The following is a 40418-nucleotide window of genomic DNA, read 5'->3' on the forward strand; positions in this document are numbered from 1 at the left end:
CCCCTCGTCATTTCGTGCGTTCACTACACGCTCCCCCTACCCACGCACCGCCCTCACCCAGACCCCGTCCTCCGTCACATACCGGTCCACCCTCAGCCCGGCCTCCCCCAGAGCCTCCTCGAACTGCTCCGGTGTCAACGGTCTGGCCAGGAAGGTCTGGGTCCACGTCGCGTCCGGGAACGCGTACTCCGCGTGCACCGAGTGGACGCCGTCCCCGACCGGCTCCGACGACACCAGCCGTATCGTCGACCCGGCCGGGCCGACCCGCTCGCGGGGCAGGTTCGTGTGGTAGTCCGCGCCCTCGCGCTGGATCAGCACCCGGCCGCCCTCCGCGAGGTGCCGGACGCAGGTGCGCAGCAGTCCCCGCCGCACCTCGACGTCCCCGGCGTGCACGAGGAAGGACGCGAGCAGCACGACGTCGAACTTCTCGTCCAGCTCGAGATCCTCGATCGGGCTGCATATCGTCCGCGCTCCCCGGACGCGCTCCAGCATCTCGGCCGACTCGTCCACCGCCGTGACCGTGAAGCCCCGTTCCAGGAGGGGGTGGGTCATGCGTCCGACACCGCTGCCCAGCTCCAGGATGTGCGTGTCGGCGGGTACCGCCGCGGCGATGATGTCCGGCTCGTCGCCGATCGGCAGGCGTGAGTAGAGCTCGACCGCGCAGCCGTCCGGGGTGATGGCACCTGGTCCCGTGCCTTCATATCCTTCTCGCGTTTCCCGTTTCATGCCCGCACAACGGCCCGCGACCGCACGGCCGTTCCCCCTGCCAGCCGGTTCACCCGTTCGAGTCAAACCGCTGGAAACGGGAACCCTCCGGCCCGATGAACCAGTGCCCGCCCGCCCGCTACTCCCGCCTCCTGGCGAGCCGGAGGCGTTCCGTCGGCCTTTGGTGAACGTCCGGTCCGGAGAGTACGTTGCAGGAAGGAGTGGTGGTCCTGATGCGTACAGGCAGTGAGCCGATGACAGCGCGCAGTGCCCTGCGGGCGCGCCTGTGGCTGAGCGTGTGGGGGCTGGTGTGGGCGATCGCCGGCACCGCCGCGTTCGCGCTCGCCGGACGCCCTGGGTGGGCTGCTGCCTGCGGTGTCCTGTGGCTGGTCGTCACGGTCGACCTGACCATGATCCTGCGGCACATCCGGCAGGGCCCGCACTACCAGCCGGGCCCCGACATCCCGCCGTACCGCCCACCGGAACAGCGCGGCCCGTAAGAAACCCCGGCTCTAGGGCTGCGAGTCGTCGAAGCGCGCCGCTTCCAGATAGCGCGGGTTCGGGTCGAGTGCCGCCGCCAGCCGGAAGTGACGCTTGGCCTGGTCGGGGCGGCGCTGACGCTCGTAGGTACGCGCGAGCGCGTAGTGCGCGAACGCGTTGTCCGGCTCGCGCTCCAGGACGATCGTGAACTCGAGTTCCGCGGGCCGCAGTTGAGCGGCGGCGAAGAAGGCACGCGCGCGCAGCAGCCGGGCGGCGGTGTTCTCGGGGTGCGCGGCGATCACGGAGTCGAGCAGTTTCACCGCGCCACGGGGATCGCGCGCGTCGAGCAGTCGCTCGGCGGCGCGAAAGTCGATGACATGCGTCTCCGGAGTACGTCCGGTCGATCCGCTGGTCTGGGGCACGGCTGAGTCCTTCCCTCACTGCGCCGGTTCAACGCCCGGACAGCGCAGCGCTATTCCCCGGATGTCCGTGCTCTGCGTACGAGATCCGCCCATACGTCCCTTACGCGGCGTTGCAGTTGCTCCAGGGGCACGTCGTTGTCGATGACGACATCCGCGATTTCCAGCCGCTTCTCGCGGGTCGCCTGGGCGGCCATGCGCGCGCGTGCGTCGTGCTCCGTCATGCCGCGCAGCCGGACCAGCCGGTCGAGCTGGGTCTCGGGGCGCGCGTCGACGACGATCACGAGGTCGTAGAGCGACTTGAGGCCGTTCTCCGCGAGCAGCGGGACGTCGTGGACGACGACCGCGTCGTCCGCCGCGGCGGCTTCGAGGGCGCGCGACCGGGCGCCCACGAGGGGGTGCACGATGGAGTTGAGCACGGCGAGCTTCTCCGGGTCGGCGAAGACGATCGAACCCAGTTTGGGCCGGTCCAGTCCGCCGTCCTCGGCGAGCACCTCCGTACCGAAGGCGTCGACCACCGCGGCGAGCCCCTCGGTCCCCGGGGCGACGACCTCGCGCGCGATACGGTCCGCGTCGATCAAAACCGCGCCCTGCGCGACGAGCAGCCGCGACACCTCACTCTTGCCGGCCCCGATGCCGCCGGTCAGGCCCACTGTCAGCATGCCGGGAAGCTTAGGGCCTGGCACTGACAGCGTCTCCGACAGGGCGTCCGCGAGGGCACGGCCCGTGAAAGCCGGCCCTCGGGTGGGGTGGGCTCAGCCCTCGCCTTCCCGCTCCGCGAGAAATCGCTCGAACTCCAGCCCGATCTCGTCGGCGGACGGGATGTCGACCGGCTCGGCGAGCATGTTGCCCCGGCTCTCGGCACCCGCAGCAGCGTCGAACTGGTGCTCAAGTCCCTGTACCAGGGCCACGAGGTCCTCGTCGCCCTCCTGGATCTGGCGGTCGATCTCCGTCTGGGTGCGGTGGGCGTCCGTGCGCAGCGCGTGCGCGATACCGGGCAGGACCAGGCCGGTGGCGGCCGTGACGGCCTCCAGGACGGTCAGTGCGGCATCCGGATACGGGGAGCGGGCGATGTAGTGCGGGACGTGCGCGGCGACGCCCAGGACGTCGTGACCGGCCTCCATGAGGCGGTACTCGACGAGCGACTCGGCGCTGCCGGGGACCTGCGCCTCCTCGAAGGGGCTGCGGTGTCCCGGCACCAGTTCGTTCCGGTTGCCGTGCGGCGTGAGACCCACGGGCCGGGTGTGCGGTACGCCCATGGGGATGCCGTGGAAGTTCACCGACAGGCGTACGCCGAGACGCTCGACGATCTGCTGCACGGCCAGGGCGAAGCGCTCCCACTCGACGTCCGGCTCGGGTCCGGACAGCAGCAGGAAGGGCGCCCCGGTGGCGTCCTGCACCAGCCGCACATCGAGCGAAGGCACCTCGTAGTCCGTCCAGCGGTCGCGCTTGAACGTCAGCAGCGGGCGGCGCGCGCGGTAGTCCACGAGCCGGTCGTGATCGAAGCGGGCCACCACCTGGTGCGGCAGTGTGTCGAGCAACCGGTCGACGATCTGGCCGCCGGTCTCCCCCGCGTCGATGTACCCGTCGAAGTGGTAGAGCATGACAAGACCCGCCGACTCCTGCGCCAACGCCATGTCGACGACAGCCAGGCCTTTCGGCTCCCATGCGTACAAACCCTGCGGATCAAGCACAGTGACCGCTCCTCCTCGTGTTCATACTCAACAACGCCGCACAGGACGCGGTCATTCCCACTTGTAAGAACAGCAGCCCCAACTCCCCAAGGGGCGCGGGGAACTGCGCGACCAGCCCCCACCCCCTCAGGCCCGCGAGGAACTGCACGACCAGCCCCCACTCCCTCAGGTGCGCGGGGAACTGCGCGACAAGCCCCCACCGAACCCGCACCCGCACGACAACCGCCACACGCGCAGCACGAGGGGCCCGCACCTCAAAGGTGCGGGCCCCTCAACTAGCTGCTAAGCCACAGCGGCAGCGATCAGCTCTGGCCGCCGGCCAGCTTCTCGCGGAGCGCCGCAAGGGCCTCGTCGGACGCCAGGGCGCCGGACGTGTCGTCCGACTCCGAGGAGTACGAGCCGCCACCGGAGGCGGCCGGAGCCGCACCCGCAGCGCCGGTGCCGTCGGCCTCGGCCTGGGCGTCCGCCTCGCGGGACTTGATGACCTGAGCCTGGTGCTGCTCGAAGCGCTGCTGCGCCTCGGCGTACTGGTTCTCCCACACCTCGCGCTGGGATTCGAAGCCCTCGAGCCAGTCGTTGGTCTCGGGGTCGAAGCCCTCGGGGTAGATGTAGTTGCCCTGGTCGTCGTACGAGGCGGCCATGCCGTAGAGCGTCGGGTCGAACTCGACCGAGGCCGGGTCGGAACCGAAGGACTCGTTGGCCTGCTTCAGCGAGAGGCTGATGCGACGGCGCTCGAGGTCGATGTCGATGACCTTGACGAAGATCTCGTCGTTGACCTGGACGACCTGCTCCGGGATCTCCACGTGGCGCTCGGCCAGCTCGGAGATGTGGACCAGACCCTCGATGCCCTCGTCCACGCGGACGAACGCGCCGAACGGAACGAGCTTCGTGACCTTACCCGGGACGACCTGACCGATCTGGTGGGTCCGGGCGAACTGCTGCCACGGGTCTTCCTGCGTCGCCTTCAGCGACAGGGAGACACGCTCGCGGTCCATGTCGACGTCGAGAACCTCGACGGTGACTTCCTGGCCGACCTCGACAACCTCGGAGGGGTGGTCGATGTGCTTCCAGGACAGCTCGGAGACGTGCACGAGACCGTCGACGCCACCCAGGTCCACGAAGGCACCGAAGTTGACGATCGAGGAGACGACGCCGGAGCGGACCTGACCCTTCTGCAGGGTCGTGAGGAACGTCTGGCGCACCTCGGACTGGGTCTGCTCGAGCCAGGCGCGGCGGGACAGGACCACGTTGTTGCGGTTCTTGTCCAGCTCGATGATCTTCGCCTCGAGCTCCTTGCCCACGTAGGGCTGGAGGTCGCGGACACGACGCATCTCGACGAGGGAGGCCGGCAGGAAGCCACGGAGGCCGATGTCGAGGATGAGACCACCCTTGACGACCTCGATGACGGTACCGGTGACGATGCCGTCCTCTTCCTTGATCTTCTCGATGGTGCCCCAGGCGCGCTCGTACTGGGCGCGCTTCTTCGAGAGGATCAGGCGGCCTTCCTTGTCCTCCTTCTGGAGAACAAGGGCTTCGATCTCGTCGCCGACCTTGACGACCTCGTTGGGGTCGACGTCGTGCTTGATCGAGAGCTCGCGGCTCGGGATGACACCTTCGGTCTTGTAACCGATGTCGAGGAGAACCTCGTCCCGGTCAACCTTGACGATGACGCCGTCGACGATGTCGCCATCGTTGAAGTACTTGATCGTCTCGTCGATAGCGGCGAGGAATGCTTCCTCGTCACCGATGTCGTTGACCGCAACCTGCGGAGTGGTGGCGGTGATCTCGGTGCTGCTCGTCATGTGGGAAAGGGCTCCGGTACGGACAGAGAGTCGTAGGTACTGCTTGCGCCGGGAGCCCGTTTCGCTCTGCAGAAGGCCGGACAGCCAAGGAAGCGCCACACCTGGACCTGCTGGTCCAGTGGCGCCTCGACAACCGAGGGGACATACATACAGATGCGAGCGCAGCCTGCTACGTCTGAGGTGCGCAGGCCCGCAGCGCAACTTGTAGCATACGGGGGCAGCCGGGCAGGGTCAATGCGCGAAGGCGCACACCCGGGGCGGATCGCCGCATACCCGGCACAAGACGTGTCACAGGAGGCCACGCGGGCGCGTTGACGCCCCATTCGTGACGCCCGCCGGGACAGGTCACACCGAAGAGCCCGCACACTAATACGAGGGAGCCGATCATCCAAGAGCCCGAATCGTCCGAGCCGGAGGCCACCCGGCGTCCCGCCGGAGTCACGGAGAGCTCCCGGGCCAACCGGGGCTGGTGGGACCGCAACGCGGACGACTACCAGAACGAGCACGGCACCTTCCTCGGCGACGACCGTTTCGTCTGGTGCCCCGAGGGCCTCGACGAGGTGGAGGCCGAACTGCTCGGCCCCGCCGAGGACCTCAAGGGCAAGGACATCCTGGAGATCGGCGCCGGCGCGGCCCAGTGTTCGCGCTGGCTGGCCGCCCAGGGGGCCCGTCCGGTCGCCCTCGACCTCTCCCACCGCCAGCTCCAGCACGCCCTGCGGATCGGCGGCGACGTCCCTCTGGTGGAGGCCGACGCCGGCGCGCTGCCCTTCGCGGACGCCTCCTTCGACCTGGTGTGCTCGGCGTACGGGGCCATGCCCTTCGTCGCCGATCCGGTCCTGGTGCTGCGGGAGGTACGCCGAGTGCTGCGCCCCGGCGGGCGCTTCGTCTTCTCGGTGACCCACCCCCTGCGCTGGGCGTTCCCGGACGAGCCCGGTCCGGAGGGCCTGTCCGTCTCGGGGTCGTACTTCGACCGCACGCCGTACGTCGAGCAGGACGACGACGGCAACGCGGTGTACGTCGAGCACCACAGGACGGTCGGCGACCGCGTCCGGGACGTCGTGGCGGGCGGTTTCCGCCTGGTCGACCTGGTCGAGCCGGAGTGGCCGGCCTGGAACACGTCCGAGTGGGGCGGCTGGTCCCCGCTGCGCGGCGGCCTCATCCCGGGGACGGCGATCCTCGTCTGTGAGCGCGACTGAGCCGGCCGGCTGTGCCCGGCAGGCCATGAGAAGTGCCCTTCACGCACGCGTGGAGGGCACTTCTCATGGACGTAAGACACTAGGGGCGTGATCCGTTACGACGCCCTGGACGTCCTGCCCGTACGCGGCGCCCTGCCCGGTCTGACCGACGCGCTCGACGCGCACGGCGCCGCCGTCCTCGTGGCCCCGCCCGGGACCGGCAAGACGACGCTGGTGCCGCCGGCCCTGGCGGGACTGCTGGACGACGGCGGGCCGGTGCGACGGGTCGTGGTCGCCGAGCCGAGGCGGATCGCCGCGCGGGCGGCGGCCCGGCGGATGGCGTGGCTGCTGGGCGAGCGGGTCGGCGCGAGCGTCGGGTACACCGTGCGCGGGGAGCGGGTGGTCGGGCCACACACGCGCGTGGAGGTCGTTACGACCGGTGTGCTGCTGCAACGGCTGCAGCGGGACCAGGAGTTGCCCGGCGTCGACGTGGTCGTGCTCGACGAGTGTCACGAACGGCACCTGGACGCGGACACCGCGGCGGCGTTCCTGGTCGATGTGCGGGCGGCGCTGCGCCCCGAACTGCGGCTGGTGGCGGCGTCGGCGACGACCGACGCCGAGGGGTGGGCGGGGCTGCTGGGCGGCGCGCCGGTGGTCGAGGCCGCGGGCGTGTCGTACCCGGTGGAGGTGGTGTGGGCGCCGCCTGCCCGTCCGGTGCGGCCGCCGCACGGTATGCGGGTCGATCCGGTGCTGCTGACGCATGTGGCGTCGGTGGTGCGGCGGGCGCTGGCCGAGCGCGCGGGGGACGTCCTGTGCTTCCTGCCCGGCGTGGGCGAGATCGCGCGCGTGGCGGGCCAGTTGCGGGACCTCGGGCCCTCGGTCGAGGTGCTTCAGGTGCACGGGCGGGCACCGGCGGCGGTGCAGGACTCGGTGCTGTCGGGCGGAACGGGGCGGCGCGTGGTGCTGGCGACGTCCGTGGCGGAGTCGTCGCTGACGGTTCCGGGGGTCCGGGTGGTCGTCGACTCCGGCCTGGCGCGCGAGCCGAGGGTGGACCACGCGCGTGGGCTGAGCGCGCTGGCGACGGTGCGGGCCTCGCAGGCCGCCGGACGGCAGCGGGCGGGGCGGGCCGGGCGGGAGGCGCCGGGGGCGGTGTACCGCTGCTGGGCGGAGGCCGAGGACGCCCGTCTGACGCGCTTTCCGTCCCCCGAGATCAAGGTGGCCGATCTGACGGCGTTCGCGCTTCAGGCGGCCTGCTGGGGTGATCCTGACGCCTCCGGGCTGGCTCTGCTCGACCCACCGCCGGGCGGCGCGATGGCGGCGGCGCGGGCGGTGCTGACGGCGATCGGCGCGGTGGACACCACGGGGCGGGTCACGGACCGGGGCGTGCGGATGTCCCGCCTCGGTCTGCACCCCCGGCTGGCGCGGGCCCTGCTGGACGCGGCTCCCGAGGTGGGCGCGGCCCGCGCAGCGGAGGTGGTCGCGCTGCTGAGCGAGGAACCGCCGAGGGAGTACGGCGACGACCTCGCGGCGGCCTGGCGTACGGCGCGGCGCGGGAACGACGCGTACGCGGCCCGCTGGCGGACGGAGGCCCGCCGACTACGGTCGGCGGCCCCGGAGAACGCCTTCCGCCGCCCCACGGCGGCGGCCCCCGATCCGGAGGGCCCGGCTCCGGCCACCACCGGCACGACAGGCACCACCGAGGCGACAGACGCCGCCAGGCCGGAGGGCGCCGCCGTCGGCGCGCCCGCCGAGCCCCCGACGGCTGGCGCGACCGGCGCTTCCGCTGCGACCGGCGCTTCCGCTGCGTCCGGCGCTTCCGGCACGTACAGCACGTCTGGCGCTGCCTCCGCGTCCGTCCCATCCGGCACGTCCGGCACGTCGGGCATGTCGGGCCCATCCGACGCTTCCGCCGCGTCCGGCCCATCCGGTTCATCCGGCGCTTCCTCCGCGTCCAGCCCATCCACGTCCGGCACGTCCGGTGATCCGGGGCCCTCCGGCGCGACCAGCACGTCCGACCCATCCGGCTCTTCCGGCGCTTCCGCCACTTCCTCCGCGTCCAGCCCATCCGGCATGTCCGGTGATCCCGGCCCCTCCGGCACGACCAGCACGTCCGGCGCACCCGCCTCGTCAGCCTCGTCCGGCCCATCCGGCGGGTCCGGCCCATCCGGCGCGTCCAGCGCGTCCAGCGCGTCCAGCGCGTCCAGCGCGTCCAGCGCGTCCAGCGCGTCCAGCGCGTCCAGCGCGTCCAGCGCGTCCAGCGCGTTCGCCGGGGACGACCATGTCGTCGGGCTTGTCGTCGCGTTTGCCTTTCCTGAGCGGGTTGCCAGGGCTCAAGGGGGGTCGTATCTGATGGTGTCCGGTACCCGGGCCGAGGTCGGGGCGGGGTCGGTGCTGCGGGGTGTTCCCTGGATCGCGGTCGCCGTGGCGGACCGGCCGGTCGGGGCCGGGCACGCGCGTGTGCGGCTCGCCGCGACCGTCGACGAGGACACCGCCCGGTCGGCGGCCGGCGCTCTGCGTAGCGCGGGCGAGGAGGTCCACTGGGCCGGCGGGGACGTCGTCGCCCGGTGGGTGGAGCGGCTGGGGGCGGTGGAGTTGGCGGTGCGTCCGCTGCGTGACCCCGACCCCGCCCTCGTACGCGAGGCCCTTCTCGAGGGGCTGCGGCAGGACGGGCTCGGCCTGTTGCGGTGGTCCGCGGACGCGGTGGCTCTGCGCCAGCGGCTCACGTTTTTGCATCTGCATCTGGGCGCCCCTTGGCCGGACGTCTCCGACAACGCCCTCCACGCGCGCGTGGACGAGTGGTTGGAGCCGGAGCTGAGCCGGGCGCGCCGACGGGCCGATCTGGGGCGCGTCGATGCGGGGCAGACCCTTAATCGGCTGCTGCCGTGGGCCTCCGGGGAGGCCGGCCGCCTCGACGAGCTGGCGCCCGAGCGGCTGACGGTGCCGAGCGGGTCCAGGATCCGGATCGACTACTCCGATCCCGAACGGCCGGTGCTCGCCGTGAAGTTGCAGGAGATGTTCGGGCTGCGGGAGTCGCCCGTCGTGGCCGGGGTGCCGGTTCTCGTCCATCTGCTGTCGCCCGCCGGGCGGCCCGCCGCCGTCACCGCCGACCTCGCCTCCTTCTGGAACGACGGCTACAAGGGCGTACGCGCCGAGTTGCGTGGCCGGTATCCGAAGCATCCGTGGCCCGAGGACCCGGCGACCGCCGAGCCCACCCGGCACACCAACGCGCGGCTCAGGCGGTGACCGGCTCGGGGGCGGAGGTTTTGGCGGGTTCGGGTTCGGCAGGCCTGCGTCCACGCGCCTCCAGGTAGAGGGCGAGGGCCAGCAGGAGCACACCGAGGGTCAGGAAACCCCAGGGCAGGTACGACGTCAGCAGCAGGACCAGTACCCGCTGGGACTTGACCAGGTCGACCGTCGACTCGATGTAGTCCTCGCGCATTTTCACGTGCCCCGCGAAGGCGGTGACCTTGTCGCGTCCGCCGAGGAGGGCGCCCCCGCGCAGCTCTTCCTGGTGGATCTCCTCGCCGTAGACGGGCGCGCCGGTGACCGGTTCCACCCAGAACTTGCGGACCGTGGTGTACCAGCGGGTCATACCGGTCGCGGCGACCACCTCGGGCGTGACGCCCTTGACGGGCAGGTCCTTGGGGAAGGGAACCCTCGTCCACGGGATGGTCTGTTCGAAGTAGTAGACCGACACGCCGCGGAAGTCCTGGGTGCCCTTGTAGTGGATGGGCGCGGTCAACCGGGCCTGCGCGTCGAAGTACTCGTAGTCCCGCTTCTCGGTCAGGAACGGCCACTTGAACTCGATGCCCCGCCGTTTCACCGGGTCGCCGTCGACCATCTCGCCGGTGGCGTGGACCGGTTCCTGGGTGTGCGCGTCGAAGATGTAGCGCTCGGGGAACTTCGAGACCATCTTCCCGTCGGGCCCCTGCACATAGGAAAGGCCGTCCCAGACGACCACGTCCCGCCCCGCCGTTCGCTCGATCTTCTCGGAGGCCTCGACGTTGCCCTTGAGGGTCTGCACGATGGTGACCTTGGGGACCTTCACGGCCTGGAACGAGTCGTAGTCGAGCAGCGTCGCGTTCTTCGCCTCGAGCACCATGGTCGTGTACTGGTTCGCGGGCACCTTGGCGAGGCGCGGGAAGGCGTACCAGCGCAGCAGCGGGGACAGCGCCGCGAAGAACACGGCGAGGGCGAGCAGGATCAGGCCGGACTTGCGGCGCATCTCGGCCTCCCTCCCAACGAGGTACGGCGGCTAGGGGTGTGCCGGCACGGTGGTCAGCAGCGGCTTGGGGGACGTCTTACCCGTCGGTGCGCCCACGGCGGTGATCGTGAGGACGAGCGCGAACGCGAGGGCGAGACCGGTCGCGGCGGCGATCAGGGCACGCATACGGGGCCTCCCCGGCTGCCGGCAGTGAGCTGATGGGGTGTCAGGTCGGGGCACCGTAGCAACGGGCGCCCGAGATGAGAACAGCTCGTACGCACGAAAGCGGCACCCCTCGCCGTGAACGGGGTGCCGCTTGCGTGCGTATCGATGTGTACGGGGATCTACGCGCTCGGGGAGGCGGAGGCCGACGGGTCGGCCGACTCGGTCGGAGCCGACGGTTCCGGCGCCGGAGTGGAGTCCGTGGGAGTGGTGGAGCCCGTCGGGGTGGGCGCCGCCACCGTCAGATCGACCGTCAGGGTGGCGTCGCCGGTGGTGGTGATGCGGAGGAGGAAGGTGCCGGTGGAGTCGTCCGCGTACAGCTTCGGCAGCTTGAGCAGGCCGTTCGCGTCCGTCTCGAGACCCGTGAGGGTACGGACGGCCTTGCCGTCCGCGTCCTTGAAATAGGGGCCCTTGTCGTTCACCGTCAGGTCGTCCGCCGAGGTGATCAGGGTGGCGGTGGCCGCGACCCGGTCCGCGACGGCCCCGTCGTTCGTGGCCTTGACCTCGACCTGGTCGGCGAACTCGCCGCCCGGCACGCAGGTGAGCGCGGTGGTGGCGGTGCGCATCAGGGTGTCGGCGGCTCGGGCGCTGACGGTGGCCGAGTAGTCGAGGCCGGTGACCGTACGGCCGACGACGATCGCGCGGATCGTGAAGTCGCCCGTCTTCTCGCCCGCCTTGAGCGTGGGCGCGACCGCGACTCCGGTGCCGTCGGTGACGACCGTGGCGATGTTCTCGCCCCCGGTGAACGTGGTGTCGGTGTCGCCGATGATCGTGAAGCGGATCCTGACCTTGCCGACCGCCTTGCCGGCCGCGGTCTCCGCGCGTGTGCTGATCCGCTTGCTGAACGCGTCGCCCGCGGCCGCGGTGAGCTTGGCGGTGCCCGCGTCCTCCAGGTGGTCCACCGTGTCGGTGGGCGTGGGGGTGGGCACGGGTATCGAGGGCGGAGTGGTGGGCTTGCCCGGTCCCACCGGCGGCGGGGTGCTCGTACCCGGCGTGCCCGTCCCGGGCTTGCTCGTCCCCGGCTTGGTCGGGCCGGGGCTCGGTGTCGGCGTGACCGGCGTCGGCGTGGGGCGCACCTCGGTGTGGCCGTCGCTGCGGCTCGAGGGCAGCGTGCCCGTGCCGTCCGGAACCTCGTGGGTGCCCTTGCGGTAGTACTCCAGCCACGTCAGGACGAGGTTCAGATACTCCGTCGAGTTGTTGTAGCTGAGGATCGCGCGGTTGAGATCGTCCTGCGTCGACAGGTCCCAGCCGAACCGGCACAGGTAGTAACCGGCGGCGAGGGCCGCGTCGTAGACGTTGTTGGGGTCCTTCTTGCCGTCGCCGTTGCCGTCGCGGCCCGCCCACGCCCAGGTGGACGGGATGAACTGCATGGGCCCCACGGCGCTGTCGTAGCTGCTGTTGCCGTCGTAGGCACCGTTGTCGGTGTCCCTGATGAGGGCGAAGCCGTTGCCGTCGAGCTGCGGGCCCAGGATCGGCTTGGTCGTGGTGCCGTTCGCGTCGACCTGGCCGCCGCGGGCCTGACCGGACTCGACCTTGCCGATGGCCGCGAGGAGTTGCCAGGGCAGATTGCAGCCTGGTTTGGCCGCACCCAGCGCCGTCTCGGCCCTCTTGTAGGCGTCGAGGACGGTCGCGGGTATGCCGGCCTCGGCCTCGCCGATCGAGACCGGCGTGCCTATGACCGACGACTGCGACAGGTTCGGGCTGGGGCTGGGGTTCGGGCTGTTCAGCGGCGGAAGGTCCGTGTAGTACGGCGAGTTGCCGGTCGCGCTGCCGCCGGCCACCGCGTCGGACTCGGAGGTGGGCTGGGAGTCACTGGCGGTCTGTCTGCCCTGGTCGTCGACCGTCGCCCCCGGAGCCTGGGACGCGGACAGAGCCGCGACCGCGAGTGCGGCCGCAGCGGTGGTCGCCGCCCCCTTGCGGAGCCTCCTGCCGATGTACGCCGCCATACAGAGAACCCCTCCCGCGGGCGGCGAGCCGCCCTGTTCCGCCGGTTTTCACCCGGTCTTCGTCAGCCTTACAAACCGGCCACTTCGCCCGATTCCACGCATTGTTCGCGCTTTCCGTCTACGTTGCGCTTACGTGTTCGGCCATGCTCCCCAGCAGACCGACCCAGGCGACCCTACGACAACTTGCGTTTCGCGGACACCCGTTCGCGCCCGATATTCACCGATTGGCCAGCTGTGAATCTGTCGTACGCCGCCTTCCCGGATTGCCCGCAGGCCGCTTTTCGCGTCCCCTTCCCATGCCCCTGCGACCGCCCGCCGCAGCCTGCGGCCGTCCCGCATACTGGACGCCGGTGATCACCAGGGCGGTTCGCCCCCCGTCAACATCTGTTCCAGGGAGCCCACTTGCCGTTCACTCTCAGCCATGCGGCGGCCGTACTGCCCGGCGTACGCGCCGACGGGACCGGACGCGGCCGACTGATTCCGGCGGTACTGGTCGCCGGCTCCTTTTCCCCCGACCTGACCTACTTCGCGGCAAGCGTCCTGCCCGGGGCGATGGAGTTCGGCACGTTCACCCACTCTTTCCCGGGCGTCTTCACGTTCGACGTGGTTGTCGCCTGGGCGCTGGTCGCCCTGTGGCTGTTCCTGCGCGAGCCACTGGTGGCCCTGCTGCCACGCGCCGGGCAGGAGCAGGTGGCCACTCTGCTGCGCTGCGGGGCCCCACGCGCGCGGGTGACGCCCTCCCTGGTGCTGCGGTGGTACGCGTCGGCCGCCCTCGGCGCCCTGACCCATGTCGTCTGGGACGCGTTCACGCACCACGACCGGTGGGGGGTACGGCTGTTCCCCGTCCTCGACAGCACGCTGGCGGGCTCGCCCGGGTTCTGGTATCTGCAGTACGGCACTTCGGCGCTGGCCGCGGTGGTCATCGCCTGGTTCGTGTACTACGCGCTACGGCAGACCGGCGCGGGCGAGCCGACAGGCGTGCCCGCGCTGTCGGTACGGGACCGGTGGCTGGCCTGCGCCGTGATCGGCGGCTGCGCGACGGTGGGGGCGGTGCAGCGGGTGCTGCGCTGGTGGACGTACTGGGGGGCGACGGCGAGGCCGTGGGAGGTGATCCCGACGCTGTGCTTCGGAGCGGGGGCGGGGCTGCTGTCGGGGGTCGTCCTGTACGCGGTGGCCGTCAGGGCCAGACAACGCGGCGGGCGGGCCGAGGCCGTTGCCCTCGAGGGCACCCACCTCCGCACGGAAGACGGTACGGAAGGACCGGCGGAGGAGAAGGCCACGCGGGATCACGCGGGCGGGCGGGCCGGCGGGCGTACGGGTTCCCGCTGATCCCCGCGAAGCGGCCGGCGCAGCCAGCCGCGCCCCCAGCCGGCCCAGCGCCGCCAGGCCAGGGCGCGGCCCGCTGCCGAAAGGCCGGAGCGTGTGCCGCGATGCGCGCGGCGGATACGGGCGGGCTGCGCGAGCAGGCGCCTCAGCGCGTCCGCACGGTACGCGAGGGGCATGGCGCCGGGGCTGCCGTCAGGAAGGCGGACGGTGCTCGCGTCCCCCGCGAACGCCCGCACCGAAGCGGGCCGCCGCGCGCGGGCCGCCCAGCGGATGAGCGTGCGTATACCCATGCCCGCATCCTGTCGGCCCACCCCTGCCCAGGCGCCCCCGCAGGGGCCACGCGAGTGACGGGCCCCGGGGGTCGGGCAGGGGTTTCTGCGGCGCCCGCGCCCCCGAAGGGGCGCGGGGAACTGCGCGACCAGCCCCCACCGGCCCGAGACCGACGAACGACCGATCCGGCACAGCCAGGCCGGCGGAGCTAATGCGCGGCGGACTCCCAGTCGAGTCCAGAGCCCACCGACACATCCAGCGGCGCCCGGAGGGCCACCGCACCCGCCATCTCCCGGCGGACCAGTTCCTCCGCCGCCTCGCGCTCGCCCGGGGCGATCTCCAGGACGATTTCGTCGTGGACCTGGAGCAGCATGCGTGACTTGAGCCCGGCCTCCTCCAGCGCCCGGCCCACATTCAGCATGGCGATCTTGACGATGTCCGCCGCCGTGCCCTGGATCGGGGCGTTCAGAGCCATGCGCTCGGCCATCTCACGACGCTGCCGGTTGTCGCTGTTCAGGTCGGGCAGGTAACGGCGACGACCGAAGAGGGTCTCCGTGTAGCCGGTGGCCCGCGCCTCGTCGACGGCCCGGCGCAGATAGTCCCGTACGCCGCCGAAGCGCTCGAAGTACGTGTCCATCAGGCCGCGTGCCTCGCCCGCGTCGATGTTCAGCTGCCCGGACAGGCCGAAGGCCGACAAGCCGTACGCCAGGCCGTACGACATCGCCTTGATCTTGCGGCGCATCTCCGCGTCCACCGCGGAGCGGTCGACCGCGAACACCTGCGAGGCGACCGTGGTGTGCAGGTCCTCTCCGGAGGTGAACGCCTCCAGCAGGCCCTCGTCCTCCGAGAGGTGGGCCATCACCCGCAGTTCGATCTGGCTGTAGTCCGCGGTCATCAGCGACTCGAAGCCCTCGCCGACCACGAACCCCCGGCGGATGGCCCGCCCCTCGTCCGTCCGGACCGGGATGTTCTGGAGGTTGGGGTCCGTGGAGGACAGCCGGCCTGTCGCCGCCACCGTCTGGTTGAACGTCGTGTGGATACGGCCGTCCGCCGCGATCGTCTTGATCAGGCCCTCGACGGTGACCCGCAGCTTCGCCTGCTCACGGTGGCGGAGCATGATGACCGGCAGTTCGTTGTCGGTCTGGTTCGCCAGCCACGCCAGGGCGTCCGCGTCCGTCGTGTAGCCCGTCTTGGTCTTCTTCGTCTTCGGCAGGCCCAGCTCCCCGAAGAGGACTTCCTGAAGCTGCTTGGGCGAGCCGAGGTTGAACTCGTGACCGGCCGCCGCGTGGGCCTCCTTCACCGCCTGCTGCACCGCACCCGCGAACATCTGTTCCATCGCCTCGAGATGGGCCCGGTCCGCCGCGATGCCGTGCCGCTCCATCCGGGCCAGCAGCGCCGACGTCGGCAGCTCCATGTCCCGCAGCAGCTCCGCCGCGCCGACCTCCTGGAGACGCTCACCGAACGCCACCCCCAGGTCGACGATCGTGCGGGCCTGCACCATCAGGGAGTCGGCCTCCGCACCCTCGTCCGTACCGAAGGCGAGCTGACCGTCCGCCGTCGCGGCGGGCGCCAGTTCACGGCCGAGGTACTCCAGGGACAGCGCGTCCAGGTCGAAGGAGCGCCGGCCCGGCTTGACCAGGTACGCGGCCAGCGCCGTGTCCATGCTCACCCCGGCCACGGTCCAGCCGTGCTCGGCGAACACCCGCATCGCGCCCTTGGCACTGTGGAACACCTTGGGCCGCTCGGCGTCGGCCAGCCAGGCCGCGAACGCGTTCTCGTCGGCCTCGTCCAGCTCCGCCGGGTCGAACCAGGCCGCCGCTCCCCCGGGTGCGGCGAGCGCGATCTCGGCGACCGAGCCGCTGCCCAGGGCCCAGGTGTCGACCGTCGCGACGCCGAGCACCGCCGTGCCGTGCTCGGTGAGCCAGGGAGCCAGCTCGCCCGCGCCGAGGACCGACCCGTCCACCTCTACGCCGCCCTCGGCCACCGGTAGCGCCTCGGCCACCTCGGCGCCCGGATCGACCGCCAGCAGACGCTCGCGCAGCGAGGGGTTGCGGATCTCCAGGGTGTCCAGGACCATCGCGACCGCCGTACGGTCGTACGCCGCCCGCTCCAAGTCGGTGACCGTCTTCGGGAGTTCGACGTCCCGGACCATCTCCGTGAGCCGGCGGTTGAGCTTGACGGCCTCCAAGTGGTCGCGCAGGTTCTGCCCGACCTTGCCCTTGACCTCCTCGACCCGCTCGACCAGGTCCGCGAACGACCCGAACTGGTTGATCCATTTCGCCGCCGTCTTCTCACCGACCCCCGGGATGCCCGGCAGGTTGTCGGACGGGTCCCCGCGCAGCGCCGCGAAGTCCGGGTACTGGGCCGGCGTCAACCCGTACTTCTCGAAGACCTTCTCCGGAGTGAAGCGGGTCAGCTCGGAGACGCCCTTCGTCGGATACAGCACCGTCGTGTTCTCGCTGACCAGCTGGAAGGAGTCCCGGTCGCCGGTGACGATCAGCACCTCGAAGCCCTCGGCCTCGGCCTGCGTGGCCAGCGTGGCGATGACGTCGTCCGCCTCGAAACCGTCGACCGCGAACCGCTGCGCGTGCATCGCGTCGAGCAGCTCGCCGATCAGCTCGACCTGCCCCTTGAACTCGTCCGGCGTCTTCGACCGGTTCGCCTTGTACTCCGTGAACTCCTCGGAGCGCCAGGTCTTGCGGGACACGTCGAACGCCACCGCGAAATGCGTGGGCGCCTCGTCGCGCAGCGTGTTGGCGAGCATCGACGCGAAGCCGTAGATCGCGTTCGTCGGCTGGCCCGTCGCGGTCGTGAAATTCTCCGCGGGCAGCGCGAAGAACGCGCGGTACGCCAGCGAATGCCCGTCCATGAGCATCAGCCGGGGGCGGCCCGTGCCGGAGGTCTTCTCGGTCTTCTTCGATGCTGTTTCTGCCACGACCCCGATCCTGCCACGTGCCACTGACAACGCGGGCCCCTCGGCCCGTCCCCCGGCCCTCTACGCCGTTGTCACCGCCCCGTGCGAGGATCGAACAGCGCAGAGACACGTGCAAGCGAAGGGGTTCAGCAATGGCCAGCAAGCCGCCCAAGAGTGATCCGGTCCAGGACGCACCGCAGGTCGCCGACCCCAAGCACGCCGCGGCCGGACTGCCCGCCATCGGCCACACCCTGCGCATCGCCCAGCAGCAGATGGGCGTCCGCCGCACCGCGCTGACCCTCCTGCGCGTCAACCAGAAGGACGGCTTCGACTGTCCCGGCTGCGCCTGGCCCGAGCCCGAGCACCGCCATGCCGCCGAGTTCTGCGAGAACGGCGCGAAGGCGGTCGCCGAGGAAGCCACCCTGCGCCGGGTCACCCCGGAGTTCTTCGCCGCCCACACCGTGACCGACCTGGCCGGCCGCAGCGGCTACTGGCTGGGCCAGCAGGGCCGGCTCACCCACCCCATGTACCTGCCCGAGGGCGCCGACCGTTACGAACCGGTCTCCTGGGACCGCGCCTTCGACATCGTCGCCGAGGAGATCAAGGCGCTCGCCTCGCCGGACGAGGCCCTCTTCTACACCTCGGGCCGCACCAGCAACGAGGCAGCCTTCCTCTACCAGCTGTTCGCCCGCGAACTGGGCACGAACAACCTGCCCGACTGCTCCAACATGTGCCACGAGTCGTCGGGGTCCGCGCTCAACGAGACCATAGGCATCGGCAAGGGCAGCGTCCTCCTGGAGGACCTCTACAAAGCCGATCTGATCATCGTCGCCGGCCAGAACCCGGGCACCAACCACCCCCGGATGCTCTCCGCCCTGGAGAAGGCGAAGGCGAACGGCGCGCGCATCATCAGCGTCAACCCGCTGCCCGAGGCGGGCCTGGAACGCTTCAAGAACCCGCAGACCCCCCAGGGCATGCTCAAGGGCGCCGCGCTCACCGACCTGTTCCTGCAGATCCGCATAGGCGGCGACCAGGCGCTCTTCCGCCTCCTCAACAAGCTGATCCTCGACACCGAGGGCGCGGTCGACGAGACCTTCGTCCGCGAGCACACCCACGGCTACGAGGAGTTCACCGAGGCGGCCCGCGCCGCCGACTGGGACGAGACCCTCACCGCGACGGGCCTCACGCGCGCGGAGATCGAGGAAGCCCTCGGCATGGTCCTGGCCTCCGAGCGCACCATCGTGTGCTGGGCGATGGGCCTGACCCAGCACAAGCACTCCGTGCCCACCATCCGCGAAGTGGTCAACTTCCTCCTCCTGCGCGGCAACATCGGCCGCCCCGGCGCCGGAGTGTGCCCCGTGCGCGGCCACTCCAACGTCCAGGGCGACCGCACCATGGGCATCTTCGAACGCCCCGCCCCCGCCTTCCTCGACGCCCTGGAGAAGGAGTTCGGCTTCGCCCCGCCCCGCGAACACGGCTACGACGTCGTACGGGCCATCCGCGCCCTGCGCGACGGCGAGGCGAAGGTCTTCTTCGCCATGGGCGGCAACTTCGTCTCCGCCTCCCCCGACACCGAGGTCACCGAGGCGGCCATGCGCCGCGCCCGGCTCACCGTGCACGTGTCGACAAAGCTGAACCGCTCGCACACCGTCACGGGCGCGCGTGCGCTGATCCTGCCCACGCTCGGCCGTACCGAGCGCGACCTCCAGGGCAGCGGCGAGCAGTTCGTGACGGTCGAGGACTCCATGGGCATGGTGCACGCCTCCCGGGGCCGCCTGGACCCGGCGAGCACGCATCTGCTGTCCGAGCCGGCCATCGTCTGCCGGCTGGCCCGGCGCGTCCTGGGCGAGGAGTCCCGCACACCCTGGGAGGAGTTCGAGAAGGACTACGCCACGGTCCGTGACCGCATCGCGCGCGTGATCCCCGGCTTCGAGAACTTCAACGCGCGCGTCGCCGACCCGTCGGGCTTCGCCCTCCCCCACGCCCCGCGCGACGAGCGCCGCTTCCCGACAGCCACCGGCAAGGCGAACTTCACCGCGGCGCCCGTCGAGTTCCCGAAGCTTCCCGAAGGCCGCCTGCTGCTGCAGACCCTGCGCTCGCACGACCAGTACAACACCACGATCTACGGCCTGGACGACCGCTACCGGGGCATCAAGAACGGCCGCCGGGTCGTCCTGGTGAACCCCGAGGACGCGCGCGTGCTCGGGGTCGCCGACGGCTCGTACGTCGACCTCGTGAGCGAGTGGAAGGACGGCGTCGAGCGCCGGGCGCCCGGGTTCCGGATCGTGTTCTACCCGACGGCCCGCGGCTGCGCGGCGGCGTACTACCCGGAGACCAACGTCCTGGTCCCGCTGGACGCCACCGCGGACACCAGCAACACCCCGGCCAGCAAGTCCGTGGTGGTGCGTCTGGAACAATCGGCCACCGACTGAGCGTTTGCTCAGTGGACGGACAGGCGGGCGGAAGCCGCGGCCGACACGAAGAACGGAGCCGGACCCGATGGGTGAGCAGCAGCACGTGAGGTTCCCGCAAGAGGTCATAGACGAGTACACGGCGCTCGGTATCGACGTGGTCGCCATGTTCTCCGCGGGACACCTCGGCAACCGGATGGGCGTCCAGATCGTCGAGGCGTCGGCCGACCGTGTCGTCGGCACGATGCCCGTCGAGGGCAACACCCAGCCGTACGGGCTGCTGCACGGGGGCGCGTCCGCGGTGCTGGCCGAGACGCTGGGGTCGGTCGGGGCCATGCTCCACGGAGGCAGCTCGAAGATCGCCGTGGGCGTGGACCTGAACTGCACCCACCATCGCGGGGCCCGCTCCGGCCTGGTCACCGGCGTGGCCACCCCGCTGCACCGGGGGCGCTCGACGGCGACGTACGAGGTCGTGATCACGGACGAGGCCGGCAAGCGGGTGTGCACGGCGCGGCTGACGTGTCTGCTGCGAGACGCGTCCGCGGCCGGCTGAGGACGAGCCGGCCCCTGGCTGGGGGCTGCGCCCCCAGATCCCCCTCCGGCCCTGAACGGGCCTTGTCCTCAAACGCCGGACGGGCTGAAATGCGGGCCCTCGTTGCTACGTAAAGCCGGACGGGCTGAAATGCGGCCCCCGTTGCTACCGTTCCCCCATGAGGCTGCGACCATGACCGGCATCGGCCCCGTCGAGCCCGTCAACTCGTCGGACGCGCAAGAGACTTACGAAGTCATCGGTGCCGACACACCACGCCTCACGGACCGCTGGCAGGCCGCGCCGCCACGGGTCCGCAGAGCCGTTGTCGGCACCGTCGCGCTCGCCGCCACGACAGCCGCCGCGATCGCCCTCCTGCCGCCGGAGGACTCCGCCCCCACCAGCACCCTCGTCCCCATGCCCTGGCCCGCGAACGTCACCACGTTCCGGTACACGGGGCTCGCCGCGACCTTCGACTCCACGCCCGCCAGCGGCCTGTTCCGCTTCGCGGTGACCGTGCAGAGCGGGCCACCCGTGACCCTGCGCGTCACCGGCGCCGGATCGGACGGTCTCACGGCCCGTATCTCGCCCGCGCAGAACTCCGCCATCGCCGCCGGGACCACCCGCCGGATCACCGTCCAGATATCGGTGGCCGACTGCGCGCGCCTCCCCCGCGACACCCGCCACCCGTTTCTCGACGTAACGCTGCGTAACACACGCGCAATACAGCAGCACCGTTTCAACTTCGGCGGCGCCTACCCCGACGACCTCTCCGAGCTCCTCACCCGGGCCTGCCGCCCTTTGCCCCCGCGGCCAAGCACAAGGCCACAGGCAGAGGCAACCGGACGCGCTGATTCTCAAAATATGGACTGAAGATATTTCCGGCCAAAGTGGCCGAGAACCGCGTTCGCCAAGGATCATCAATCAACACGTCATAACAAGAAAGTCACAAGCAAGCCCTCCCATATGCTCCCACCCACCGAGGGGCTTAGAGTCACGGCCAGTCACCGCGCCGCCGGGCGCGTCTACAGCACGACCTGCTCCACCCAGTACGGCCCGGCGAGACACACGGCAGCCCAGCAGGGCCGCTGCGCCAGGGAGAGGATTTAATCGTGCGTCAGCGTTCTTTCGTCGTACTCACCTCCATGCTCACCACCGGAGCACTCGCACTGACCGCCTGCGGTTCGCGCGACGACAAGGGAGGCGACACCGACAAAAAGACCGAGATCATCATCGGCGTAGACGCCCCGCTGACCGGCCAGAACTCCGCCACCGGCCTCGGCATCCAGGGTGGCGTACAGATCGCCGTCGACGACGCCAACAAGAACAACACCGTCCCCGGCGTCACCTTCAAGGTCGTCGCCCTCGACGACAAGGCGATCCCCGCCAGCGGCCAGCAGAACGCCACCCAGCTCGTCAGCAACGACAAGGTCCTCGGCGTCGTCGGCCCGCTGAACTCCGGCGTCGCCACCCAGATGCAGCAGGTCTTCGCCACCGCCAACCTGGTCCAGATCTCGCCCTCCAACACGGCGCCCGAGCTCACCCAGGGCAAGAACTGGCAGACGACGAAGACGCGTCCCTTCAAGACGTACTTCCGCACCGCCACCACCGACGCCCTCCAGGGCGGCTTCGCGGCCGACTACGCGTACAACACGCTCAAGAAGCGCAACGTCTTCATCGTCGACGACAAGCAGACCTACGGCGCCGGCCTGGCCAAGCTCTTCAAGGCCGGCTTCACCAAGTCCGGCGGCAAGGTGGCCGGCGACGACCACGTCAACACCGGCGACACCGACTTCTCGGCCCTCGTCACCAAGATCAAGAACTCCAAGGCCGACCTCGTCTACTACGGCGGCCAGTACGACGAGTCGGAGAAGCTCACCAAGCAGCTCAAGGACGGCGGCTCCAAGATCCCGCTGTTCGGTGGCGACGGCATGTTCTCCGACACCTACATCCAGACCGCCGGCAAGACCTCCGAAGGCGACCTCGTCACCTCCGTCGGCCAGCCCGTCGACTCCCTCGCCTCCGCCGCGGACTTCATCAAGAAGTACAAGGCCTCCGGCCTCAAGGGCGACTACGGCACCTACGGCGGCTACTCCTACGACGCCGCCACCGCCATCATCAAGGCGATCGGCAACGTCGTGAAGGACGGCAAGATCCCGGCCGACGCCCGCGCCAAGATCGTCGACGAGGTGCAGAAGACCAAGTTCGACGGCATCGCCGGCCCCGTCTCCTTCGACGAGTACGGTGACACCACCAACAAGCAGCTCACCGTCTACCAGGTCGTCGACGGCAAGTGGAAGGCCGTCAAGAGCGGCACGTTCAACGGCTGATCCCCACCGCCGCTAGCACCACCCCGGGCCGCGCGGCCATGACCACCCGTCACCGCGCGGCCCGTTCCACGCCCTGCTCACTCCCACCACCCACATGGAGGCCATGCGGTGAACACTCTGCCGCAGCAGCTGGCCAACGGGCTGTTCCTCGGCTCGATGTACGGGCTGATCGCCATCGGTTACACGATGGTGTACGGCATCGTCCAGCTCATCAACTTCGCCCATGGCGAGATCTTCATGACCGGCGGCTTCGGCGCACTCACGGTCTACCTCTACGTCCTGCCCAACGGCACATCCATGTGGCTAGCCCTGCCGGCCATGCTCATCGGCGGCGGAATCGTCTCCGTCCTCATCGCCGTCGGAGCCGAACGCTTCGCCTACCGACCACTGCGCGGAGCACCACGCCTGGCACCCCTCATCACCGCCATCGGCCTCTCCCTCGCCCTCCAGCAGGCCGTCTTCAACTGGTACCCCGACGCCAAGACCGACATCAACTTCCCCCAGCTCCCCTTCGGTCCCTGGCACCTCGGCTCCGTCAGCGTCAGCAGCGGCTCCGTGTTCGTCATCGTCGCGGCCCCCCTCTGCATGGCGGCCCTCGCCCTCTTCGTCAACCTCTCGCGCACCGGCCGCGCCATGCAGGCCACCGCGCAGGACCCCGACACCGCACAGCTCATGGGCATCGACACCAACCGCATCATCGTGATCGCCTTCGCCATCGGCGGGTTCTTCGCAGCGGTCGCCGCCGTCGCCTACGGCCTGCGCTACGGCTCCGTCAAGTACGACATGGGCTTCCAGATGGGCCTCAAGGCCTTCACCGCCGCCGTCCTCGGCGGCATCGGCAACATCTACGGCGCCATGATCGGCGGCCTCGTCCTCGGCCTCGCCGAAACCCTCGCCACCTCCTACATCGACGGCATCCCCGGTATGCAGCAGCTCGGCGGCGGCGGCTGGGCCTCCGTATGGGCCTTCGTCCTGCTCATCCTCGTCCTGCTGTTCAGGCCACAAGGCCTGGTCGGCGAACGCGTCGCGGACAGGGCGTGACCACCATGGCAACCACCGACAAGACCACAGCCACCCCGCGCGGCCTCATCGCACTCCCGCAGAACGCCGCCCGCGCCCTCGTCGCCATAGGCGCCGTCGGCACCATCGCCAGCACGTTCATGTCCTGGACCTACACGTCCGAATTCCCCGGGGACCTCACCTACTACGGCTCCCCCGCCGGACTGCAGATCCTCGCCCTCGTCGCCGGCGTCCTCACCCTCCTGTACGCGCTCACCCTCTGGAACGTACGCGGCCTCAACTGGCTCAACCCGGCAGGCGCCACCGCGCCCGTCGCCCTCGCCGCCACCTCCGCGTTCGCCGTCAGCTGGTTCACCGCCATCGCCATCGCCGTCGACCTCAAGGGCCTCGTAGCCCTCGACCCCGGCGCCTACATCGCCGCGATCGCCTCACTCGCTGCCCTCCTCGGCGCCCTCGCGCTCCCCCAGCCCGGCGACACTCCCAAGAGCTACCTCACCAAGCCGGAGAACATCCCCGCGGCGGGCAGGCTCCCCGGCTGGGTCGAACGCCTGGTGATCTCCGCGGCCACCGCCGTCGCCCTGGTCGTCTTCGCCTACGGCATCGGCGTCGACCCCGAGGCCAGCGAAACGTTCCTTGGCTATCTGCTGCTTGTCATCTTCGGCGCCTGGGCACTCCTCACCGCCGGACTCTTCGACCGCCTCGCGGAACTCAACGCCCGCCACAAGGGCTTCGCCACCTCCATGGCGTTCCTCGCCGCGGCACTCTTCCCCTTCGTCGAGAACGACGAACACAACTCCAACCTCGGCGTGAACATCCTCGTCGTCGCCACCGTCGCCCTCGGCCTCAACATCGTCGTCGGCCTCACCGGCCTCCTCGACCTCGGATACGTCGCCTTCCTCGGCGTCGGCGCCTACGCGGCCGCCCTCGTCTCCGGCTCCGAGTTCTCCCGGTTCTCCGGCGTCCAGTTCCCCTTCTGGGCCGCCATGCTCACCGGCATGCTCGCCTCACTCGTCTTCGGCGTCCTCATCGGCGCCCCCACCCTGCGACTGCGCGGCGACTACCTCGCCATCGTCACCCTGGGCTTCGGAGAGATCTTCCGCATCACCGTCAACAACCTCGACGGCACCTCCGGCCCCAACATCACCAACGGCCCCAACGGCATCTCGATGATCCCCGACCTGGAGATCTTCGGCTTCAACTTCGGAACCTCGCACGACATCGGCTCGATCACCCTCGGCCGGTTCGCGAACTACTTCCTGCTGATGCTGATCATCACCGCGATCGTCGTGGTCGTCTTCAACAGGGCCGCGGACTCCCGCATCGGCCGCTCCTGGATCGCCATCCGCGAGGACGAGACCGCCGCCACCGCCATGGGCATCAACGGCTTCCGCGTCAAGCTCATCGCCTTCGCCCTCGGCGCCTCCCTCGCCGGCCTCGCCGGCACCGTCAGCGCCCACGTCGGCTACAGCGTCAACCCCGCCCCCTACCAGTTCGCCGGCTCCGTACCGCCGAACTCCGCCTTCCTGCTCGCCGCGGTCGTCCTCGGCGGCATGGGCACCGTCAACGGCCCCATCCTCGGCGCCACCCTCCTCTACCTCCTCCCCGAGAAGCTCGGCTTCCTCAAGGAGTACCAGCTCTTCGCCTTCGGCATCGCCCTCGTGGTCCTCATGCGCTTCCGGCCCGAAGGCATCATCGCCAACCGGCGCCGCCAGCTCGAATTCCACGACACAGGCCAACTCGACATCCCCGAAGACGGCCTCCCCGACACCACCGTCGGCGTCACCAAGGCAGGGGCGTGACCAGCATGACCACCACCACGGCCACCAGCCCCGTCCTCCAGGCAACCGGCGTCACCATGCGCTTCGGCGGCCTCACCGCCGTACGCAACGTCGACCTCACCGTCAACACCGGCGAGATCGTCGGCCTCATCGGCCCCAACGGCGCGGGCAAGACCACCTTCTTCAACTGCCTCACCGGCCTCTACGTCCCCACCGAGGGCACAGTCGCCTACAAGGGCAAGGTCCTCCCGCCCAAACCCCACCTGGTCACCAGCGCCGGCATCGCCCGGACCTTCCAGAACATCCGGCTCTTCGCCAACATGACCGTCCTGGAAAACGTCCTCGTGGGCCGCCACACCCGCACCAAGGAAGGCCTCTGGTCGGCCCTCCTTCGCGGCCCCGGCTTCCGCAAGGCCGAAGCCGCCTCCCGCGAACGCGCCATGGAACTCCTCGAGTTCATCGGCCTCGCCCACAAGGCCGACCACCTCTCCCGCAACCTCCCCTACGGCGAACAGCGCAAGCTCGAGATCGCCCGGGCCATGGCCAGCGAACCCGGCCTCCTCCTCCTGGACGAGCCCACCGCCGGCATGAACCCCCAGGAGACCCGCGCGACCGAAGACCTCGTCTTCGCCATCCGCGACCGGGGCATGGCCGTCCTCGTCATCGAGCACGACATGCGCTTCATCTTCAACCTCAGCGACCGCGTCGCCTGTCTCGTCCAAGGCGAAAAACTCGTCGAAGGCACCTCCGACGTCGTCCAGAACGACGACCGCGTCATCGCCGCCTACCTCGGCACCCCCTTCGAAGGCGCCCCCGGCGCCGAGGAGATCGCCGAAGTCGAAGCCGCCGAGGCCTCCGGAGCGAAGAGCACCACCAGCACGGAAGGACCCGCCCAGTGACCGCCCTGCTCGAGGTCGAGGACCTCAAGGTCGCCTACGGCAAGATCGAAGCCGTCAAGGGCATCTCCTTCACCGTCGAAGCCGGCCAGATCGTCACCCTCATCGGCACGAACGGCGCCGGCAAGACCACCACCCTGCGCACCCTCTCCGGGCTCCTCAAGCCCAGCAGCGGCCGCGTCATCTTCGACGGCAAGCCACTCACCGGCATCCCCGCCCACAAGATCGTCGCCCTGGGCCTCGCCCACTCCCCCGAGGGACGCCACATCTTCCCTCAGCTGACGATCACCGAGAACCTCCAGCTCGGCGCGTTCCTGCGCACCGACAAGGCAGGCATCGAAAAAGACATCCAGCGCGCCTACGACCTCTTCCCCATCCTGGGCGAACGCAGGAAGCAGGCAGCAGGCACCCTCTCCGGCGGCGAACAGCAGATGCTCGCCATGGGCCGCGCCCTGATGTCCCAGCCCAAGCTGCTCATGCTCGACGAGCCCTCCATGGGCCTCTCCCCGATCATGATGCAGAAGATCATGGCCACCATCGCCGAACTCAAGGCATCCGGCATGACCATCCTCCTCGTCGAGCAGAACGCCCAGGCGGCGCTCTCCCTCGCCGACCAGGGACACGTCATGGAGGTCGGCAACATCGTGCTCTCCGGCACCGGCGAGCACCTGCTGCACGACGACTCGGTCCGCAAGGCGTACCTGGGCGAGGACTGACGTCCCAGGACGGTATGTATGAGTGAGGCCCGCACCCCCGGCCGGGGGTGCGGGCCTCACTCGTACACCTGCGTGCCTCTGTGGCCGCGTCAGCCCTTGGCGGCCTTCTTCTCCTCGGCGTCCGCGATGACCGCCTCGGCGACCTGCTGCATCGACATACGCCGGTCCATCGACGTCTTCTGGATCCAACGGAACGCGGCGGGCTCCGACAGCCCGTACTCCGTCTGCAGGACCGACTTGGCGCGGTCGACCAGCTTGCGGGTCTCCAGGCGCTGGGTGAGGTCCGCGATCTCCTTCTCCAGCGTCCGCAGCTCGTTGAACCGCGAGACGGCCATCTCGATCGCCGGTACGACGTCGCTCTTGCTGAACGGCTTCACCAGGTACGCCATGGCCCCGGCGTCCCTGGCCCGCTCGACGAGGTCGCGCTGCGAGAAGGCGGTGAGCATCAGCACGGGGGCGATGGACTCGGCGGCGATCTTCTCGGCGGCCGAGATGCCGTCGAGCTTGGGCATCTTCACGTCGAGGATGACGAGGTCGGGGCGGTGCTCACGGGCGAGCTCGACGGCCTCCTCACCGTCGCCGGCCTCACCGACGACGGAGTAGCCCTCCTCTTCGAGCATCTCCTTGAGATCGAGCCGAATGAGCGCCTCGTCCTCGGCGATGACGACACGGGTCGTCAGCGGAGGCACGTGCGACTTGTCGTCGTCGGGCGCGTCTGCGGGCTGGGGCGACTCGGGGGCGGTCACGGGGGCTCCTTGTTCAGGGCAGAATGCTGCTGGCAAGAGCCTACCTATGTGATGCCGACTGTGGTCACCGGGTACACTCCGAACAGCACTCAGGCCGGGTTGGCGCAATTGGCTGACGCGGAGGTCTCAAACACCTCTGTCCGAAAGGACATGTGGGTTCGAATCCCATACCCGGCACCCCAAAGCGGATGTCCACGATCTCGTGAACATCCGCTTTTTGCTGCGCGCCGTCGCGATCAGTGACACAGAGTGTTCGCATGAAATTTCACGGCACTGACGTGCGACAGAACGCAGTCGCGCTCTTGCGTGAGGGCACGCGGAACGTGGATGTCGCCCGGCAACTCAACGTCCCCGTGGGCACTGTCGGCAAGTGGCTCCACGTGGACCGTTCAAAGCGCAACGAATGCCCGGGGCGACCAGAGCCGATGTGTCCCCGGTGCGACGATCGGCCCCTCGACGGGGCCGCGTACGCATATCTGCTGGGCCTCTATCTGGGCGATGGCTACATCGCCCACTGGTCTGGTCACCGGAGTCCCAGTCTCGTAATCACCTGCGACGACTCCTGGCCCGGCCTCATGGACGAGTGCGAGGTGGCCATGCGCACGGTCTTTCCGGACAACGCCGTCTGTCGCGCCGCCAAGATCGGTTGCCACGACGTGAAGCTCTACTCCAACCACCTTCGCTGTCTGTTCCCCCAGCACGGGACCGGCAAGAAGCACGAACGCGTCATCGCTCTCGAACCATGGCAACAGACGATCGTCGATTCACACCCCTGGCAGTTCATCCGAGGGCTCGTTCACTCGGACGGCTGCCGCATGACCAACTGGACCACGCGCCTCATCGCGGGCGAAAAGAAGCGCTACGAATACCCGCGGTACTTCTTCACCAATCTCTCCGAGGACATCAGGCGGCTTTACACCGACACCCTCGACAAGGTTGGTGTCGACTGGAAGCAGGCGAACTTCCGCAACATCTCCGTCGCCCGCAAAGCCTCCGTAGCCCTGATGGACCTCCACGTGGGCCCCAAGCACTGAACCGCGTAGGGCCCGCACGCCCTACTTCGGGCTGTCGTCCTCGCCGATGTGGTGGACCCTGACCAGGTTCGTCGAGCCGGAGACCCCGGGGGGTGAGCCCGCCGTGATCACCACCACGTCTCCCTTCTGGCAGCGTCCGTACTTCAGCAGCAGCTCGTCCACCTGGTCCACCATCGCGTCCGTGGACTCGACATGCGGGCCTAGATACGTCTCCACGCCCCACGTCAGCGTCAGCTGGGACCGCGTCGCCGGGTCCGGGGTGAAGGCCAGGAGGGGGATCGGGGACCTGTACCGGGACAGCCGCTTCACCGTGTCGCCGGACTGGGTGAACGCCACCAGGAACTTCGCACCGAGGAAGTCCCCCATCTCGGCCGCCGCCCGGGCCACCGCGCCGCCCTGGGTGCGGGGCTTGTTGCGGTCCGTGAGAGGAGGCAGGCCCTTGGCCAGGATGTCCTCCTCGGCCGCTTCCACGATCTTCGCCATCGTGCGTACCGTCTCGACGGCGTACTTGCCCACGCTCGTCTCGCCGGACAGCATCACCGCGTCCGTGCCGTCGATGACCGCGTTCGCGACGTCCGAGGCCTCGGCGCGGGTCGGGCGGGAGTTCTCGATCATCGAGTCGAGCATCTGGGTGGCGACGATGACCGGCTTGGCGTTGCGCTTCGCGAGCTTGATGGCGCGCTTCTGGACGATCGGGACCTGTTCGAGGGGCATCTCGACGCCGAGGTCGCCGCGGGCGACCATGATGCCGTCGAAGGCGGCGACGATGTCGTCGATGGCGTCGACGGCCTGGGGCTTCTCGACCTTGGCGATGACGGGGAGGCGGCGGTGTTCCTCGTCCATGATGCGGTGGACGTCGTCGATGTCGCGTCCATTGCGGACGAAGGAGAGGGCGATGACGTCGAAGCCGGTGCGCAGGGCCCAGCGCAGGTCCGCCTCGTCCTTGTCGGAGAGTGCGGGGACCGAGACTGCTACGCCGGGGAGGTTGAGGCCCTTGTGGTCGGAGACGACTCCGCCTTCGACGACCTTGGTGTGGACGCGGGGTCCGTCGACGGCGGTGACTTCGAGGCAGACCTTGCCGTCGTCGACGAGGACGCGTTCGCCGGGGGTGACGTCGGCGGCGAGGCCCGCGTAGGTGGTTCCGCAGGTGTGGCGGTCGCCCTCGACGCCTTCTTCGACGGTGATGGTGAAGGTGTCGCCGCGTTCGAGGAGTACGGGGCCTTCGGTGAAGCGGCCGAGCCGGATCTTCGGGCCTTGAAGGTCGGCGAGGAGGCCGATGCTGCGGCCGGTTTCGTCGGCGGCCTTGCGGACGTGCTGGTAACGCACCTCGTGTTCGGCGTAGGAGCCGTGGCTGAGGTTGAAGCGGGCCACGTCCATTCCGGCCTCGACCAGTGCCTTGATCTGGTCGTACGAGTCGGTGGCGGGGCCCAGGGTACAGACGATCTTTGCTCGGCGCATACTTCGAGCGTAGGCCTTACCGGTGGGTAGCGAATTGGCCCTGCATGACGACTCAACAACCGTTGAGTGAAGGGTTGTTGCCAACTGTTGAAGTGGGCGAGGGGGTGCTCCGATGAGCGTTTCGGGGCCCCGATTCACAAGTTCGGCGGCACCATCGTGAAGCGTGCGTTCACCTGTGCGAAGACTTGTTGGCGCTGTGGTTCCAGGTCGAGGGGTGCCGCCTCGTCCGCGACCTCGGCGCCGGCGAAGGCGGCGCGGCGCAGGGAGCGGGACTGGACTCCGTACTCCATGGGCTGTGCGGCCTCCGCGCCGACGTCCGCCAGTTCGACGAGGGCGGCGAGGGTGGTGCCGAGGGCCTCGGCGTATTCGCGCGCCCGTTGGACGGCTTCTCTCACCGCCTGTCGGCGGGCGTCGCGGTGGGCCGGGGAGTCGGGGCGCAGGGCCCACCAGGGGCCGTCGACGCGGGTGAGGTCGAGGTCGGCGAGGCGGCTGGTCAGTTCGCCGAGGGCGGTGAAGTCGGTGAGGTCGGCGGTGAGGTGGACGCGGCCGTGGTAGGCGCGGACGCGTTCGGCGCGGCCGTGTCTGGTGAGTTCGGGGGCGATGGTGAAGGCTCCCGTTTCGAGGCGTTCCACCGCGTCGCCGTATGTTTTCACCAGGTCGAGGACGGTGGCGTTGCGGCGGGTGAGGTCGTCCAGTGCGGAGCGGCGGTCGGTGCCTCGTGCGCTGACGGTGATGCCGATGCGGGCGATCTCGGGGTCGACTTCGAGGTGGGCTTCGCCGCGGACGGCGATGCGGGGGGCGTCGGGGGTGCCGTAGGGGACGGCGGTGGGGGCGGTGGTGGTTGCTGTGGGGTTCTCCGGGGTGGAGGTCATGCGCCCACTGTGTCACTCGTGCGGTGGTCGCGGACGGTGTTGCGGTGTCTGCCGGTCACCAGATCGAAACCTTCGGGGGCTGTTGCCGCCGGTCATGCTCGGGTCAGAATCTACGCGCGTCGTTGACCATTCCCCAAGGAGCACGAAACATGCCGTTGAACCGCCGGAAGTTCCTGAAGAAGTCCGCTGTGACGGGTGCGGGGGTGGCGCTGACCAGTGCTGTCGTGGCTCCGGCGGCTGAGGCCGCGGAGGGAGGGAAGCCTGTGAAGCCTTCGAAGCCGGTGAAGCGGTACTCGCTGACCGTGATGGGGACGACGGATCTGCACGGGCACATCTTCAACTGGGACTACTTCAAGAACGCGGAGTACTCCGACGCGAAGGGCAACGCGCAGGGGCTGGCCCGTATCTCGACGCTGGTGGAGCAGGTCCGCAGGGAGAAGGGGCGTTGCAACACGCTGCTGCTCGACGCGGGCGACACGATTCAGGGCACTCCGCTGACGTACTACTACGCGAAGGTGGACCCGATCACCGCGAAGGGTGGTCCGGTGCATCCGATGGCGCAGGCGATGAACGCGATCGGGTACGACGCGGTGGCGCTCGGGAACCACGAGTTCAACTACGGCATCGAGACGCTGCGCAAGTTCGAGTCGCAGTGCCGTTTCCCGCTGCTGGGTGCGAACGCGCTGGACGCGAAGACGCTGAAGCCGGCGTTTCCTCCGTACTTCATGAAGACGTTCCAGGTGAAGGGTGCTCCGCCGGTCAAGGTGGCGGTGCTGGGGCTGACGAACCCGGGTATCGCGATCTGGGACAAGGCGTATGTGCAGGGGAAGCTGACGTTCCCGGGTCTGGAGGAGCAGGCGGCGAAGTGGGTGCCGAAGCTGCGTTCGATGGGCGCGGACGTGGTGGTGGTGTCGGCGCACTCGGGGTCGTCCGGCACTTCTTCGTACGGTGACCAGTTGCCGTACATCGAGAACTCGGCGGCGCTGGTGGCGCAGCAGGTGCCGGGGATCGACGCGATTCTGGTGGGGCACGCGCACACGGAGATCGCGGAGCTGAAGGTCACGAACACGGCGACCGGGAAGACGGTGGTGCTGTCGGAGCCGTTGGCGTACGCGGAGCGGTTGTCGCTGTTCGATGTCGAGCTGGTCTTCGAGAAGGGGAAGTGGGCCGTCGAGTCGGTCGCGGCGAGTGTGCGCGACTCGAAGACGGTCGCGGACGACCCGAGGATCACCAAGCTGCTGAAGGACGAGCACGACGTGGTCGTGGCGTACGTCAACCAGGTGGTCGGTACGGCGACGGACACGTTGACGACGGTGGAGGCGCGTTACAAGGACGCTCCGATCATCGACCTGATCACGAAGGTCCAGGAGGACGTGGTCAGGGCGGCGATGGTGGGGACGTCGTACGCGTCGCTGCCGGTGATCGCGCAGGCGTCGCCGTTCTCGCGGACGTCGGAGATCCCGGCCGGCGAGGTGACGATCCGGGATCTGTCGAGTCTGTATGTGTACGACAACACGCTGGTCGCGAAGCTGCTGACGGGCGCGCAGGTGCGGGCGTACCTGGAGTACTCGGCGCAGTATTTCGTGCGGACGGCGGCGGGGGCGCCTGTTGACGTGGAGAAGCTGACGAACGCGGAGAACCGGCCGGACTACAACTACGACTATGTGTCGGGGTTGACGTACGACATCGACATCGCGCAGGCGGCGGGTTCGCGGATCAAGAACCTGGCCTACAACGGTGTGGCGCTGGATGACGCCCAGCAGTTCGTGTTCGCGGTGAACAACTACCGTGCCAACGGTGGCGGGGCCTTCCCGCATGTGGCGTCGGCGCCGGAGTTGTGGTCGGAGTCGACGGAGATCCGGACGCGGATCTCCGAGTGGGTGACGGCGAAGGGTGTGCTGGATCCGAAGGAGTTCGCGTCGGTGGACTGGAAGTTGACGCGGGACGGTACGCCGGTGTTCTAGCCGGCGGTCTGCGGTTTCTGGTGGCGGGCTGCCTCAGATTCCGTCGACGAGGGGGGTCAGCACATGGTGCTGGCCCTTTTCTCGTTCCTGGCTCTGTCGGGGGGTGGGGACGGCGGGCAGGGGTTGGTCGAGGCCGAAGGTGGTGAAGGCGGTTCGGGTGGGTTGGGGGTAGGGGGCGCTGCCGGTGAGGGAGTTGAGGATGGCGGCGCTGCGCCAGGCGACGAGTCCGAGGTCTGGGGTGCCGACGCCGTGGGTGTGGAGTTCGGCGTTCTGGACGTAGACGTGGCTGCCGGTGCCGGTGATGGCGGGGTCGAGGACGAGTCTGAACTGTTCGTCGATGCGGGGGCGTTGGGCGTTGTCGCGGCGGAGGTAGGGGTCGAGGCCGGCGAGGATGCGGTCGAGGGGGCGGTCTCGGTAGCCGGTGGCGAGGACGACGGCGTCTGTGGTGAGGCGGGAGCGGGTGCCCTGTTGGGTGTGTTCGAGGTGGAGTTCGACTTTGGTGGTGGCGACGCGGCCGGCGGTGCGGACGTGGACGCCGGGGGTGAGGACGGCGTCGGGCCAGCCGCCGTGGAGGGTGTGGTGGTAGAGCTCGTCGTGGATGGCGGCGATGGTGTCGGCGCTGATGCCCTTGTGGAGTTGCCATTGGGCGGCGATGAGGCGGTCGCGTACGGGTTCGGTGAGGGCGTGGAAGTAGCGGGTGTGGTCGGGGGTGAAGTGTTCGAGGCCGAGTTTGGAGTACTCCATGGGGGCGAAGGCTTCGGTCCGGCCCAGCCAGTGGATTTTCTCGCGTCCGGCGGGGCGGTGGCGCAGGAGGTCGAGGAAGATCTCGGCGCCGGTCTGTCCTGAGCCGATGACGGTGACGTGTTCGGCGGTGAGGAGCCGGTCGCGGTGGGCGAGGTAGTCGGCCGCGTGCAGGACGGGCACGGTGGGGGCTTCGACGAGGGGTTTGAGGGGTTCGGGGATGTAGGGCTCGCTGCCGATGCCGAGGACGACGTTCTTCGTGTAGGTGCGGCCGAGAGCTTCGGCTTCGCCGTCGGTGTCGAGTTGGGTGTAGTCGACTTCGAAGACGTCTCGTTCGGGGTTCCAGCGGACGGCGTCGACCTGGTGTCCGAAGTGGAGTCGGGGGAGGTTCTGGCTGACCCAGCGGCAGTAGGCGTCGTATTCGGCGCGCCGCGTGTGGAAGCGCTCGGCGAAGTAGAACGGGAAGAGCCGGTCGAGGCTCTTGAGGTAGCTGAGGAAGGACCAGGGGCTGGTGGGGTCGGCGAGGGTGACCAGGTCGGCGAGGAAGGGGACTTGGACGGTGGAGCCGTCGATGAGGAGACCGGGGTGCCAGTCGAAGCGGGGGTGTTGTTCGTAGAAGACGGTGTCGAGGTCGGGGAGGGGCTGGGCGAGGGCTGCGAGGGAGAGGTTGCAGGGGCCGATGCCGATGCCGACGAGGTCGTGGGGGGTGTCCGGGGTGTCGGGGGCGGGGGCGCCGGGGGCCGGGATGTCGGCGGGTGTGGGGGGTGTCATCGGGGGGTGTTTCCTTCCACAAGTCTCAGGAGTGCTGCCAGGTCGTCGGGGCGGGTGTGGGGGTTGAGGAGGGTGGCTTTGAGCCAGAGGCGGCCGTCGAGGTGGGCGCGGCCGAGGACGGCGCGGCCGTCGTGGAGGAGTTTCCGGCGTACGTCGGCTACGGCGTCGTCGGTTGCTTCGACGGGCCGGAAGAGGACGGTGCTGATGGTGGGCGCGTCGTGGAGTTCGAAGCCGGGGTGGTCCTGGATCTGGCGGGCGAACTCCTGGGCGTGCTCGCAGACCTGGTCGACGAGGGCGGCGAGTCCTTGGCGGCCGAGGGTTTTGAGGGTGACGGCGATTTTGAGGATGTCGGGTCGTCGGGTGGTGCGCAGCGAGCGGCCGAGGAGGTCGGGGAGGCCTGCTTCGGTGTCGTCGTCGGCGTTGAGGTAGTCGGCGCGGTGGGCGAGGGCGGTGAGGTCGCCCGGGTTCTTGACGGTGAGGAGGCCTGCGGCGACGGGTTGCCAGCCGAGTTTGTGCAGGTCGAGGGTGACGGTGTCGGCGTGTTCGAGGCCGGTGAGTTTGGGGCGGTGGCGTTGGCTGAAGAGGAGTCCCCCGCCGTAGGCGGCGTCGATGTGGAGTCGGGCGCCGTGGACGGCGCAGAGGGCGGCGATCTGGGGCAGTGGGTCGATGAGTCCGGCGTCGGTGGTGCCGGCGGTGGCGGCGACGAGGAGGGAGCCGCGGGGGCCTGCCAGTGCCGTCAGGGCTTCGTCGAGGGCGGCGGGATCGAGGGTGCCGGCGGGGGCGGGGATCACGACGGATTCGGGGAGTCCGAGGAGCCAGGCGGCGCGGGGCAGGGAGTGGTGGGCGTTGGCGCCGTGGACGAGGCGGACGCCGGGGTGGGCCTCGCGGGCGAGGAGCAGGGCGAGTTGGTTGGACTCGGTGCCGCCGGTGGTGACGAGGGCGTCGGCGGCGCCGGTCTCGGCGGCGAGGGCGCGGGTGACGAGGGTTTCGAGTTCGGAGGCGGCCGGGGCCTGGTCCCAGGAGTCGAGGGACGGGTTGAGGACGCAGGCTGCGAGATCGGCGGCGGTGGCGACGGCGAGGGGTGGGCAGTGGAGGTGGGCGGCGCAGTGGGGGTGGGCGGGGTCGGCGGCGCCTTCGGCCAGGGCGCGTACGAGGTCGTGGAGGGCGCCCGGGTCGCCCTGGTCGGGCAGGACGTCTCCGAGGGCGTCGCGCATGCGCTGGGCGACGGTGGCGGGTCCGCCGGCCGGGAGGGGGCCTCGGCGCGCGTGTCCGCCTTCGGCGAGGGCGTCGAGGACCGTGTCGAGCAACGGCCGCAGGGCGTCGGGGCCTTGGGCGCCCGAGGCGAGGGGCGGTATGCGCATGGTGGTCCTCCCGGGGCGCGTGGCTGGGGAGTTCCAGCTTGGACGGGGCTGGGGCGACGCGCCCGGGAAGACCAACGATCGGAACCCGAAAGGGGGTACGGGGGTTGCGTGGGGCGGGTGTGGGGGGGCAGGGGGTGTCCCCTGCCCCACGCGCGCGCCTGTGCGCCGGTCGGTTGTCCGTGCCCGTTCCGGCCCGCTGGGGCGTTCCTGGGGCGTTACGCCTGTTCCGAAGCCCCTTCCCGGACGCGCAGTGCGCGCGCCAGGTCGTCGAGCTGGTCGATGAGTTTGCGGCTCAGGGACGGTATGGGGGCGGCGTCGCGCAGGCACTTCTCGCCGAGCCGGAGGGTTTCGGGGGTGACGGCGCCCGCCGGGAAGGCCCAGCGGCCGGCGGCGTCGGCCATGGCGGGGCCTCGGCGGGCGGCGACGGCGACGGCGTCGGTCCAGTACCGCTTGACGTACTCCTCGGTGAGGTCGGTCTGTTCGGGCTGCCAGAAGCCCTGGGCGGTGGCGACGAAGAGGTAGTTGGAGAGGGTGTCCTCGGTGAACATCTGTTCCCAGGCGCGGCGTTTGGTCTCGGGGTCGGGCAGTGCGGCGCGGCAGCGGGCGGCGCCTTCCTGGCCGGAGGCGCTGGGGTCGCGGGCGAGTTCCGCGTCGATCTCCGTCTCGTCGGTGGCGCCCAGTACGGCGAGGCGGGCCAGGACACGCCAGCGCAGTTCGGGGTCGAGTTCGGGGCCGCCGGGGACGGTGCCGTCGGCGAGCCAGGCGGCGATGGTGTCGGGGTGGGCGGCGACGGCGATGAAGTGGCGTACGGCGATGAGGCGCAGGCCGGGGTGGTCGCCGTCCTCGGTGCGGCGGATGAGGTCGCGGCACAGTGAGGCGAGGGTGGCGAGGGCCGCGGGGCGTTCCCGCGGGGGCAGGTAGCGGTCGGCGACGACGGTGGAGGCGAAGGTGAGGACGCCCTGGACGAGGGCGAGGTCCGTTTCGCGCGGGAGGTGGGCGCGGACGGTCTCCAGGTAGTCGGCGGGCGGGAGTTGGCCGTCGCGTACGGCGTCGCGCAGGGCGTTCCAGACGACGGCGCGGGTGAGCGGGTCGGGGATGCCGGAGAGGGCGCTGCGGACGGTCTTGAAGGACTCGGTGTCGAAGCGGACCTTGGCGTAGGTCAGGTCGCCGTCGTTGACGAGGAGCAGGGCGGGGCGTTTGCCGATGGGGTGCGGGGCGTCCTGCGGGATGTCGAGGTCGAGGCGCTCGCGGAGGGCGAGGGTGCCGTCGCCGGCCACGTCGTGGTCGTAGAGGCCTATGGCGACGCGGTGGGGGCGGGTGCCGTCGTGGCGGACGGTGAGGGTGTAGCCGGCCGCGTCGCCGTTGGTGAGGCGTGGGGTGAGGGTGTCGACGCCGGTGGTGCGCAGCCAGGCGTCGGCCCAGGCGTGGACGTCGCGTTCGGTGGTGGCGGCGAGGGAGTCGATGAAGTCGGCGAGGGTGGCGTTGCCGAACTTGTGCCGGGCGAAGTGGGTGTTGATGCCGGTGAGGAAGTCCTTCTCGCCGAGCCAGGCGACGAGTTGGCGCAGGGCGGAGGCGCCCTTGGCGTAGGAGATGCCGTCGAAGTTGACGAGGGCGGCGGCGGTGTCGTCGACGGCTTCGGGGGCGACGGGGTGAGTGGAGGGGCGCTGGTCGGCGTCGTAGCCCCAGGCCTTGCGGGAGACGCCGAAGTCGGTCCAGGTGTCGGTGTAGCGGGTGGCTTCGGTGAGGGTCTGGTAGCCCATGTACTCGGCGAAGGACTCGTTGAGCCAGATGTCGTCCCACCACTGGAGGGTGACGAGGTCGCCGAACCACATGTGGGCCATCTCGTGGGCGATGACCATGGCGCGGGTCTGGCGTTCGGTGTCGGTGACGGCGGAGCGGTAGACGAACTCGTCGCGGAAGGTGACGAGGCCGGGGTTCTCCATGGCGCCGAAGTTGAACTCGGGGACGAACGCCTGGTCGTAGGAGTCGAAGGGGTAGGGCTCCTCGAACTTCTCGTGGTAGCGGTCGTAGCACGCGCGCGTGATGTCGAGGAGTTCGTCGGCGTCGGCGTCGAGGTGGGGGGCGAGGGAGCGGCGGCAGTGGAGGCCGAAGGGGAGGCCGCGGTGTTCGCTGCGGACGGAGTGCCAGGGGCCGGCGGCGACGGCGACGAGGTAGGTGGAGATGCGGGGGGTGGGGGCGGCCTGCCAGAGTCCGTCGGCGGTCTCGGTGGTGATGCCGTTGGCGAGGACGGTCCAGCCCTCGGGGGCGCGGACGGTGAACTCGAAGACGGCCTTGAGGTCGGGCTGGTTGAAGTTGGCGAAGACGGCGGCCGCGTCCTCCAGGGACATCTGGGTGTAGAGGTAGGTCTCGTTGTCGACGGGGTCGGTGAAGCGGTGCATGCCCTCGCCGGTGCGGGAGTAGCGCATCGCGGCGTCCACGCGCAGTTCGTGCTCGCCCTCGGCGAGGCCGGTCAGGGGCAGTCGGCCGTCGGTGAGGGTGCTGGTGTCCAGGGGGCGGCCGTCGAGGGTGGCGGAGCGCAGCTCGGCGGGCCTGACCTCGACGAATGTGTCCGCGCCGGTGTGGCCCGCCGTCACCGCGAAGCGGATCACGGTACGGGAGTCGAAGGTGTCGTCCCCGGTGGTGAGGTCGAGTTCGACCGTGTACCGGTGGACGTCCAGGAGGGTGGCACGGGCTTGCGCTTCGTCGCGCGTCAGTACGGACATGGAGGACATGCTGCCTGATGCCGCTGACAGGGCACAGGGGCGGATCGGTACACGGTGTTTGTCCGTTCGTGCGCCCCTGCCTCCGGTGCGGCTCGCGAGACCGTTTGTGGGCCGTTCGCGGCCCGTTCGCGGCCCGTTGGCGGTGCGTGGGCGCGGCGCGCTAGGCGCGGTCGTCCTCCAGGGCGTGGGTGAGTGTGTCGTGGTCCTTGACGAGGGCGCGGAGGTCCCGCACTTCCTGTTCGAGGGCCTGGTGGCGGCGGTGGGCGTCGTAGAGGTAGCGGACCTTGGTGCGCAGGGTCCAGGGGTCGATGGGTTTGGTGACGAGGTCGGCGACGCCGAGTCGGAAGGCGGCGGAGGTGAGTTCGGCGTCGGGGCCGAAGCCGGTGAGCAGGACGACGGGGATGTGCTGGGTCTGTTCGAGGCGGCGCAGGTAGCGCACGACGTCGAGGCCGCCGTCGCCGGGCATGCGGACGTCGAGCAGGAGGAGGCCGACCTGCCCGCGCAGTACCTGTTTGAGCGCCTCGTCGCCGCTGGTGGCGCGGGCGAGCGGGTGGCCGAGGGGGGCCAGGGCGCTCTCCAGGGCGTAGAGGGTGTCCTCGTGGTCGTCGACGATGAGGATCCTGGCATCCGACGGCATGGCCCGACGTCCCCTCCCGTGTGGACAACCAACAGGTGCCCGTGGCTGCTGACGCGCAGTGCTCGTCGCCTCACCGCGAGTGCACATTGCGTGCACTGCGCAGCATGCCCCGCGGGTGCCCGGCTGTCACGCCCCGGTGGTCAACTCACCGGCGGTTTCCCGCCGTTCAGGGCGTCGTCGGCGATGCGTTCGTGGTGTCGGATCACCTCGGCGATGATGAAGTTGAGGAGTTTCTCGGCGAAGGCGGGATCGAGGTTGGCGCTTTCGGCGAGTCGGCGCAGCCGGGCGATCTGCTGGGCCTCGCGGTTGGGGTCGGCGGCGGGCAGCTGATGGGCGGCTTTGAGGTGGCCGACCTGCTGGGTGCACTTGAAGCGCTCGGCGAGCATGTGGACAACGGCGGCGTCGATGTTGTCGATGCTCTCGCGCAGCCGCCCCAGTTCCGCGCGGATCGCGGGGTCGACTTCACGGTTGTTGCTGGTGGTCATGGGCGTCCACATTACGTGGCGCGAATCGGGCGGACGCGTGGGGCGTCGGGGTTTCACGGGGTGGGTGAGGTAGGCGCGATCTCGGCGTTACGTGACGTACGGGTGTTCGACTTTCGGGGGTCGGCGGGGCCGTGGACACGGTTGCTCCAGCCGCCGGGGACGGCGCGTCGCCGCTGGGCACGGAAGCGGACGGGGGCCATGCCGACGCGGCGGGCGAACAGGCGCGAGAAACAGGCAGAACCCCGGGCGCTACCCGGCATGCGGACGTTCGATCAACGGCGGGTCGGCAGGGTCGGGAACACGGTCGCTCCAGCCGCCAAGGACAGCGCGTCGCCGCTGGACGCGGAAGCGGACGGGGGCCATGCCAGCGCGGCGGGCGAACAGGCGCGAGAAACAGGCAGAACCCCGGGCGCTACCCGGCATGCGGACGTTCGATCAACGGTGGATCGGCGGGATCGGGAACACGGTCGCTCCAGCCGCCAAGGACAGTGCGTGGCCGCTGGACGCGGAAGCGGACGGGGGCCACGCCGGCGCGGCGGGCGAACAGGCGCGAGAAACAGGCGGAACCCCGGGCGCTACCCGGCATGCGGACGTTCGATCAACGGCGGGTCGGCAGGGTCGGGAACACGGTCGCTCCAGCCGCCAAGGACAGTGCGTCGCCGCTGGACGCGGAAGCGGACGGGGGCCATGCCAGCGCGGCGGGCGAACAGGCGCGAGAAACAGGCGGAACCCCGGGCGCTACCCGGCATGCGGACGTTCGATCAACGGCGGGTCGGCAGGGTCGGGAAC

General features: G+C 69.9%; 32 protein-coding genes, 1 tRNA gene and 4 pseudogenes. 15 read left to right on the top strand and 22 right to left on the bottom strand.

Annotated elements, in window-relative coordinates:
- Positions 1-36: 36 nt before the first annotated feature.
- Entirely contained in the window at positions 37-726 is a 690-nt protein-coding gene (locus ABZ855_RS19475; RefSeq protein WP_360808332.1) for a class I SAM-dependent methyltransferase, read from the bottom strand.
- A gap of 212 nt (positions 727-938) precedes the next feature.
- On the opposite strand from ABZ855_RS19475, the gene ABZ855_RS19480 reads away from it, so the two are divergent.
- The gene (locus tag ABZ855_RS19480) at positions 939-1205 is read left to right on the top strand and encodes a DUF6343 family protein (protein WP_327694166.1); all 267 of its coding nucleotides are present in this window, start codon (positions 939-941) and stop codon (positions 1203-1205) included.
- Positions 1206-1217: 12 nt separating this feature from the next.
- Here ABZ855_RS19480 and ABZ855_RS19485 read toward each other — a convergent pair whose 3' ends face one another.
- From ABZ855_RS19485 to rpsA, 4 genes are all read right to left on the bottom strand, one after another.
- A complete protein-coding gene (locus tag ABZ855_RS19485; RefSeq protein WP_360808334.1) occupies positions 1218-1607 on the bottom strand; it encodes a tetratricopeptide repeat protein in 390 nt (129 codons plus the stop codon).
- Positions 1608-1657: 50 nt separating this feature from the next.
- Positions 1658-2266: a dephospho-CoA kinase gene (coaE, locus tag ABZ855_RS19490; protein ID WP_360808336.1), complete on the bottom strand. Its 609-nt coding sequence runs from the start codon at positions 2264-2266 to the stop codon at positions 1658-1660.
- 93 nt (positions 2267-2359) lie between these two features.
- A complete protein-coding gene (locus ABZ855_RS19495; RefSeq protein ID WP_319199611.1) occupies positions 2360-3298 on the bottom strand; it encodes a PAC2 family protein in 939 nt (312 codons plus the stop codon).
- A gap of 302 nt (positions 3299-3600) precedes the next feature.
- On the bottom strand, positions 3601-5100 hold the full coding sequence (gene rpsA / locus ABZ855_RS19500; RefSeq protein ID WP_319199610.1) for a 30S ribosomal protein S1: 1500 nt from the start codon (positions 5098-5100) through the stop codon (positions 3601-3603).
- Positions 5101-5483: 383 nt separating this feature from the next.
- Between rpsA and ABZ855_RS19505 the strand changes: the two genes are divergently transcribed.
- Together ABZ855_RS19505 and ABZ855_RS19510 are read left to right on the top strand one after the other, a co-directional pair.
- Positions 5484-6296 (top strand): class I SAM-dependent methyltransferase, encoded by an 813-nt coding sequence (locus tag ABZ855_RS19505; protein WP_360808435.1) that lies wholly within the window; start codon positions 5484-5486, stop codon positions 6294-6296.
- Between the two features lie 87 nt (positions 6297-6383).
- Positions 6384-9518 (top strand): ATP-dependent helicase C-terminal domain-containing protein, encoded by a 3135-nt coding sequence (locus tag ABZ855_RS19510; protein WP_360808339.1) that lies wholly within the window; start codon positions 6384-6386, stop codon positions 9516-9518.
- Here the strand turns inward: ABZ855_RS19510 and ABZ855_RS19515 are convergent.
- From ABZ855_RS19515 to ABZ855_RS19525, 3 genes are all read right to left on the bottom strand, one after another.
- The gene (locus tag ABZ855_RS19515; protein ID WP_360808341.1) at positions 9508-10500 is read right to left on the bottom strand and encodes a DUF3068 domain-containing protein; all 993 of its coding nucleotides are present in this window, start codon (positions 10498-10500) and stop codon (positions 9508-9510) included. The two genes, ABZ855_RS19510 and ABZ855_RS19515, sit on opposite strands and share 11 nt — an antisense overlap.
- A gap of 30 nt (positions 10501-10530) precedes the next feature.
- Entirely contained in the window at positions 10531-10665 is a 135-nt protein-coding gene (locus tag ABZ855_RS19520) for an SPW_0924 family protein (RefSeq protein ID WP_360808343.1), read from the bottom strand.
- 158 nt (positions 10666-10823) lie between these two features.
- A complete protein-coding gene (locus tag ABZ855_RS19525; RefSeq protein WP_360808345.1) occupies positions 10824-12647 on the bottom strand; it encodes a lytic transglycosylase domain-containing protein in 1824 nt (607 codons plus the stop codon).
- Between the two features lie 402 nt (positions 12648-13049).
- On the opposite strand from ABZ855_RS19525, the gene ABZ855_RS19530 reads away from it, so the two are divergent.
- Positions 13050-13976: a DUF4184 family protein gene (locus ABZ855_RS19530; RefSeq protein ID WP_360808347.1), complete on the top strand. Its 927-nt coding sequence runs from the start codon at positions 13050-13052 to the stop codon at positions 13974-13976.
- On the opposite strand, the gene ABZ855_RS19535 is transcribed toward ABZ855_RS19530, so the two are convergent.
- Together ABZ855_RS19535 and polA are read right to left on the bottom strand one after the other, a co-directional pair.
- Positions 13934-14263, bottom strand: a complete 330-nt coding sequence (locus ABZ855_RS19535; RefSeq protein ID WP_360808348.1) for a hypothetical protein — start codon at positions 14261-14263, stop codon at positions 13934-13936. The two genes, ABZ855_RS19530 and ABZ855_RS19535, sit on opposite strands and share 43 nt — an antisense overlap.
- Positions 14264-14451: 188 nt before the next feature.
- On the bottom strand, positions 14452-17178 hold the full coding sequence (gene polA / locus ABZ855_RS19540) for a DNA polymerase I (RefSeq protein ID WP_360808350.1): 2727 nt from the start codon (positions 17176-17178) through the stop codon (positions 14452-14454).
- Between the two features lie 131 nt (positions 17179-17309).
- Between polA and ABZ855_RS19545 the strand changes: the two genes are divergently transcribed.
- The 8 genes from ABZ855_RS19545 (at position 17310) to ABZ855_RS19580 (ending at position 26837) form a co-directional block, all read left to right on the top strand.
- A complete protein-coding gene (locus ABZ855_RS19545) occupies positions 17310-19589 on the top strand; it encodes an FdhF/YdeP family oxidoreductase (RefSeq protein ID WP_360808352.1) in 2280 nt (759 codons plus the stop codon).
- A gap of 67 nt (positions 19590-19656) precedes the next feature.
- Positions 19657-20121 (top strand): hotdog fold thioesterase, encoded by a 465-nt coding sequence (locus ABZ855_RS19550; RefSeq protein WP_360808354.1) that lies wholly within the window; start codon positions 19657-19659, stop codon positions 20119-20121.
- A 171-nt stretch (positions 20122-20292) separates the two neighbouring features.
- On the top strand, positions 20293-20970 hold the full coding sequence (locus tag ABZ855_RS19555) for a hypothetical protein (RefSeq protein WP_360808356.1): 678 nt from the start codon (positions 20293-20295) through the stop codon (positions 20968-20970).
- Positions 20971-21209: 239 nt separating this feature from the next.
- Positions 21210-22427, top strand: a complete 1218-nt coding sequence (locus tag ABZ855_RS19560; RefSeq protein ID WP_360808358.1) for a branched-chain amino acid ABC transporter substrate-binding protein — start codon at positions 21210-21212, stop codon at positions 22425-22427.
- A 108-nt stretch (positions 22428-22535) separates the two neighbouring features.
- On the top strand, positions 22536-23468 hold the full coding sequence (locus ABZ855_RS19565; RefSeq protein WP_360808360.1) for a branched-chain amino acid ABC transporter permease: 933 nt from the start codon (positions 22536-22538) through the stop codon (positions 23466-23468).
- 5 nt (positions 23469-23473) lie between these two features.
- Positions 23474-25246: a branched-chain amino acid ABC transporter permease gene (locus ABZ855_RS19570; RefSeq protein WP_360808437.1), complete on the top strand. Its 1773-nt coding sequence runs from the start codon at positions 23474-23476 to the stop codon at positions 25244-25246.
- 5 nt (positions 25247-25251) lie between these two features.
- Complete coding sequence (locus ABZ855_RS19575; RefSeq protein ID WP_360808362.1) at positions 25252-26124, top strand: ABC transporter ATP-binding protein; 873 nt, start codon at positions 25252-25254, stop codon at positions 26122-26124.
- Entirely contained in the window at positions 26121-26837 is a 717-nt protein-coding gene (locus tag ABZ855_RS19580; RefSeq protein ID WP_360808364.1) for an ABC transporter ATP-binding protein, read from the top strand. Before ABZ855_RS19575 ends, ABZ855_RS19580 begins: the two co-directional genes overlap by 4 nt.
- An 89-nt stretch (positions 26838-26926) precedes the next feature.
- Here the strand turns inward: ABZ855_RS19580 and ABZ855_RS19585 are convergent, their stop codons facing one another.
- Positions 26927-27583 (bottom strand): response regulator, encoded by a 657-nt coding sequence (locus ABZ855_RS19585; protein ID WP_319199594.1) that lies wholly within the window; start codon positions 27581-27583, stop codon positions 26927-26929.
- A 93-nt stretch (positions 27584-27676) separates the two neighbouring features.
- Here ABZ855_RS19585 and ABZ855_RS19590 point away from each other — a divergent pair.
- Both ABZ855_RS19590 and ABZ855_RS19595 read left to right on the top strand, forming a co-directional pair.
- Positions 27677-27760, top strand: a tRNA-Leu gene (locus tag ABZ855_RS19590).
- An 80-nt stretch (positions 27761-27840) separates the two neighbouring features.
- Entirely contained in the window at positions 27841-28617 is a 777-nt protein-coding gene (locus tag ABZ855_RS19595) for a helix-turn-helix domain-containing protein (RefSeq protein WP_360808367.1), read from the top strand.
- Between the two features lie 21 nt (positions 28618-28638).
- Here the strand turns inward: ABZ855_RS19595 and pyk are convergent, their stop codons facing one another.
- A complete protein-coding gene (gene pyk, locus ABZ855_RS19600; protein WP_360808369.1) occupies positions 28639-30075 on the bottom strand; it encodes a pyruvate kinase in 1437 nt (478 codons plus the stop codon).
- 134 nt (positions 30076-30209) lie between these two features.
- Positions 30210-30947 carry an SIMPL domain-containing protein gene (locus tag ABZ855_RS19605; RefSeq protein ID WP_360808371.1) on the bottom strand — a complete coding sequence of 246 codons (738 nt, stop codon included), beginning with the start codon at positions 30945-30947 and terminating at the stop codon, positions 30210-30212.
- A 149-nt stretch (positions 30948-31096) separates the two neighbouring features.
- On the opposite strand from ABZ855_RS19605, the gene ABZ855_RS19610 reads away from it, so the two are divergent.
- Entirely contained in the window at positions 31097-32911 is a 1815-nt protein-coding gene (locus ABZ855_RS19610; RefSeq protein ID WP_360808373.1) for a 5'-nucleotidase C-terminal domain-containing protein, read from the top strand.
- Positions 32912-32944: 33 nt separating this feature from the next.
- On the opposite strand, the gene ABZ855_RS19615 is transcribed toward ABZ855_RS19610, so the two are convergent.
- The 9 genes and pseudogenes from ABZ855_RS19615 to ABZ855_RS19655 all read right to left on the bottom strand — a co-directional run.
- Entirely contained in the window at positions 32945-34423 is a 1479-nt protein-coding gene (locus tag ABZ855_RS19615; RefSeq protein WP_360808375.1) for a SidA/IucD/PvdA family monooxygenase, read from the bottom strand.
- Positions 34420-35784 (bottom strand): aminotransferase class V-fold PLP-dependent enzyme, encoded by a 1365-nt coding sequence (locus ABZ855_RS19620; protein ID WP_360808377.1) that lies wholly within the window; start codon positions 35782-35784, stop codon positions 34420-34422. The genes ABZ855_RS19615 and ABZ855_RS19620 overlap by 4 nt, the downstream gene beginning before the upstream one ends.
- A 215-nt stretch (positions 35785-35999) precedes the next feature.
- Positions 36000-38507 carry an aminopeptidase N gene (pepN, locus tag ABZ855_RS19625; RefSeq protein ID WP_360808379.1) on the bottom strand — a complete coding sequence of 836 codons (2508 nt, stop codon included), beginning with the start codon at positions 38505-38507 and terminating at the stop codon, positions 36000-36002.
- A gap of 160 nt (positions 38508-38667) precedes the next feature.
- Positions 38668-39144 carry a response regulator gene (locus ABZ855_RS19630; RefSeq protein ID WP_360808381.1) on the bottom strand — a complete coding sequence of 159 codons (477 nt, stop codon included), beginning with the start codon at positions 39142-39144 and terminating at the stop codon, positions 38668-38670.
- A 140-nt stretch (positions 39145-39284) separates the two neighbouring features.
- Positions 39285-39629 carry a chorismate mutase gene (locus tag ABZ855_RS19635; RefSeq protein ID WP_360808383.1) on the bottom strand — a complete coding sequence of 115 codons (345 nt, stop codon included), beginning with the start codon at positions 39627-39629 and terminating at the stop codon, positions 39285-39287.
- Positions 39630-39682: 53 nt separating this feature from the next.
- Positions 39683-39865, bottom strand: a pseudogene (locus ABZ855_RS19640) (hypothetical protein); the annotation flags it as partial.
- Positions 39866-39878: 13 nt separating this feature from the next.
- Positions 39879-40028: pseudogene (locus ABZ855_RS19645) on the bottom strand (AraC family transcriptional regulator); the annotation flags it as partial.
- A 13-nt stretch (positions 40029-40041) separates the two neighbouring features.
- Positions 40042-40191: pseudogene (locus tag ABZ855_RS19650) on the bottom strand (AraC family transcriptional regulator); the annotation flags it as partial.
- A 13-nt stretch (positions 40192-40204) separates the two neighbouring features.
- Positions 40205-40354, bottom strand: a pseudogene (locus tag ABZ855_RS19655) (AraC family transcriptional regulator); the annotation flags it as partial.
- Positions 40355-40418 lie beyond the last annotated feature (64 nt).

Origin of the sequence: Streptomyces sp. NPDC047042 (assembly GCF_040644035.1) — a bacterium.
Lineage (GTDB): Bacteria > Actinomycetota > Actinomycetes > Streptomycetales > Streptomycetaceae > Streptomyces.

What these genes read in the sequence shown, in the direction of transcription:
- ABZ855_RS19475 (WP_360808332.1), bottom strand. Translation starts at nt 726, where the DNA reads ATGAAACGGGAAACGCGAGAAGGATATGAAGGCACGGGACCAGGTGCC.
- ABZ855_RS19480 (WP_327694166.1), top strand. Translation starts at nt 939, where the DNA reads ATGCGTACAGGCAGTGAGCCGATGACAGCGCGCAGTGCCCTGCGGGCG.
- coaE (WP_360808336.1), bottom strand. Translation starts at nt 2,266, where the DNA reads ATGCTGACAGTGGGCCTGACCGGCGGCATCGGGGCCGGCAAGAGTGAG.
- rpsA (WP_319199610.1), bottom strand. Translation starts at nt 5,100, where the DNA reads ATGACGAGCAGCACCGAGATCACCGCCACCACTCCGCAGGTTGCGGTC.
- ABZ855_RS19515 (WP_360808341.1), bottom strand. Translation starts at nt 10,500, where the DNA reads ATGCGCCGCAAGTCCGGCCTGATCCTGCTCGCCCTCGCCGTGTTCTTC.
- ABZ855_RS19520 (WP_360808343.1), bottom strand. Translation starts at nt 10,665, where the DNA reads ATGCGTGCCCTGATCGCCGCCGCGACCGGTCTCGCCCTCGCGTTCGCG.
- ABZ855_RS19525 (WP_360808345.1), bottom strand. Translation starts at nt 12,647, where the DNA reads ATGGCGGCGTACATCGGCAGGAGGCTCCGCAAGGGGGCGGCGACCACC.
- ABZ855_RS19535 (WP_360808348.1), bottom strand. Translation starts at nt 14,263, where the DNA reads ATGGGTATACGCACGCTCATCCGCTGGGCGGCCCGCGCGCGGCGGCCC.
- ABZ855_RS19545 (WP_360808352.1), top strand. Translation starts at nt 17,310, where the DNA reads ATGGCCAGCAAGCCGCCCAAGAGTGATCCGGTCCAGGACGCACCGCAG.
- ABZ855_RS19550 (WP_360808354.1), top strand. Translation starts at nt 19,657, where the DNA reads ATGGGTGAGCAGCAGCACGTGAGGTTCCCGCAAGAGGTCATAGACGAG.
- ABZ855_RS19555 (WP_360808356.1), top strand. Translation starts at nt 20,293, where the DNA reads ATGACCGGCATCGGCCCCGTCGAGCCCGTCAACTCGTCGGACGCGCAA.
- ABZ855_RS19570 (WP_360808437.1), top strand. Translation starts at nt 23,474, where the DNA reads ATGGCAACCACCGACAAGACCACAGCCACCCCGCGCGGCCTCATCGCA.
- ABZ855_RS19575 (WP_360808362.1), top strand. Translation starts at nt 25,252, where the DNA reads ATGACCACCACCACGGCCACCAGCCCCGTCCTCCAGGCAACCGGCGTC.
- ABZ855_RS19595 (WP_360808367.1), top strand. Translation starts at nt 27,841, where the DNA reads ATGAAATTTCACGGCACTGACGTGCGACAGAACGCAGTCGCGCTCTTG.
- pyk (WP_360808369.1), bottom strand. Translation starts at nt 30,075, where the DNA reads ATGCGCCGAGCAAAGATCGTCTGTACCCTGGGCCCCGCCACCGACTCG.
- ABZ855_RS19605 (WP_360808371.1), bottom strand. Translation starts at nt 30,947, where the DNA reads ATGACCTCCACCCCGGAGAACCCCACAGCAACCACCACCGCCCCCACC.
- ABZ855_RS19610 (WP_360808373.1), top strand. Translation starts at nt 31,097, where the DNA reads ATGCCGTTGAACCGCCGGAAGTTCCTGAAGAAGTCCGCTGTGACGGGT.
- ABZ855_RS19615 (WP_360808375.1), bottom strand. Translation starts at nt 34,423, where the DNA reads ATGACACCCCCCACACCCGCCGACATCCCGGCCCCCGGCGCCCCCGCC.
- ABZ855_RS19620 (WP_360808377.1), bottom strand. Translation starts at nt 35,784, where the DNA reads ATGCGCATACCGCCCCTCGCCTCGGGCGCCCAAGGCCCCGACGCCCTG.
- pepN (WP_360808379.1), bottom strand. Translation starts at nt 38,507, where the DNA reads ATGTCCGTACTGACGCGCGACGAAGCGCAAGCCCGTGCCACCCTCCTG.
- ABZ855_RS19630 (WP_360808381.1), bottom strand. Translation starts at nt 39,144, where the DNA reads ATGCCGTCGGATGCCAGGATCCTCATCGTCGACGACCACGAGGACACC.
- ABZ855_RS19635 (WP_360808383.1), bottom strand. Translation starts at nt 39,629, where the DNA reads ATGACCACCAGCAACAACCGTGAAGTCGACCCCGCGATCCGCGCGGAA.